The following is a 57,671-nucleotide window of genomic DNA, read 5'->3' as shown; positions in this document are numbered from 1 at the left end:
GCGCAAGGCCATTAGTGAAGATGTTTCCGCCTGGACCCACGGGGGAGCAGCTCCGGTTGTGGCCGAGGATGTTCTTGCGGAAATGGCGGAGCGTTACGCTTTCGTGCGTGAAAAATTGTGCTGATTGCTATTCGGCGGCGATCAGATCAGGGCATGCTTGAGTGTGCCACAATGTCCCCATAAGTGTTCTTAGCACTGCTATGGACGAATAAGACAAGGAGAAGCGTATGGATTCCCGGTTAGAACGAATCTATGAAGAAGCTCTCAAGCGCAACCCGACGCAGCCAGAATTTCAGCAGGCTGTGCGAGAGGTGATTGAAAGCGTTGAACCGCTGTTGCTGGAGCGCACAGATTACCAGGAAGCCGCGATTCTGGAGCGAATCATCGAACCGGAACGGCAGATTATGTTCCGGGTTGCCTGGCAGGACGATCAGAATAAAGTGCGGGTTAACCGCGGGTATCGTATTCAGTTCAACTCCACGCTTGGTCCATACAAGGGTGGCTTGCGTTTCCACCCCTCGGTGACGCTTTCCGTCATTAAATTCTTGGGATTCGAACAGATTTTCAAGAATGCGCTGACTGGTCAGGGAATCGGTGGTGGCAAAGGTGGATCGGATTTCGATCCGCATGGCAAGACGGATAATGAAGTCATGCGCTTCTGCCAGGCATTCATGATGGAGCTGTCGAAGCATATCGGCGCTGATATTGACGTGCCGGCTGGCGATATTGGGGTTGGTGCCCGAGAAATCGGCTATCTATTTGGCCAGTACAAGCGTCTCGTGCATCGCAATGAAGCTGGTGTGTTGACCGGCAAGCGTATCGGTTGGGGTGGTTCCTTGTGCCGGACGGAAGCGACTGGATATGGTCTGGTGACTTTCACTAAGGCAATGCTGGGCACGCGGGATGATTCCATCGCTGGCAAGAGAGTCCTGGTTTCCGGTGCGGGAAATGTAGCCATTTACGCCATTGAGAAGGTGCAGAAAGAAGGCGGTATTGCCGTTTCTATCTCGGATTCTTCCGGTGCCGTTTATGATCCCGACGGTATTGACGTGGAGCTGTTGAAGGACATCAAGGAAGTACGCCGCGGTCGCGTCAGTGAATACGCTGAGCTGCGCTCGAACGCGCAATTCCGCCCCGATGCGAAGGTCTGGGGGATCCCAGCGGATCTTGCGCTGCCATGTGCGACCCAGAATGAGGTTGACGCCAATGATGTGCGCGAGATGATCGCCAACGGGGTCAAACTGATTGCCGAAGGGGCAAATATGCCGTTGACTCCGGGGGCAATTGAAATCGCCCAAGCTGCAAATCTGCTTTACGCTCCGGGTAAGGCAGCCAATGCTGGTGGTGTGGCTACCTCGGCGCTGGAAATGCAGCAGAATGCGTCTTTGCAGGCATGGAGCTTCGAGACTGTGGAGCAGAAACTTGATGAGATCATGCTGGACATTCACTCAACCTGCTTGTCAACCGCGCAGGAGCTAGGTGTGCCGGGGAATTACCTCGTCGGTGCGAATGCGGCTGGATTCATGAAAGTGGCAGATGCCATGCTGGAGCAGGGCATTATCTAAAGTGTGCCGCGCCGAAAGATCGAAGATCTGCGGATGTTAGGATCTGGCGATTCAGGCAAGCGGCGGCGCCACAACTAAAACGCTGTGCCGTTAAGCCTGGCGATTTTGCGCCTTAGCTTAGCGAGAAACAGATGGGGCGGCGGGTTACTTCAACCCGCCGCCCGCGCATATCTGCATAGAATGGCGATATGAGACGACGCATTGACGCACCGGCTGCTCGCGAACTGTTGGCAGTCTATGCGCGTACTGGTTCTCTTGATGAACCGGAGAAGAAAATCGCCGCACGTTTTGCGCTGGAAGAATTTGCTCATCGCTATCCAGGTCGCTCAGTTGAAATTCGGATTCCTTGGGTGGGGGCTGTTCAAGCAATTGCCGGCCCAATACATACCCGAGGTACGCCACCGAACGTCGTTGAAATTGATGTGGATACGTGGCTGGCGGCGGTCTTAGGGATGACGATAGATCCTAAGCGGATTTCCTATTCCGGAACGCGGGCAGATATTAGCCAGTACCTTCCACTTTTCACGTTAGCTGGCGAGGGTAGTCTCGTCCAGGATAAGGAGTAAGCACGATGCGGCAACGGCGTATTAGCCCTCATCGGGTCCCCATTGAAGCTATTGACCCTTTTATTCAGAAAATTATAGCGGATACGGGGATACCGGCGGATTTTAGTGCCGATGCTCGTCGTGAGGCCGAACGTGCGGCACAATGTGGTATCCCACAATGGCAGGAGTTACCGTGCCGGACGGATATCCCACTGGTCACAATTGATCCAGAGGGCTCGCGTGATCTCGATCAGGCAGTGGCATTAGCTCGCACGGATCACGGTATGCGGGTGATCTATGCGATTGCTGCGGTGGGGCTTTTCATGACTCCGGATGGTCCACTGGATCGGGAGACGCGGGAGCGGGGAACAACGGTTTATTTACCAGATCGCATTATCCCCTTGCACCCGGAGGTGTTATCCACACACGCGGCGTCGCTGCTGCCAGGGGAAGATCGCCCCGCATATCTGTGGACTTTTGAGGTTGATACTGATGGTCAGGTGCTCAGCACTCACGTTGAACTGGCCCGAGTGCGCTCGCGTGCTCAACTGAGTTATGAGCAAGTCCAATGCGCATACGACGGGCATGCGGTCTTACCAGCGGAGGTTCCAGCGGATTTACCTGAGCTGCTAGGGATTATCGGTCGGTTGCGCCAAGAGTGCGAGGCGCGGCGAGGAGGAATTTCGCTGAATCTACCCGAGCAACGCGTGGAACGTCAGGGGGATGAACTGCGGCTAGAATTTCGGGAACTCACTGATGTTGAGCAATGGAATTCGCAGATTTCGATTATGACGGGAATGGCTGCTGCGCAGATGATGTGCGAGGCGAATGTGGGCATTATTCGCACGTTGCCGCCAGCAGATCCGCGTGATGTACGCCGGTTGCGGCGTGTAGCCGCCGCTTTGGGGCTGACGTGGGATGCGGATACGTCGTATCCGGATTTTGTGCGTTCCGTACACCCGGATTCGCCGGCAGTATTGGCTTTCTTGCATGCAGCCGTCAAGTTATTCCGTGGCGCTGGATACCGTGCGCTAGCTGGGGAAGACGGAGAAAATGGCGCTGAAAAATCTGCTGATCGGGCATGTGTATCGGATGTCGTGGAGTGTGCCAGCCGGGCGGCAGAGTCAATGCAATCCGCTGACTCTATGGAAGCAACGAAAGCAGATGAGGCGGTGAATGCGTCGAGCCTGATGGGAACGGCCAGTGAGGGTAGCGCTGAGGATAATGGCGAGAGCATTAATGGCTCAGGAGCCTCTGGTGAAAGCGCTGGTGGAGATAGCTCGCACCAGCAGCATTGTTTAGAACACGCTGCGATTGCTGCTCCTTATGCGCATGTCACTGCTCCGCTTCGTCGGCTGGTTGATCGTTTTGGCTTAGAAGTGTGCCGGTGTTTGTGCGCTGGGAGTGAGATACCAGTGTGGATCAGGGAGGCGCTACCGTTACTGCCGGCGATTATGGCTGCCGATACGGCACGGGCTGGGCGTTGTGAGCGGCGAGCAATATCTGTTGTGGAGGCGCTAGCTTTGCGCGGTCGCGAGGATGAGATATTTGCGGGCACTGTGGTTGAGGTGTCGCATGGAGGACGCGGGACGGTCATAATTGATGAGCCAGCAGTGAGCGCGGAGATCCACAGTGCTGAGGTGGAGTCGGGTAATCGCGTGCGTGTGCGTCTGAGCCATATCGATGCGGATAATGAAGCCGTTTTCGATCTTGTTTCTATTGAGAAGAAGGACCGCTAGGATCGCTAAAGACTCCTGGGCATGAATTAGGTTTCCGGGCGTTAATCACGGTTGTGTAGCAGCTTTCTGTTGGGCTGTTGTGTGTGATTGATCGGGAATGTAACGCACCGTGGCTGTTTTCCCTGGTAGTGACGTATCTGCTTGCCTAACGCGCTTTGCCTGGTGAAGCAATGCTGTCCTGCTTGTAGCAAATCCGTGAGAGATGTTGAGGTAGCGGAGCTGGTGCTCGAAATGGGTACTCTCGTTATGGAAATCTACGAGGGGTTGCAGAATATGTGAATCTGAGGGTAGATCTGTTCGGAAAAATATTTCTCACTCGCACAAAGCCGTCAGTGATCCAGGTTTCCCCAGTAGGTGATAGGTGGTTGTAGGGGCGGGTGACGTTATGGATGGCAAATGGCTGGTTATTACCAGCAGTATGTATCAAGGAAGAACGGCGGGAACAGGCGAGGATCCGCAATCAGCTTATGGGTTACAGGGCAGCGTATAAGTGGCAGATTTTGACCTTTAACCCCAGATTTAGCTTAGCTCTAGTGCCTTTCTGGGCGCGACAAATCGCCCCAGGGGGACTGGGGCGACAGACGCTTCGAATACCGAGCTGTGGATTTAGTCCGTGGCAGGTGGGATTTCGTAGGCATCGGGATCGAATTCGGCGTCTGGATCATAATCAGCCCACTTGTCGAATTCGTCGTCAGCCTCGTACTCCGGTTCTGACCCGCCGACTAACTCCCGCTCCAGTGCGGCATAGTCCGTCTCGGGACTGTAGTACTTCAGGTTACGTGCAACCTTGCGTTGCTTGGCTCTTTGACGGCCGCGCCCCATATTTGGCTCGACCCCCCTCAACTCGTCTCGGAGCAGGCACATCCGTGCGGCTCCACTCATACTTCTAATGGTTCGTGGGATCTAGTTTACCCTGAATCGATAGGTAATCTCTACGTCGTGAGAAGGGTGATGGCATTAGGCAGATCACGTCGTAGAGATATTGTGGGCGATACCTGTGCGAACTAGATCTGTAGTGCGAATATGAATGCTTGATATGGCAAGTAAAGTTGTGGATTCAGTATGAGAGGCCTGCACGGGATGTGTCACTATGTGAGCGAGCGACATGCGGGAGTGTTCACTATTAACGAATTCCGGCGAATGGGGTAGAGGGTATTTGGGTGATGCTAGCTGTGTGATGTGCTAAAAATTCGGAGTTCGCTATCCGTGCATCTAAAACTAAAAGAGCAGGTCAGAGCCTATATGCGCGATTTCCGCGTGAATGAGAGAGTAGCTATATAAATGCTGGTCGTAGGTGAATGTTCTACTTATCGTCCATTTTGACGGTGGAATAGCACCCTCTTGGGAGCTATCTCGGTGCGGTACTTTCGTTTGTCGTGTTTCACATATAAGGTTTCGGGTAATGCATCGTTTTCGTGCTTGGGTGAACTTTGTTCGTACCGTTGGTGTGAGACGATGCTGCAGCACGTTCACTGAACTGAGTGACCTATATGAGAATACGTATCATTTAGGTCATAGCTGAATGTGATCGCGTGCATATAACAGGTATAATTCACGACATGGAGGAAGGTTTGCGGATGGGAGCATGCTTTTTGCGCAAGCATGTTTTCGCTGTCGATCTTCGTCTTTGTAGCCAAAAAGCTACGTTGCAAACAGGTTGTAATGTGGTAAAGCGAGGAAAATACTATGGCTTTTGATAATGATCTAATGACGCCTGCTGAGGTGGCAGCACTCTTCCGTGTTGATCCAAAGACGGTTGCCCGCTGGGCTAATAACGGCGATCTGCCATCAGTTCGCACGCTTGGAGGTCACCGTCGTTTCCCGCGGAGCAAGGTGCTTGAGGCAATGAACCGGGCACAGGTCGTCGAGGAAACCACGGACGAAACTGCAGAGTAAAGCAGCACGCAAATACATCGTCCTATTCGATACGCAGACGATTCTGCGATATCGTGCATGAGGTTCGCCCGGGTGGAGATCCGACCAGCTAGGCGAGATAAATAAGACGTAAACATGTGGGCGGCAGGGAATTCCCTGCCGCCCACACCTGTATTAACACAATGTGGGTGGTGTTGATATATCAACACCACCCACACGCTATCCCGTGCAAGGGCACTATTTCATGATCTTGCGCAATACCAGGAGCGCCACTCCAGCCCCAATTCCGCCGAGGATGGCAAGCGCCTTCTTATCGCCGGATTTTGCGTCAGAAACAAGATTCTGCGCTTGATTCTTCGTCTGAGTGAGCTTCTCCTGAGCGGCAACCTTGACGTCCTCTTTCAGGTTCTTCGGATCAAGGCGAGCTGCCAACTCATTAACCGTATCCGTCAGCTCGGAACGCACGCGCTCTAGATCGCGGCTCACTTCTTCTGCGCTGCGATTATCTGGCACGTTCTTAGGGGCCTCATAATCGGCAGCTTTCTTGTACTGTGCGCTACTCACTTCTTGATTCCCTTCTTGACGGCTGCGACATTCTTTTTCATGCCGCCAGCAGGATCGATCACATTCTTTTTAGCCGCATCCATCTTGCTCTTCCCGATGAGAGCGAGAATGAGAATGACGAGGAGAAGGATACCAGCCACAATCAAAAATGCTGCCCACAGCGGTACGACAAGGGAGAGCGCATAGCCGCCAGCCAGCAACAAAATGCCGAACATATACAGGGCGAGCACGCCAGCGATAGCGAACATCACCCCGCCAGTGCCCAGATTCTTGACCTTTTGGGTAGCCTGCAATTTGGTGTACGTAATCTCGTCACGCACCAAGGCAGAGAACTGAGCCGTCACCTTGGCGACAAGTTCCCCGATGGACTGCGTTCCCGGACCAGACTTCACTGGGCTGCGACCCGATAAGGTCTGAGGGCCTTCAACCGAATGGGTTGTTGGTGCCGGACGAGAATCCCCGGAAAGGGAGATCTTCTCGCTGTCCGTTGTGCGCGATGTGTTGTCTTTATCAGTCACGGATATACTCCTTCAGATGGGCGCGCGGCACGCCCGAGTGTTTCCCCCATTTTTGCACGGAATGATGACTCTTTCGACTCGTTGTTGGCAAATGCACGCAAGGTGAAAGGCACTAGCCCAGCGTAAGGGAATAAAACCGTGTTATCTACGTGTTGCTATCGCTGGATGAAAGTGGGATTTTTCTTGTGATATAGCGAATCCATGCGGCAAAGAAATAACTGATATATGCAAAAGCTGCCTGTGATTCTGCCAGCGTGCATAGCGCTATTGGCTATGCCACATTGCACCAATACGTGCTAGCTAAGATGAGTTTCTTTTTTTTGGGGCGGGGAGGGGATCACCGGCAAAAATCCTAGAGCGCCCTACTAAAGCTGGATATGGCGATAGCCGATGCTTTTTTGGGGGAAAAGGACGAGGCAGACGCAGCCTATACGACTAGATTCCATTATTCCGGGCGCAATTTATCGGCCCTATGGACTTCGTGTGTGGGAGAAGAAGGATCCCCACCTCGGGCTCAAGAATCATGGATAGAGATGACGGATAGCCTGCTGCGTGTTGCTTTGCTCGGTGGGAGCTGAGCAAAGCGCCTAGCGCACCATCACTAGAGCACGGAGATAAGCGCGCTATGTGCCAGGGTATTCCTTATTCCTAAATGTATATCTCGGCGCTGGGCCTCGTGTTAGCCTGACTAGACTACTTAAACCACGCAATCACCAATCGAGATCGGGGCAATCCGAATACGCTAGCTGCGTGGCGCGCTGTGCCAATCCCAAACGCTTACTGTGTGAATATCGCGCCGAGCCAAACGCTACCGAGCTTAAGTATGCCTTAGTATCCGTGGAGCTAAGGTTGCTGAATACCGCTCTATCTGTGTGTGGTAGTGACGGAGCAGCGCCGCTACCTAGACCTCAGCGCTGTTTATCCGAACGAGGAGAGCGGCGATCAGATGATTCCCCAGAACGCCCGCTCTGCGGCGAGGATTGACGTTTTTGGGTGGAGCGTGCCGGATACTGTTTTGAGCTCTTCGTTGCCTGATCGCCACGGCGTCGATTGGTACGCTCAGGCTGTTGTTGAGCCGAATGTGGCTTTCCGGTGTGTTGACGAGTTGAAGAAGACTGATTACCGCCAGCAAAAGAACCTCGGGTCGCACGCCCTGACGCGCCATCTGCAGAACGTGGATTGTGTGGCTGCTTCTTTTTCGGGTACTTTCGCTCGTCAGGGCGTGACCGCTCGTTGGTGCGCGGCGTGGGGCGAACCGTGCGCAGGCGATCAGCCCGTTGCCCCTCTGCTCCGGGAGTTACTGAGGAGTGAACAGAGCCATACCCCCCGTTGCTCTGTGGTGGGCGCGGAGGATAAGACGGAATACGCCCATCTGGAGTCTTAGCAGCATAGGTGCGCCCAGATCGAGATGAGGTCGCAGATCGCGATGATCCTACAGATTGAGGCGACCCACCATTAGTAGGTGGCGTTCCCCGTCGGGTAAAACGGGCTATTAATCTGCGTAGATAGCCTATGACAGTGTAAGTTTCAGGCATTCGGAAAATCGCCATCAGGATCAGGAACACCACACACATCATGGCGCCCACGCCGACGAAAGCCAACAAAGATCGAGATAAGCTGCTCGCTAGCTGCCACGAGCCAATCATGCGGATAGGAAGCCAGCCGATAATCCCCGTCAGGATACCAATGACCAGCAGTTTGCTGTGCGTGATCGCGTCGCGGCGCAACTCCAATCCGCCGAGGCGACGATGCAGGAGATAATACGTGACGAAACCAGAGAAAATATTAGCGCTGGCCATGACGATCCCAACCCCGATAGTTACCCAGCGCGGGGGCAGGAAACCGCAGACGATGAAGCCGAGGAAACCAAAAATTTGCCACGGCAAACTGACAAAGAATGCGGTGCGGGTATCCTCCAAAGCGTAGTAGACCTTATTAAAGACGGTTGCTGCACCGACGCCAACCAGACCGCACGACATGACTACAAGCACGCGAGACAAGGTGACAATATCGGTGGCACTAACCGAGGGGACGAGCAACCGCGACAGCGGAATCGCCAAAACAATCAAAGCCGCAGTAGCCAAGGCATTGAACATGGAGACGGTGCGCAAAGTCAAGGACGTATCGGCGCGCACCGCTTTCATATTCTCGCTGATGGCAGAGCGGGCCAAACGGGTAAAAACAGCGGTAGTAATCGAGACAGTGATTAATGACGTAGGCAAGGAATATGCGGCATAAGCCGTGGTGTAGGCATAGTTGCCTGCGATTTGCGCCAGTTCCATGCCCGCGCGGCTTGCTCTGGCGGTCGCTCCCGCACAGACGTTCGTCTGTACCATTGTGGAAAATAGCCCGGTAATCATTGTCGCCATCATCCACGTCGAGGCGCGCCCAGCTTTGCCAAGACCTGAGCCACGCCAACGGAAATCAGGGCGGAAATGAATCCCTAAGCGCCGCATAGGGATAACGAGAACGAGCGCCTGGATGATGATTCCCAGCGTCGAGACGCCCCCTAAAAGGCAGGCCCGCCATCCCATCCACTGATCGGCGGTTGATGGGGAAGCCGCATTTTCTGAACCGAACAGCGCCAACATGAGCAGCAAGCCGGCGATAGCTACCACGTTATTCAATACCGGCGCCCACATGTACGGCCCAAAGTTTTCTCGAGCATTGAGAATCTGACCGAAAATGGTGTACATGCCGTAGAAGAAGATTTGTGGCAAACACCAGTAAGCAAACAGGACAGTCAAGCGATACCACTGCGGTTGCATGGACGCAGCGAAGAGCTTAACAACGATCGGTGCGCATAGGGCGATGAGGATCGTGAGCGCCCCTAAGACCACAATCGATAACGTGAGCAGTTTATTGATGAATGCCTGGCCGCCATCGCTGGACGTTTTCATTGCACGAACGATAGCCGGCACCAGCACAGCATTGACTAAACCACCAGCAATCACCATATACAGCAGATTGGGGGCAGAGTTAGCCACATCAAAAGAATTAGATACCGACGAGGTAAGACCGACAACAGCGCCAAGCAGAATAGGGGAGCGAACCATCCCTAAGACGCGGGAGGTCAACGTCCCTAAGAACATGATCAGTGACGAGTGTGCAGTGGACGTATGCGATTGGCTACTGGGAGCTGGCTGTGGTGTGCGCCGGTCAGGAGCACCAGAACGGTATGAGTGCGGCGAAACGGTACGGGGCTCCGCGCCCTTGTGTGAGCGAGCAGGCGCAGATGGGTGCACAGAAGTATCTCGCTGACCTGATGTTATTCGGGTGCTGTGAGTGCCTCGATCGGAATGTGACCGAGGAATAAGAGGTTCAGCTCCGCGGCCATGACGCGGCTTGTAGCTCGACAGCCCGAAATTCATACAGTAATGGTAACGAATTAGAACCCAGAGTCAGTGGGGTGTGGATAGTAGTGTCTTGTGCGCCGCAGATGGTTAATGGTCGAAGCGGCACGGAAAAACAGTCGTTGGGGGTGAAAATCTGGCCAGTAGTCAAGCGGATTGACGGTGTTGGCGCGAGCAGCGCGAATCCGTCGGCGCAGTTCCGGATCTCGAATATATCGCCGAGAAGCCAAAAAACGGGGCAGGACGGCGAAAATTCCTTCTCGTTGGAGGCGTTGGATCGACCCGCAGGGGCGTGAGAGCGCGTCGTCGGTAACCGCCTGAGCAACATTGACCCCGCCGACATTCAGATAATAACTTCCTCGCCCCATTCTCGGATTCAAGTCGAGCCAGTAGACGGTTCCATCGCGCGGATCTATTTTGACATCCAGGGAGAAGAAACCAGTTAACCCGATACGTTCAACAATTGCCAGCCCTTGCCGGACAAGTTCGGGGTGGTCACACACGAGAATCAGACCAGCGTTTCCGAGTTGGGTTGGATCATGCAGACCCAAGAGAACCTGACCCGAACCCACGGCGGCAAGCTGCCCATCGCGACGAATATAGCCATTGACAACCCATTGAGTCGTATCGTCGCCAGGAATGAGCTCTTGAACGATCATATTAATTCCGGTTGGCGCAATATGATCGAGATAGGCGTAGAGATCTTCCCACGTGGCGAACGGAGCCACTTTTTCTACTCCACAGGTACGTAGCCGCAAGTAATCCGGACCATTAGCAGGCTTTACAACATACGGCGCGCGCAGATGGCGAACATTATCCCAGCTACTGCGATCGGATAGCTGGATGTGTATTGAAGCGGGGTAATGGCAGCCTGCCTGCTCAACATAGTGCGCAAATTGCGATTTATCGTTAGCGGCATCAATAACCTCAGCCGGTGGCGCCGGAATGAACCACTGTGGCTCTAACTCAGCTCGATGGGTGGTTCCAATACGCAGGGCTTCGTCGAGATTTCCCAGCATGAGCAGATGTTTTCCGCTGTGTTCGTCAGCAATATCTTTCATGATGGGAACGAGACGCGCAGGATCAGTCAGGGAGCCGGAGGGCAACATGCGCACGTCAAGAATCCGAGAATGGTTGATATTGCCGCGCATCCAATCGGTAAGAACGAGGGTTTTTATTCCATACGTTTCATGAAAAAGTCGGGCGACCGAGTACTCGGCTAGGTCAGCCCCAAAAACCACAGGTACGATTGGTGGAACATCCATGGTGGCTCCGACCGGCGTCGATCCGGTGACCTTCCGATTTTCAGTCGGACGCTCTACCAACTGAGCTACAGAGCCAGTGAGAAAAAACGCCCGAATAAACCGGGCGAATCTCCTGCGACCCTGACGGGACTTGAACCCGCGACCTCCGCCGTGACAGGGCGGCGCGCTAACCAACTGCGCTACAGGGCCAGTGTGCTTTCGCACTGTGCTGATATCGACGGCATATCTGCCATTTGTATCAGCGCTTCCGAAGAAGCAGTACCCCCAACCGGATTCGAACCGGTGTTATCGCCGTGAAAGGGCGGTGTCCTAGGCCTCTAGACGATGGGGGCTTAGTGACTCTCGTCGTTATTCCGAACCAGCTTTACTTGGAGGAACTCGACTAGCATAGGCAGGAATTAGTGAAAATGCAAAATCAAAAAGGCGTGGTCTGGGACACGTTCGAGCAGGGTGGGGCGTTCCTCGCCTAGGCTGGTATTCATGCATGCATGTATTTGGGCTCTGTCATCGGCATTTCTTGCCTCTCCGTCGCCAGATAGTACGGATACGCCTGGCGATATTAGCGCGCCAGTTGGAGAAGCAGTTGCCGCCACCTTTGACGTCCTCGCCTTAGCAATGGCGGTGGCAATTGGGGTGGGAATCGGCATACTGGTCGGATTTATCGTCGTGGGAATTTTGCGAGCAGTTGGGCGTCGCCATCACTACGTCGATCCGGTTGCGCGTTCGGTATCGCGCCGGTTGGAAATCCTGCTCCTTATTATTGGCGGCTGGATGGGATTGATCCACGGGCGGCGGGCGATTTTGCCTGGTTTAGAGCCGGCATGGGTTGCCGTCCTCGATCAAATTTTCCTTATTGTTGTTATTCTTGCCGTCACTTGGTGCGTCGTCGGTTTAGCTAACGGGTTGATCGAAGCGATAAATCTGCGCATGGCAGAAGCCTCCGAGGGGCGTGCGGCCCGAGTAAAGACGCAGACTCAAATTTTGCGTCGCGTGCTGGTATGCGTGCTGTGGCTACTCGGTATCGCCGGTGTGCTGTTGACTTTTCCGGCGGCACGGGCGGCTGGCGCCTCCATCTTTGCTTCAGCCGGCATCATCTCCGTCGTTGCTGGTTTAGCTGCGCAAACCACGCTAGGTAACGTCTTTGCTGGACTCCAGCTTGCGTTCACTGATTCGATTCGGGTGGGGGATATCGTCATGTACGAAACCCACTACACCACCGTGGAAGAAATCACTTTGACCTATGTGGTCCTCGCGGTGTGGGATGGGCGACGAATCATTGTTCCCTCAACGATCATGACCACAAAATCTTTTGAGAATTGGACTCGCCGTGCGCCGCAAATGACGGGTGACGTCACCTGGGAAGTGGATTGGGCGGTTCCCATTGACGCAGCGCGCATGCAACTCGAACATATCCTGCACAGCACAGACCTGTGGGATGGGCGTACTGGAGTCATGCAAGTCTCGGACGCCACACGCAATAGCTCGCTGACCTTGCGGGCCATCATCTCGGCAAAAGATTCTCCGACGTTAACGGACCTGAAGAACTACGTGCGTGAAGAGTTCGTGAAGTGGATCCAGTACGAAGCCACCTATGCCATGCCGCATATTCGGAAGATTGACGACGATATGCAACCAGTGGTTGAGCTCAATGAAGCAACCTTGGCGCAGGTTTCGGCTCGTTTAGAGGATCGCCCGCCGACGTTCATGCCGGCAGCAGTGGCCCATGATGAAGCCCGCGATACCCGTGAAACAGAAGTGATCTCAGCCGAAGCAGTTGAACAACTATTACGGATTCCAGTGCGGGAACGAGCCGCGCAGTTAGCACAGCAGGGAGTTACCGGGCCGATGGTTTCCCATCCGACGGTCATTACCGACGGGCATAAGTCTGCACTCTTCACTGGCTCGCCAGAAGCGGATAAATTGGCAGAGAAATACGCTGGTCCAGGGCGAGCTGCATACGAGGAGCGTCAGCGAACTTTAGAGAGAAATCTCCATCCGCAGATGCGTAGCCAGAGGCAATACCCAGAGGAAATTCATGAGCCGGAAAAAACGGCGAGCAACGATAGCGGCAATACGCCTGTGTCAGAAAACCCCATCCACTTAGGCGGTGAACGCGCTGAATATCTAAGTGACCAGTCTGATAACGACGAATATGTGGCGGCAGAGCGTGCAATGCGACATTCTGCCTCGAAGGTAGTGGGCAATTCGGCATTGGGTGCTCCGGTAGCAGGTGAAGCAGCGGTAGAGACCCCTGAAACAGCAGATAACTCAGTAAGAGGTAATCCGGCAGCAGGGAGCTCGACAGCCAGTGATTCGCCGGAGAGAGGCAAAAATGGATAATCCGGCACAATATTCGGAACAGCAGTGGCGCCAGCTCCTCACTCCGATTGAGTATCACGTACTGCGGCAAGCCGGTACAGAGCGGCCAGGGAGCGGCGAACTGCTATATGAGCAGCGTTCAGGGATGTATCATTGCCGCGCCTGCGATCAACCGCTATTTACCTCAAAAACAAAATTTGATTCGCATTGCGGATGGCCCTCGTTCTACGATCCTGACGAGCGTGAGGCAGTGGTCTACGTGAGGGATCATTCAGCCGGTATGGTTCGCACGGAGGTTCGTTGTGCTCGATGCCATTCGCATCTAGGGCACGTCTTTTCCGATGCGCCACACACGCCAACAGGTTTGCGCTATTGCATGAACTCTGTTGCTCTGAGGTTTGTGGCTGACGAGGAATAGCGCATTCTGATGACGAAACTGCTGACCCTCAATATCCAGTACGGTCAACCTGTGCCCGTGGGGTATGCGATTGCCGACCCACAGTTGCGTAGCAACGGTCCCGAATCAATATCGCTGCTAGCTCGGAGTATCGCCCAATTAGCCCCCGATATTGTGGGGGTACAAGAAGTGGATCGAGGAAAGCCTCGTTCTGCATGGGTAGATCAACTAGCTGTTCTTGCCCAACACACGGGATTACAGCCCTATTTTGCCCGCACGAAATGGCATTACGGCATGGGCTTGCTCACTCGCTATCCCGTGCATGAGGTACATGTGCGGCGATTGCCGGGGCGGCGTAGCCCATGGATTCCTGCCGATACGGTGCATCCTCGCGGGCGGATTAAATGGCCAGATCCGCGGGCGTGCCTATATGGGATTGTTGAAAGCGAGGGTGGGCCACTTGCTCTAGGGGTTACGCATTTATCGACGGTTCGCCGCGTTGCACTGACTCAACTGGACGCCGCGTTAGCGCATCTGGCAGATTTTGCGCACGGTTTGCCCATGATCCTCATGGGCGATATGAACTTGCGTTTGCCTTATATCGAGGAAGCGCTATCGCCACAGCTGGGAGTAATGCCGCTTGTTCGGGCTAATGCTTCACCGAATTGGCAGCCGTTCTTCCAAATTGACCATATCCTCGGGCGCGGGGTGCGCCTCATCGATTCGCGGGTAGTTTCTTTCCCGATCTCTGACCATGCGGGATTATTCGTCCGTCTTGATGAAAAATATTCGTGTTCCTGAGGCGTGTTTTTCTTAGTAGTGAGATGACGAGTTGTGGCACGCTGCGTTAGTGCGTTAGTGCGTTAGTGCGTTAGTGCGTTAGTGCGTTAGTGCGTTAGTGCGTTAGTGCGTTAGTGCGTTAGTGCAGGCCATAGCCCAATACCACATACTTCAACGCAGTGAGAACCAGTGCGGCAAATGGACAAAACTGCACGTTCCTTACAGCCGGCGTAGGGTGTGAGCGTGGGAGATGTCGTTCTGAGCGTTTGGGTGCTCGTCGTATTTATGATGATCGGCTTCGTTCTGGTCAAAATGCGAATCCTCAACCCAGGCGACGATCGAGAACTATCAAAACTCGTTTTTTATATCACCATGCCTGCCATGCTCTTTCGCACGGTTAGCGTAGCGCGCATTAATGACGTTTTTTCGCTTGGATTGGCAACGAACATTATTGTCGCTATAACGCTTATGGCAGGTTATCTCCTCATCGCTCGTCGGCTATTTGGCCTGCGTGATGGGCAGGAGATTCTAGGGGCATTCGCGTCGGGATATACCAATGCTGGGAATATTGGTATCCCGTTTTTGATTGCGACCGTAGGGGAGGCGACGGCAGCCGCTGGCATCATCCTATTCCAGGTTCTTATCCTGGTGCCGACGCTATTCGTCCTCCTTGATCGTACAACCGGCCGCTCTAGCTCGCGGATGATACTGCAACTTGCCCATGCCTTCCGCCAGCCGCCACTGGTGGCATTATTGGCCGGCATTGCCGTCATGCTTGCCGGAATATCTGTTCCGCGGGTGGTCTGGGTTCCGGTTAATACCCTGGCTGACGCAACGATTCCCATCATGATGATCGCTATGGGAGTGAGTCTTGCGACGGCGAATCCTCCGAAACTGAACCGAGAATCGCTGCCGCTATTTACTGCGATATGTTTCCGTATTGTCCTTAGCCCGATACTGACGTATGCGCTTGCAATGGCCTTGGGTGTGCGGGGGATGACGCTGTTGGCGGCGATGGTCGTCTCTATTTTCCCCACAGCGAATAACCTGTTTGCTATCTCCCAGCAATATGACGTAAATGTTGGGCTAGTGCGGGATTCTGTGGTGGTGACGGCACTGGCTTCCATGCCCGCTCTCCTCATTATTGCTGCGGTGTTCCATGTTTCCTAAGCTGTCTTCGAGTTCTAATGCGGGGGCTTCACATGCCCAGGTCAGTGCCAATCCCCACGTAAACACCGCCAATATGAGTGCCACTGCTCATCTGGGTGCCGCCGGAGCAGTAATCCTCTCGGGGGTGATCCAGTACGTCGGAGCGGCCGTTGCTGTGCGGTTATTTGCAGTGGCGGCAGTCCTTGCGGTGGGCTGGGGGCGCGTTGCGGTTGGTGCGCTCGTGATGTTGATCTGGCAGCGTCCCCGTCTTGCTCGGCGCGCCTGGGGATGGGCGGCATGTTACGGGCTGACGCTGGTAACGATGAATATGCTGTTCTATATTGCGATTTCACGTATTCCGCTCGGTTCTGCAGTCGCTGTTGAATATATCGGCCCAATTCTCCTTGCGGTATGTTCGGCGCGTACCCGACGAATCTATCTTGCGGTAGCCTGTGCCGCCTGCGGTGTAGGGGCGATTTCCTGGGCAGGTGTGCGCCTGGAACAAACAGGAGTGCTCCTGGGAATCGGAGCAGCGTTTGCGGCGGGAATAGCCTGGGCGGGCTACCTTTGGATTGGCGGTAAAATAGCGAAAATGGTGGGCGGGTACAGCGCGCTCGCAGTAGGTATGGGAATCGGTTGCCTGTGTTACGCTCCGCTCGCGGTGTCACAAACTGGCGTTATCTTTGCGCACCCGAGATTTCTCGGGATGATGATTATTGTGGGAATCTGTTCGTCAGTAGTTCCCTACGTTATTGACGCACGTATCCTGCGCAATATACCGGCTGGTCAGTATGCGTTGTTCAATGCGATTTTACCGGCGACCTCAGCCGTGGTGGCCGTTTTCCTCCTACGCCAGTTGCCAGGGGTGGGAGATATTGTGGGGATTGCACTTGTTACCTGTGCGGTTCTGCTGGTCAGCAGTGAGTCGATACGAAGTCGGCACGCCAGGCCAGATATGTAGCTAGCACTGATCCGTATGGGCGAATAAGGCTGAGTTAGCCTGAGAAATGACTGAGATAGCAGGGAAAGTGGTGGCGATCTCATCACTTGTGGGGATTTGAATTTTATTCGCGGGGATTCCTCAGGTAGACTCTGTGCGAGTCAGTGGCATGCGTGATGCTAGGTTCGCTTAGCTGCCGGTGAGCCCTCATTCACATCGTTGAATAGGGATCTGTTGGTGGCGCACCCGCTGGCGTGTGTGCGCAAGATCAGTGCACGGGCCTCTAGCTCAATGGTAGAGCAGCGGACTTTTAATCCGTAGGTTGTGGGTTCGAGTCCCACGGGGCCTACTGTAAGACGCCGGTGGCTGGTTACAATTGTGGGAACCAGCCACCGGCGTCTTTATGCGCACATATTTGCGGCATTCGTATCCAGAGCGAATAGGATTACGCCTTATTCTGCAAGCCTATTTCTTCAGATACCCCGCAGCATCACATGCTTTTACCGTCTCCTGCAGGGAAGTCTTCAACTCGTTGTAGAGCTTCTTATCTCCTTGGAAGTTGCCTGGAGAGATGGTGTGTGCCCACGCGTCATACTTGGTGTGAGCGTCGTGGAAAGCAGTTTTCAGGTTAGCGGGCTGCAAATCCATCGGGTCTGCGCTCACTGCGATTTGGCGAATACGGGGCAGGGCAGTCTTTAACCGATACGTCAGCGGTTCGCTGGGATCGGTAAACTTCGCGACGGCTTTATCAAAATTCGTGCAAAGAGTGATCGCCTTGTCATTCGCAGGCGCTGAAGCATTATCGTCAGTTTTGCTCTCAGTAGATGAACTACAAGCGGTTAGCGCCACCAACGTGGCGGCAATAGAAATCATGATCTTGGTTTTCATGGAGTCTATGCTAGTGCTCCGCGGTGTAGAAAGCCTGGAAGCGGGCAGTGGGGAAGTGACTGTTTCGTCATAGCTGACGATGAAAGCTGTGCGTATGCAAGGTGTTAGTAAGGTGAAGGGTATGGGCAAAATCGTGAATTGAGATATTCCCTGGGCGTAATTCATAGGTGAATGCCAAGGGCAGAAACAGTGGAACGTATCAGGATAGGGCCTTCGTATTTCAGACGGGATATGTATGAGAAAAACTATTCTGTTAGGTGGTGTACTCGTCTGGAACGTCTCGGTATATCCAAGGTATGTACCCAGATATAGCAATTAGGGTGTAGCGATATGGCCTAGGGTATGGCAGACGTATCTAGCTTGATATGCCTAATGTGTTAATCTAACGCGACTCGGCATGGTTGGTGGTGCCTGCGCGCAGCCAGTTTCTATGACGAGATACATTCCGCATGATTTGGCGTGATATAGCCAGTTCGCCGTCGCTAGATATGATCTGCTCTGGGGCAGCTCGGCCCTCGCCTGCCTTACTGCCTTTCTCCCGAAAACTGAGCCGGAAATCCTTGGTGGCTGGAACCTTGCGATGATTGTGCACGTGCAATTGCCGGATGGCCTGCGATAAATCCCCCCCCCAGATCGGGCAGCGCATACTGCTGTACGAGTAATCCTGCTGCAGGCGGAGCATGCTCGCCACCACGTGCTCGGCAAATCTGGAAGAATCTTCTCGTTGCTACGCGGAAGGCGGTGGAGTTATGCGCTTGGTCCTTAATGTGATCTGGCTGGTTTTCGGTGGTTTCTGGCTATTCCTTGGCTACGTATTCTTCGGCGTGATCGCCTGCCTGCTCATTATCACTGCACCGGCTGGTTTGGCATGTTTTCGGATTGCGCGATACGTGCTGTGGCCCTTTGGGTTGACGGTTGTTTCCCGCCCGCATGTGCAACCCCTCTCGGAGGTATCTAATATCATTTGGTTTGTATGTGCTGGCTTGTGGCTGTCGATCGGGCATGTGATTACTGCTTGTGCTCAGGCGGTGACGATTATTGGGCTTCCGCTTGCGGTGGCAAATATTAAGCTCATTCCAGTGACGTGTTTTCCCTTTGGTAAGCAGGTAGTAGCGCGCGGGACGAATACGCTTTTCTAAGTTCTTGAGGCCTGTTGATCAATGCTATCCGCGCTTAACTCTCAAATGATCGACGCTCACCCTTTCTTTGCTTTCGCTACGATTTGTACCTAAAACACCTGACAGATTCCATCAGCCCCGCTGGAGGCGCGGCACGTCAGTAAAAACGATGTGAGCTATGTTTCGAAATAGGGGGGGGTAGCAGACTATGCCCGGAGGTGTTCTAATGGAGGTCATGAGTATACATCGGGAATCGTCATCAGCAATGGATGCCGTGCGGGCAGCGGCTGGCTCTAATACTCAGCCGGCAACTGACGGCGTTACCGCGATCGAATTAACCCATATTTCTAAGCGTTACTGCAATGTGCAGGCAGTCAATGATCTGAGTTTGACGGTGCATCCCGGTGAGGTTATCGCGCTACTTGGCCCTAACGGGGCAGGAAAGACGACGACTATCGATATTGCGCTGGGAATGATTACGTCGGATTCCGGTTCGGCCACGCTTTTTGGCATGGATCCGCATACTGCGATTAGACGCGGTTTAGTGGGCGTGGTCCAGCAGAGCGATACGTTGCGCGGAGAAATGACGGTCGCTCAGATGGTGAAGATGATTGCGGCGACGCACGGCAAACCGCGATCCGTTGATGAGGTATTCGCGGCGACAGGTATTGCCCACCTGGCCAACCGCAAAGTGCAAAAGTGTTCAGGTGGAGAAAAGCAACGAATTCGTCTGGCTATTGCACTACTTTCCGATCCGTTTTTGCTTATTTTGGATGAGCCGACGACGGGGATGGATGTGGATGGGCGTCGGGAATTCTGGGAATTTATGGAGCGGGAGGCTCGGCGCGGGCGAAGCATCGTATTCGCGACCCACTATCTCGCAGAAGCTGAATCCTACGCCGCTCGAACGATTATCATGCGCAACGGTGAAATTATTGCCGATGGATCAACGGCAGCTTTGCGAGATAGCTTTGCGCATTACACCCTGCTGGCTTCTTATAGCGGAGAAGAAGCGGCACTAAAGAATGTCTTAGCGGGATGTGACTGCGAGGTGGTGTGTGAGCCAGGGAAGGTGAAGATCACTGGAAAAGATCTTGATGAGGTAGCGCGCATTGCCTTGGGTGTACCCGGTATTCGTCATGTGACGATTACACAATCGTCGTTAGAGGACGTCTACACAACTCTCGTTGAAGCGGAAAGGGCTTAATATGAGCGTTACTATCTGCAATTCGTTATCTGCTGCGGAGATTGCCGATCGTCGCGCGCCGAGCCCTTTTCGTGGCTTTGGTGCAGTGGTAGCAGCCCATTTTCGAATGAGTTTGTTATCGGTGTGGTGCTTATTTACGGTCGGTTTACCGATGTGCATGTATCTGATTTTCGGTACTGGGCAATCGTATAGCCGGATTGATGTGGGGCACGGTAACGTTGCTGCGACGGTCTTAGTGGCGATGGCCCAGTATGGAACGATTGTGGCGACCTCTATGACGGGTGCAAGCATTGCGGTGGAAAAGACTCAGGGGTGGCTGCGCACGATATACCTGACTCCGCTGGGAGTTAACCGCTATATTTCTGCGCGTTGCGTTGCAAGTTTGTTTGTGACGATGGTCAGCATTGCTTTGGTGTACCTGGCGGCTCTGTTTACTGATGCGCGCATGGAGCCACTCGTCATCGTGCAGACCTTCCTTTTGGTGACGGCAACTGCACTTTTGTCAGCTTCTTTGGGGCTGCTTGTGGGGCTGGTAGTGCGTGGCGAGGAGGCATATTCCGTGCTTGGTGGTGGGACGGCTATCTTGGGATTCCTCTCCGGAATTTTCATTCCTTTGGATCAGATGGCTAAACCCCTGCAAGTGATTGCCCAGTTCACCCCGTTTTGGGGTGCGAATCGCCTGGTGACTTGCCCTATCTATGGCTGGGAGCACCTGGAAGCAAAATCTCTCATCAACGTGGCAGTCTGGTTAGTGCTGTTGTTACTTGGGATACGTCTGGCGTCTAGGCGTTCTACGCGACGTTGAGTTTCGAGGTAGACGGCGCGGCTAGTAGGCGCTTTACGGCGCGGTGCGTCAGGCGCGTTGACCGCCGCCCGGCTGTAGTACGGGTGTGTGGTTGCGTCGTATATTTCTAGTGTTTGCGCGAGTTCTCGCTGGCGCGGCTCTTAGGAAACCTGAGGGGTGTCGGAGGTGTTCGCGGTGTGCTGGGCGTGGGTTTTGGCTTCGCGATCCAAACGCCATAACCAGTAGGCGTCAATGAGGACGATAGCGGCGTTCATTGCCATGAATGGCCATACCGCGAGGATGGCATTGTAGATAGTGGCGATGAGTGATCCGATCAGGTTGTACCAACGGAATTTGACCTGGCTGGCCAAGATGAGGGAACAGATCACCATGAGGGAGCCGGTCCATCCAAAAATCTCAAGAATCGTCCGAGTCTCAAACATAAGTATGTCCTTTCCGTGCGTGGAGTCGGGTATTCCAGGATAAGCGCCATTGCTGCTTTGTGCACTGTTCGTCGTCGCGTCGTGTCGTCGGTGCTATGCCGGACATTGCGATCTCGTGTCAGTATGTGAGAAAACCCGTTGACGTTAGATGGCATCGAGGTATAGATTTTATAACAGCACAGTTGTTGGACATCTAGCAACATAACAACTGAGATGTTGGACAAGTGCTATGGCTGTATGTCGGTACAGCCAGCAATATCTTGACTAGCAACAACGGAGATGCAGTGAGAACTATTGATTGGGTTGACGACCACATCGAACTTATCGATCAAACGAAACTGCCAGGCGAACTCGTCATCCGAAAAGTAACAACACTTGATGACCTCATCGACGATATTCAGCGTCTCGCCGTCCGTGGCGCACCCGCGTTGGGCGTCGCCGGAGCAATGGGGGTTGCGCTAATTGCTCAAGGAAATCCCGATCGAGCAACCCTGGAATCAGAAGCGCAACGCCTAGCTAATGCCCGCCCAACAGCCGTAAACCTATCCTGGGGCGTAAAAAAGACGATGGAGAAAGCCGACGGAGGTTTTCCCGCGCTATTAGAAGAAGCATTGAAAATCCGAGATGACGATATTGCCTCGTGCTATTCGATGGGGCAGTACGGAGCAGATCTTATGGATGAGCTTCTTGGCACGGATACCTACCGAATCATGACAATCTGCAACACAGGCGGCCTGGCCTGCGTAGAACGCGGAACGGCACTCGGGGTTATCCAAACGCTCTTTGAGCGTGGAAAACTTGAAGAAGCGCTACCAGTTGAGACTCGCCCGTTATTACAAGGCGCTCGACTCACCGCCTGGGAACTGACGAATATGGGCGCGCCATTCCGCCTCATCTGCGACTCGGCGGGACCATTCCTGCTATCCCGTGGTGCGGCCCAGGCCGTCTTTATCGGGGCAGATCGTATTGCAGCCAACGGCGACTCGGCAAATAAAATTGGCTCCTTCTCCTTATCCTTAGGTGCTAAAGCTGCAGATATTCCGTTCATCGTCGTGGCTCCAGAATCAACGATTGATTACTCTACGGCCACTGGCGCTGATATTCCGATCGAAGATCGTGGATCAGAAGAAGTGGCAAACTTCCACGGTGTGCGCACTGCGCCGGAAGGCACACAAGCGATCAACCCAGCTTTTGATGTCACACCGACATCGAATATCACCGCAATCGTGACGGACCGACGAGTCATCCGAGTTGATCGCGGTGAAACCCCACAAACAACACCTCTTGGTGAAATCCGCGCAAAGTAACACCTACTAACAAAATAACACCCATAAATAACAGCGGCGGCACTGCCCGTCGCACCAAACAAACACAACCCACAACAACGAAGTAGTAACCAAGCCGATGTGTGTGCACATCACAAAGGAGACGGCTCCCATGAAAACTTCCATGAAGCGGCTATCAGCCATCACAGGCGCGGTAACGCTAGCATTAACCCTCGCTGCCTGCGGTGGCGACACAAAAGGCGCAGATAATGCGGGAAACGGCGATGGACCGCATTACATCTACCTGACCAACGATCCCATCGGGGTCAATAAATTCCTGGAATCAGGCAAGACCGGCGTTGAGGCCGCTGCAAAGAAATTCGGCGGAACCGCGAAAGTCTATGAAGGCTCCGATGAGACGTCCATGCGGCAAAATATGGAAGCTGCCATCCAAGAACAGCCCGACTTCATCGTGACGATTACCTTCGACTTTACCGATATGACAAAGGAATTCGCACAGGCCCATCCCGATCAGAAATTTATCCTCATCGACGACTGCCCGGCGAAAGACCAGCCATCCAATATGTACTGCGCGGTATTCCGCGAACATGAAGCCGCCTACCTGCTGGGATACGAAGCTGGCATGCTGACAAAGACCGGCGGAATTGGCTCGGTAGGCGCCGTCGATATTCCGTTCATTCATCGCTATACGGACGCATTCGCGGAAGGCGCTAAGGCTGCCAACCCAGCGGTTTCCGATCATCAGCTCTTCATCGGCGGTCAAAATCCTTTCTCCGATCCAGCTCGAGCAAAGGAACAGGCTGCCGCAATGACGGCAACCAATGTGGACCATATCTTCGCTGTTGCCTCTGGCTCCAACGGTGGCGTATTTGAAGCAGCAAAAGCAGCAAAGATTACTTCCTACGGCGTGGACGTGAACCAGTGCCCAGATCAGCCAGGTGCAATCGGCGATGGCACGCTCAAACTGATGGATACGCTCATCCCGGATCTGATCGGTCGGATTAACGACGGGACGGCAGAACCAGTGAATTCCTACGGTCTGAAAGAAGGCGGTATGGATATCGTCTCCCTGCATGAGGGGGCAAAGGATTCCGGTTGTACCGTGATGGAGCATCCGGAGGTCGTGACCAAGCTCGAAGAGATCAAGAAGCAGATCATTGACGGCACATTGAAGCCCGTAGATGCCACTGGCGTCTACAAGTAAACAGTGCAGATGAGGTGTACGGGCCTCATAGGTGCTGTTGCGAGGTGAATGGTGGCGGGATCGTTCAGAAACGCTCCATAGCGTCTGACGTCCCGCCACCGTCACGAGGGAAAGAGAGTTTCATGTACGAAGTTGAGATGCGCGGTATCACCAAAACATTCCCGGGTGTGATCGCGGATGACAATGTCGATTTCTTCGTGCGTCCTGGTGAGATCCATGCCCTAATGGGAGAAAACGGTGCCGGCAAATCGATCCTGATGTCGATGTTGGCAGGCTTATATCAGCCAGACGCAGGCGAGATCATTATTCGTGGAGAGAAAAAACAATTTCATTCCCCGCTTGACGCGATTAGCGCCGGAGTGGGGATGGTCTTTCAAGAATTTCAACTATTCGGTTCGATGTCGATTGTAGAAAACATTGTTTTCCACGAAGAGCCCGTCCGTCAAGGCCGTATTGACCGTGCTCAAGCGCGTAGCAAAGTCATGGCAATTGCGGATAAATACGGCTTAGATATTGATCCGGATATGAAAGCACACGACGCTCCAGTGGGAATCCTGCAGCGAGCTGAGATTATTAAGGCCTTATACCGCGAAGCAAAGATTCTTATTCTGGATGAACCGACGGCGGTGCTGACCCCACAGGAAACAGATCGACTCTTTGAGGTGCTGCACACCCTGCGCGAAGATGGGCACACAATCATCTTCATCACCCATAAATTGCGGGAAGTGATGGCAATTTCTGATCGTGTGACAGTACTCCGCGATGGAAAAGTGACCGCGCGTTTGGAGACTGCACAGACAACCCCCGAGGAAATTTCCCGATATATGACTGGGCGTGATGTGGATTTAACCATGTCGCCAGCGACAAATCCGGTCGGCGACATCGTACTGCGGGTGCGCGATGTGGAAATCGAATCTGAGCGAGATTTAGAGGCAGTGCGCGGGGCGAGCTTAACTGTCCGTGCCGGTGAAATCGTCGGTATTGCTGGGGTGGCAGGTAATGGCCAATCCGAACTGGCAGAAGCCATTGCAGGTTTGCGCCCGACGAGCAAGGGATCGATTGAGATCGCCGGTAAAGACGTCACTCGTGCGTGTGTGCGGGAACGTCGGCAGGCCGGATTGGCCTATATCCCAGAAAATCGCCAAGGGGTCGGCTCCGCACCAACAGGAAGCGCTACAGAAAATCTCGCGATGGGTCATCATCGCAGTGCGCCGATTCGCCCACGTCGGTTATTAAATCGCCGCGCGATGGCCACCTTTGCCCGAGATCTCATCGAACGATTCTCGGTGCGTATTGCCCATGAAAATGTTGCGGTAGGGACGCTATCGGGTGGAAATCTGCAAAAGATTTTGGTTGCGCGGGAAATGGAACACCGATCCCCGCTTCTCATCGCTGAGCAGCCCACCCGAGGCGTCGATATTGGCGCAATTGAATTTATCCATCGTCAGTTAACCTCATATCGCGATAGCGGCGGAGGAGTGCTGCTGATCTCGGCAGAACTCAGCGAGATTATGTCGCTATCGACGCGCATTCTCGTGATGTACGAGGGGCGGATCGTAGCGGAACTTCCCGCTGAATGTGCCACTGAAGAAAAACTTGGCTTGCTGATGGCTGGCGGAAAGGTAGGAGACTGATGCGTCGGTTTCGCGATAGCCTCACTCGGCTCGTGAGTGGGCCGATTCTGCTGTCTATCGTATTAGCATTTGCCATTGGGGCAATCTTTATTGCCTTGGCGGGATATTCGCCAGGTGGAGCCTATGCGGCGATGTTGCATGGTTCCATCTTTAGCCCGCTCGGCGTGCTCAATACGATTCAACGAGCTATTCCTCTGGTTGGTATGGCTATGGCAACGGCGATTGCCTTCCGTGCCGGTATTTTGAACATCGGCACGGAAGGGCAGATGGTCGTCGGCGGGACGGTTTCCGCTCTGGTTGTGCTGTACGTGCCTGGCCCGGGGATATGCGTTTTATTCCTGGCCCTGATCGCAGGATTTGCGGGCGGTGCGCTGTGGGGAATCATCGCCGCGCTCTTCCAATTCTGGCCCGGAGTGCCGATCCTTATTTCCTCGCTTTTGCTCGCGTACCCCGCTCGCTATCTATCCTCATGGCTAGTGCGTTTCCCCTTTAAGGATCCGGAATCCTCTATGGTGGCCACGCGGCAATTCGATCCGTCAACGCAATTACCGATGTTAGTTCCGCCAAAGTCGGGATTGGGGCAGAGCCTGACCTCAACCTTTGGGCGGGGCACATTTTTGCCGACCCTGCTTACCCAGGTGAACTGGGGATTGTTTATCGTCCTGGCCATCGTCGTGCTCATGCTCTTCGTCAATAAACGGACGGTCTTTGGCTACGAATCAGGGATCTCAGGATTGAATGCGCGCTTCGCCCAGTACGGCGGCGCCAATGCTCGGGCATTGACCTTTTCCACTATGGCGATCTCAGGCGGAGTTGCCGGGCTGATCGGAACAATTTTCGTCATTGGCGCACCAAATACGCGCTTAATCGAAGGAGCCATTGTTTCAACGAACTACGCCTGGACGGGCCTACTCGTCGCCCTCCTCGCGATGTATCGACCAGCCTCAGTTTTGGTGGCAGGTATCTTCTTCGGAGCGATCATGGCTGGTTCGGGCGCAATGAGCCGAGAACTTGGGATGTCCCCGCAGATCGCTGCGGTTGTTCAAGGTCTGGTCATTATCCTGGTGGCTTTCCACGTGGGCTGGCCGAAGTTAAGGAAACGCATCACGGCGAAGGAAGGAGAGCCTCGTGAGTAGCTTTTTTGATGGTGCTCTCATTGAGTCCCTTGTTCGAGCCCTCATCCCCATTTTGTTGGCTTCCCTTGGCGGATTGATCTGCGATAAAGCAGGTATCTTCAATATCGCGTTAGAGGGGCAAATGCTGGTGGGCTGCTTCGGGGCAGTGGCGGGATCCTATTACACGAGCAACGCCTTCGTTGGGGTGCTCATCGGGGTACTCGCTTCGCTGTTGTTCACAGTGATTCTGGCTTTCGGTTCCGTTACCCGCAAAGCCGAACCGATCGTCCTGGGCGTCGCAATGAATATCTTGGCCGTCGGGGTGACGTCATTCCTGCTGGTGGGGTTATTCAACGTCCAAGGAGTATTCCAAAATCCGCGTATCGCGGGTCTGCATAGTATCCGTATCCCCGGATTAGCTGATCTGCCGTGGATTGGGCCAGCACTATTCGATCAGACGGTACTGGGCTACCTGTCTTTCGTATTGGTCTTTGTGTTGTGGGTGTTGATCTTCTCAACCCCCTGGGGGCTGCGCTTACGCGGCGTGGGAGAAAACCCGCTTGCGGCCCAAACCCTCGGGGTAAGCCCATATCGCTACAAGTATGCGGCCATCATGGCCTCCGGTGTGCTGTGCGGTTTAGCTGGAGCACAACTGGCATTAGGTAATGTGGTGCAATTTTCGGAGAATATGTCGGCTGGGCGAGGCTGGATCGCCGTTGTGGCAGTGATGCTAGCGCGCTCACATCCCATTGGGGTGCTCGGGGCAGCAACACTTTTCGGCTTCACTGAGGCAATTGGATTCCGGCTGCAAGGCCAAGGATTGCCGGCACAGATTACCGACGCGGCGCCCTACGTCGTGACCTTAATCGCTCTGCTGTTCACTGCGAAACAATTTAAGAAGCGAAATATCTAGGAAAGAGGCGAAGACGAGTGGATATGCAGGGGAGCGATCTCACGCGCGAGGAGGTCATTGCGCTTTTGAATCTTGCTCCGCTAGAAGGCGAAGGAGGGTTCTATCGGCAGACGTACGCGGATAAAAACTCGACCGCGATCTACTTCCTCGTCGGTGGGGACGCCTTTTCCGTATTACATCGGCTAACCGGGCAGGAAACATACCATTGGTATGGGGGCGCGCCCCTAGAGATCTTCACGATTGATCCGCAGGGTAATGGGTGTACTCGCCTCATGGGGATGGATTTGCCAGCAGGGCAGGTCCCCCAACTGGTTGTGCCAGCAGGATATTGGCAAGGATCGCGTTCGAGCGGCTCGTGGACGCTAGTGGGCACAACGATGGCTCCTGGCTACACTCCGGAGGGTTTCGAGTTGGCGACGGAGAAACTCATAGCACAATACCCGCAATATGAATGCGAGATTCGGAGGTTGCTGCCGGTCGAATAACTATGTATCGAATCGGGCGCGATGCGCGGTTATTGCGCCTGAGTACCTCGTCGAAGAAAAGTTCACGTAATCCTACGTAGATAGCGGTAATTCCGCTAAGGTATGCATAATCAGATAAAAAAGGAAGGGTTACACATGTCGTCTCGACCATCAGAGCACTCGTCATTTTCTGCGGCTGCGGGCGTCAAGCGCGTCAAACGGCAGAAGATTTCGAGCGTGGTGGCGGATGACATTCGCAGCCGGATTCGGGCCGGAGAATGGGAACCAGGCGATCCGCTTCCCTCTGAGTTTGGGCTTGCCGCAGAATATGCGGTGGCGCGCGGGACGATTCGGACCGCGATCCAAGAGCTGGCAACTCAAGGATGGGTCGTCACCAAACACGGTGTGGGATCTTACGTCACACAAATGGGGCAGTCGGTGGCAACAAATATTGCCGAACTGACCTCAATGACGGACATTATCGTCAATGCTGGAATGGAAGCGTATATGAACTACACGGCTCGGCGTTCGCGCCCGGCTGGTGAGGTCGATGCGCGGCGCTTTGGCATTGGAGAAGATGATCTGGTGTACGAAACACGCCGTCAGGTGGAAGCTGATGGCGCGATGGCGGCGATCTCTTTCGATATTTTGCGAGCCGATATTTTTCCGCAAGGTTTCCACGTCGACACCTTAGCGGGATCCCTATTCAAATATTTGGAATCCATCGGGTATCCGATTGCCTATGCTGATACGGGGATTCACGCTGTGGTTGGGGAAGATCTCGGACTCCATCTGGAAGCGCGCTACGAATCATTCTTAGGGTTATATCAACTGCATTTCACCGTCGAGGGCACTCCTGTCTTTTATTCACGGACATTCTTCAGGGAGAGCTTCTTCGAGTTCTCGCTGATGAGAAAACGAAAAGGATAACAATGGCGAGCTGTGACGTCGATGTGCTCATCGACTCAATGATCTCTATAGGTAAGAAAGCAGTAGAATCTGGGCTGGTGTTAGGCTCAGGCGGAAATATCTCCGTTCGTCACCCGCAACGGCGCAATAGCTTCATCGTGACGAAGTCTGGAACATGGTTTGACGCATTGACGCCGGACTCTTTTTGCGAAGTGGAATTAGGCTGTGACGGATGGCCGACGGGTAATCCCTCCTCGGAGTGGAAACTCCATGAGCGAACGTATGTGGCTCGGCCAGATGTTAATGCGGTTATTCATCTGCATCCGCAGTACGCGGTGTTGCTGAGTGCTATCGGGAAGAAGATTCGGTTTTTTACTCTTGATGATGCCTTGTACGTCAAGAGTTATGGGCAGGTTCCTTACGCCCCTAACGCTTCAGATGAGTTGGCAGAATCGGCGGCAGCGGCTGCCCAGCAGCATAACTGTGTGATTTTGGAACATCACGGCTGTTCGTGTCTCGGTGACGATCTGGCGATGGCCTACCGGCGCGCATGTTTGTTGGAACAGGCGGCAAAGAACACGTACCGAGCCCTGCTGCTTGGGGATACGACGTCGCATTTTCCGGAGGGCGTGGAGCTTATCCACAAATAGGTTGACGCGAAAATTAGGCTGAGCTGCCGGTGGATAAGGCCGGCACATCGGCGCAATTCTTAAATGACGAATCGGCATGTGAGCGTGGTCAGGGATGATGTGCGCGAGGTCGAAAATAGGGACGCCCGTTTGCCATAGGCGCGAAGGTGCGCGAAATGCAAAGTGAAATAGCGGCATTTCTCATGGCGCGGGAAGAAAACAGAAGTGTAACGGAGAAGAGAACTCATGATTGATCTTTCAGGAAAGACGGTACTCGTCACAGGCGCAGACGGCGGTTTGGGCCAGGGCATCGTCCGTCAGTTCGCGCTGGCAGGTGCCAATATTGCGGTTCATGCTATTGGTCCGAGCGAGCGGGCAGAGCAGATGGTTGCGCGGTTGCGTGACAGCGGTAAGCAGGCGATGAACGTCACGGGTGATATTCGCAGTGAAGCCGAGATGGCGGCCGTGGCGGCGGCGGTGGCGGATCGTTTTGGGCGGATCGACGTCCTGGTGAATAACGCTGGGATTCAGCCGCTGTGTGCCATGGAGGAAATGGATAAAGCCACGTGGGAACAGACGGTAGATGTGGATCTGACGGGAACTTTCGTCGTCACTCAGGCGGTATCGCGCTTGATGCGTGCCGACGGGAAAGGCGGGCAGATTACTCATATTGCGTCGATTGAGGCGTCGTTGCCGGCGAAGAATCATTCGCACTATGACGCGGCGAAGGCGGGTGTGAAGATGTATGCCCGCAGTGGCGCATTAGAGCTGGGTAAGTACGGAATTCGGGTGAATTCGGTGTCGCCGGGTCTGGTGGATCGGGGTGATTTAGCCGAGCAGTGGCCGCAAGGCTATGGCTCGTGGATGGCGGCGGTACCGCTGGAACGCACGGCTTTTCCGGATGATATTGGGCAGGCGTGCGTGTTCCTGGCTTCTGATTTGGCGAGTTTTATTTCTGGTCATGATCTGGTTGTTGATGGTGGGATGTCAGCCGTTGCCGCGTGGTGATGGTGTGGGCGTGAAAATGGCGCGTTTAGCTATGCGTCTGTGGTGCATGTGAAGGAGAAAACAGTGGTTGAGATTGGGATTATCGGGGGCTCTGGGCTGTATGAGTTATTAGACGAGCCAGAGCATCGGGTGGTTCATACGGAGTATGGGACGCCTTCATCGGAGATTTCTTTGGGGAGGATCGGCGGGAAAGAGGTGGCCTTTATGACTCGTCATGGTAAATCTCATGCCGTGCCACCTCATATGATTAACTATCGTGCCAATATTGCGGCATTAAAGGAGCTGGGGGTGACGACCCTTATTACGTCTTCCGTCGTCGGATCTTTGCGAGCTGATTATCAGCCGGGAGATTTTGTTATCACGGATCAATTTTATGATCGGACGTGGGGGCGCGAATCGACGTTCTTTACCGGCCCGCAGGTCGTCCATGTTTCGCTTGCTGATCCGTATTGTCCTCGTATGCATGATGCGGGTGTTGCGGCTTTGGAATCGCTTAACGAGACGTTCCATGACGGGGGAACCTCGGTTGTTATTCAAGGTCCACGTTTTTCTACTCGGGCGGAATCACGGGTTTTCCAGCAGTTAGGGTTCTCGGTGCTCTCTATGACGCAACATCCGGAGACGACGCTTGCGCGTGAGGCAGGGATGTGCGTGTTCAATTTGTCTTTCGTCTCTGATCTCGATGCGGGTATTGAGGGCTTACAAGATGAGCCGGTGACGGCGGGCATGGTTTGGCGTCGTGTGGCGGAGGCTCAGCCGCGTATTAAGGCGGCGTTGGCGGCCATCGTTGACGCGGTTGTGGTTGATCCGAGCTGCCCATGCCATGAGGCTTTAGCAGATATTTAGTAGGTATTTCGCAGATTTGTAATGCCTGGTAGCGGTACGCCTTATGGATGTTAGATGAGGGTGTGAAGCGTTGCGGATAGGCAAGGAATGATGGAAGGGACGAGGAAAATGGAGCTGGTACGGACTAAAGCAGACGAGGTACTGCCGTTAACGCGGGTGATAACGAAGGATTTGCGCCCGCGCGTTTTAGTGGTTGGCGATCCAGCGCGGGCACAGCGTGTGGCGAGCATGCTTGACGATATGCAGGAATTGGCGAAGAACCGCGAATACTGGAGTTTTAACGGTAGCTGGAATGGTGTGCCGATCACGGTTATTTCCCACGGTGTGGGCGCGTGTGGGGCGGCTGCTGTTTTTGAGGAGGTGTGCCGTGGCGGGGCGCAGCTCGTTATCCGTTCGGGGACTGCTGGCGGACTACAAGATGATGTGGTTGATGGCGATATTGTGGTGGCTACTGCGGCGGTTCGGGCTGATGGTTTGAGCCAGCGGATTGTGCCGTTGGAGTATCCGGCAGTGTCTGATACTCATGTGGCGGTGGAGCTGGAACGGCAGGCGCGGAAATCGGGTTTGGCGGTGCATTTTGGGGTGTTAGCGACGATGGCCTCGTTTTATCCTTCGCCGGTCTTGCCTAATGAGCAGGTGTTGTGGCGTGACGCTGGAGCTGTCGGGGTGGAAATGGAAGTGGCTGCGCTGTTCACGATTTGTGGTTTGCACCGAGTGCGTGCGGGGGCTTTGGTCGCTATTGACGGTAATCCGTTGAAAGATAATGACGAGGCGATGACGGATTATCAGCCGGATCGGCAGATTGTGGATCGTGCAGTGCAAAGTGCTCTGCAGGCCGCATTAGATACGTTAGTGACGGTGGAACTGTAAACGGGATGTTCTCTCGGGCGCGCAATGCAGGCATGAAATATGGTACCTGCATTGCGCGCCCATTTTTCTTGTTGTGCCATGTGTCGTATGTGCGAGGTAGCTCTATTACGATAAAGATGATCGGGTGGTGCGCGTCAGCTAGATAGCGCGGATCGGGTTGCGCGGTGGTTCGTCTGGGCCTGGCGCATTGGAGCGCATTGTGTGACGTGAGCTGTGGCGTGACCGGAGCAGGAAGGGGCGGAGAAGATGTCGTCGTATGGTCTTCAGACGCGGATCTTGCATATTAACGAGGTAGCTAATGTGCCCAGTACGCTCGTCGCTCATGCTCGGCAGAGTGGAAAACAGTGGGCATTGCACCGGATTCCTGCAGGTCGTGGCTGCCCGGTGCGGGTTCTCGGTTCGCGCCTGGTTGATCTTGAACGGTTTTCTCGTTTTGCCCATCAGGCCGATCTTATTGATCTGCATTACGCCACGAATGGCTATTACGGTTGGGGATCAATCCCGCTGGTGCTTCATCTGCACGGTAGTGATGTTCGCAAAGATTGGCAGCGTCCGGGATTGCGATATGTGATTTCACGAACCTTGGAGCGTGCCGACGCGGTGGTGTGTGCGACGCCGGATCTTTTGGAGTGGGTGCGTCCGGTACGTCCGGATGCGCGTTGGCTGCCCAATCCGCTTCCTCCACAGTACGTAACAGCGCCGCCTGCGCCCGTCATTCCGAGGCGGATTTTTCTTTCGTCTCGCTGGGATCTCACCAAAGGTTTAGATGTTTTGCTTCCTTTAGCTCGCGAGCTTGTGGAACGTGGATATGAGGTAGTGGGGGTTGACTGGGGGACGCATACTGCGCAGGCGCGCAACGCTGGGGTTCGGCTTTTCCCGCATTGCGCCCCCTCGGAGTTTGCGCAGTTGTTGGCGAGCGCGCAGGTGGTCGTCGGGCAGGTGGAATTCAGTTTGTTGACCATGACGGATTATCAGGCGCTTAGTTTGGGCAGGCCACTGGTTGCGGCGGCCAGTGTGGAGGGTGCGCCGATTGCGGCGGTGGATGTTCGCACTGCTCCTTCGTCGGTGCAATATCCGCATGTGATGCCTGGGGATTTTCGGCTGTGGCCGCATACCGGCTTGACGGCCCGTGATCCGCAGCAGATTGCGAATCTGGTTGAGGCGATCTGCGCGGGGGATCATGTGTTAGCTGATTCTCCTGATAATGCTTTATTGCGGCGCGAATGGGTTATGGAGCGGCATGGTGTTGAGGTGGCGCTCGCGGCTGTGGAGCGAGTGTACCGAGAGGTGTTAGGCGAAAAGTAGCTGGATGTGTGGATATACGCAGGTGTGCGCGGTAGTGCCTTGATGGGCTCTGGTGTTTTGCCGGCGTGGCGCGTTAACTAGGCAGGCAACCGCGGAGCGCAGAGAGAACCGCAGATATTCTATGCGTTGGGTGTGTGCTTGTGCGCCACGGTTCGCATGCCGGTGTGGATATATGCGCGGATGTATCCACGTCCCAAGTTACTGGGATTTTTGCGTGAGAATTTCGGCGACGTATTGGGCGCGGCGTTCCCAGGTGTGTTCGTTGCGGATACGTCGGCATTGTTCGCGTTTTTCCTGCACATCGTCAGGGTGTGCGAGGAGGTAATGAATGAGCTCGCTCAAGGCTGCGGCGGAATTTTCTGTGGTCCAGCCAATGCCGTTATGGGTGACGACGTTAGCGGTGACGGTGTTATCCACAGCAATAATCGGCTTGCCGCGCCCGATGTATTCGTAGAGCTTGAGCGGGGCGGCGAAGGCTCCGTAGGAATGTGGCTCCATCGGGACGTAACAGATGTCGGCTGTGGCGTATAAGGCGTCGCGTTCCGGACCAGAGGCGTGAATCAGCGTGATGTTTGGGGTGCTCAATACCTCGTGGTATTCGTCTTGGCAGCGTTCCCAGTTATCTTTGGGAACGCACATGGTGAAGTGAATGTCTGGGATGGTGGCGGCGGCGTGGACCATGTTCAGGAGGCGGTAGTGCCCGCCGAGGCCGCCAATATAGAAAATGTTGAGCGTTTTGTGGGCTGATGGTGTGGCGGTGTGTGCTGCGGGCGTAGTGGTATCGGTGCTGACGAGGGAGGTCGCTGTGGCTGCATCGCCGATGATTGATCCGTCGTCAATGATGGAGGCGCCGGGTGGTAGCGGGATGCAGCGGGCTGAACGCATGGGAGGCAGATAGGGGATCATTTCGCGTGACGGCAGGAAGAGTACGTCGGCGTATGCGTCATATCCGCGCAGTTCGTAGCGGTAGGTCGCTTTCATGATGGAACGCAGTGGTTCTTTGACGTGTTCCCGGTAGAGCGGGAAGCGCCAGTAGGCGTCTCGATAGAAAACTGACGTGGGGATATGGTGGGCGCGGCAGAGGCGGAATAGTGAGAAATCAAGGAGAAAATGCGGTGGGAAGTGCCGTGGTTCGGTCACCATCGCGGGGATGGTTGCGTTTTCTGAGTAGAGGAACTCGAAGTGTTGCCCGGCGGCGAGCTTTTTACGCAGTTGTGCGATGCGTTGTTTGCGTTCGGCGGCATAGCCGGTGATCTCGAATACGGTGTATCCGGCTGCTTCGAAGGCGTCGCGCATGGCGACTGGGCGCAGTCCGGAAGCGCCGACCGCCTTGCGGTTCAGGGGGTAGGCGGTGTGAAAAATCATGGCAGGCATGGGTTCTCGCTCTGTTCTTAAGCGGTGTTCTTTGAATGTAATCGTATCGAACGCGATGGAAAGCAAAAACATTCTCTTTTGTTTGTGTTTTGGTGTTGTGGATATTTCGGCGTATGTGGAAAGCAAAAACTGCAGAGAAACACGCATGGAACGATCTCGACAGTGCAGGAGGTGCTCGAAGAATGGGTGCCCCTCGCCACATGAGAGGAAAGACGAGAGAGGAATCATTGCGTGATGTCCACAAATCACACACTTGAGCCAGTACAGCGGAAAGCGACGAGGATACTAGCAGCAGGATTCATCATGCTCAGTATCGTCATCGGTTATCTCGCTACGATGCCCAGCGCGTATGCCGAGGAATACTTCCCAGGATCGCAACAAAAATGGCGAACGGATGATGGTGGCTGGATTCGCTTAGGGGCTATCGCCCCGCCAGTAGGCTCTGGAAATGACAATCCGGTTTACTGCACAGATATGGCAAAAAATCAGCCTGGCATCCATGACAGCGTTACGATTGCGACTCTGCGTGATTCGCAGATGTGGGGTCCACCTGAATTAGATATGACGACGGCACAGCTTGCCTGGCTAATGGCAAAATATCAATACTCACGCGATAGCGGAATACAGTCAGCACTGTCATATGTGATTCACGCGAATTTAGAGCAGACAACAGATCCCTCTGTGCAAAGCTCTCAAGAAGCAGTGGATTATCTTGTGGCGCAAGTGAAAAAGACTGCCCCGGCACTGCATACCCAGGCTATGCAAATGGCCGCGGAAGCGAGAAAGAGTGCGGCGATCAACTACCAGCCAGGTATCGGAGGAAACGCAGATGCTCTTAACGGGCAGGTTAGTGGTATTGGTGTGCAAAATGCCGATGGGCAGTATCTCGCAGGCAAGGCCCTGACGGTAACGATGGAAGGTCCAGCGGTATTTAGCGCGACGGGCACACAGACGTGGTCCGGTCTGTCGGCAGATCAGCCATTGAACTTGGAGTGGCGGGCAACGGGAACAGGGCGAGTTAATCTCAAGACCACCTTCGCCGGTGATCTCGATTATCTGAGCCAATTAGGTAACCCAAATACTCAAGTCACCGTGCAACTGCCCAAACTATCTGATCCATATTTTGTTACCGTCTCCGGTAATAGCTGGTCAGTGCGATATGATTTTCAGCCAATTGGCGTCTCACACGTCGATAAAATCAGCACAGATGGCAGCTTTGTTGACGTGTTCACCGCTCAGGCTGATCCGCATTATGGGAGTGGGCAATGGTTAGAAGTCGGTGGGGCGCCAGTTCCCGTAGTTTATGAAGCAACTGCATACTACATTGGCGATCATCCGATTACTGCAACCGCAGATGTTCCAGCAGCGGCACAGGTAATTGGTGTGCAACATGTGACGGCGGTTGGGCCAGGGGAGATCTCTGCGCAATTCACGGGGGCACCTCCAGGATTTGCCACGGTAGTTTGGCGGGTTGTCCACGCCGATCAACCTGCTCAGAGTCAGCCATATATTCATGGCGATTGGTCGGATCACTATGGATTGGCTGAGGAAACTGTTTCGCACCACCGTCGTATTGAAGTGGATACTGCTGCGGCGATACGCACAACTCAATCAGGGATATACCTGGTTGATGATATTTGGGTTAGCGGTTTTCCGGAGGATCATGGATCATTTTCCGGCGATGAGCGCTTCACCCCAGACGTTGCCACGCTGACTCAACGCCTCCTCTTTTTCCCCGAAGGCGTGGAAGTGCGCGATGAAAACATAGAACACGCTGAAAAGATTGCCGAAGTTGAGATTCCGGCACGTAATGGGTTCTATCCCACGAGTGGCTCGCCGCAGTTTCGGGTACGCACCGATGAGCAAGGTAATCCAGTAGTGGGTACGTATGTTTTTGTAACGGAATTTGCTGGGGATAGCCGCGTTGCTCCTTTCCGCTCTTCGGTTAGCGATACCACAGAGCAGTTCACTATCGGCAAGGAGCCACGTTTGCATACCACCTTGCGCTATCACAACACTCGGTTACCGATACCGGCGCTCAATCATATTCCGGTAGTCGATCAGGTGTGCTATCTGAATGTAACACCAGGTACTAGCTATGAGATTGTTGGTGAATTATATGATCGCGATACGGGAGCAGCACTAACCGATAGCAATGGGAAAGCGAATACGTCCCGAGTTACCCTGCAGGCAGAGCAATCCTCCGGATGTGTGGACGTCAGTTTTGTTGTAGACGCCAGTGCCTTAGCCGGGCATCATATCGTCGCTATGGAGAGCCTGTATCACGACGGAAAAGAGGTTGCTTCCCATCGAGAACTCAGCAATGAAAAACAAACGCTGCCCGTCAGCGCGCTGCAGACCACAGCGTCCGCGCTATCTGGGCAGATAGCGCGAGCTGCCGGGCAAGTGATTACTGACACCGTCTGCGAAACAAGTGGGGCTTTCGTTCCGGGAGCGCAGTACACAGTCCGTACCTGGTTAGTTGATGAGCGCGGTGAACTCGTCAGGAACAGTGCAGGAGATGTGCAAGAAACAGTGTTTCAGCCTCATGATCCCCAACAGTGTGCGCAGATCAATGTGGAATTTGATGCGCGAACAGTGAGCGGGGATGCGGTTGTCGTCTTTGAAGAGATATATGCTGAAGGCGTGTTGGTCGCTGCACATCGAGATCTTCAGGATGCAGCCCAGCGGGTAACGCTGCCTCCCAATGTTCCTCCTCGATTGTCGCGCACTGGATCGGCAACACTGCTGATCGGGGTAGTAGCCCTCGCCTTACTTGGCGCTGGTGCGGCGGCAATCCGAATCTCAGCTCGTCGTTAATCCCCTGGTGTTGCGCGCACTGCGCCGCAACACTGGGGAATTCGCCGGAATTGTATTCCATCCGTGTGGGAAGTGTTAGACAATACAGGTAAGGAAATGGAGGCAAGATGAATCGACCCCGTCGCCCTGCGCAATTAACTCCGGAGCAGATTGAGCTAATTGAAGGTGAGGCTGATACCGCAGCAATTTCTGAGCTGGCACATACTTCAGCGCAAGCTATTGTTCGCATCGGTTCTCTCCGTCAAGAACCTGATGAGGTTATCACTCGTATTGTCGATCTCATTCAGTCAGAAGGTATTGATGTGCTCGCTGAGTCGTGGGTACATTCTCCGGAAGATTCGCTCCCAGGTATTTTATGGCGGGGGTACTTGCTACACGAATGGCTACGGCGTTTCCCGCTAGAAGCACGGGAACGTTTTGCTGCTGCCCGATGCGCTATGCGGGAAGATAGTGGGCAGCAACAAGATCTCGTCGCTGGGCCTAACGAGGTATATCAGTCCTGGGCGGAGGTATTTCAGGGAAACTATACTGGTGACTTCGCCCAGGTATTACATATCTCGGCTCGTTTCACGGATTTTATTGGGCGTGTTCAGCCCGTATGGATTAATGATGACGGGCATCCGCTTGCTACGGAAGTAACCCGTCGGGATACGGCAATGCTGCGAACTAGTCAAGAGTTTTGGCAGGCTGAGCAGTTGCTGGATAGCGGTCAGTTGAATTAATCGGAGAAAGTAGGCAGCAGTGAGTGACGAGAAAATCGAGTGGAGCGAGGCAGACCGCTCAGATCACATCAGAATACCCGATCAGGAAGCTAGTACCGACTACTACAGTGCTTCTGGGGCTCCTGAGATTGTGAATCTACGAGCTAGAGTTGCTGAGGAAATTCGGATGGGTACGCCGGTCACTACTGAGGAACTGATCGAAGAGGCGGAAGAAGCTGTGCGCGAAGTTGAACATGAGCAGGACGTCTACTGCCAAAGCGATCTACCACAAGGGCGCTTTCTCGATCGAGAATTATCCTGGCTTGCGTTTAATGAGCGCGTTTTGGAACAAGCCGAAGATCCAGATTTGCATATTCTGGAACGAGCGTGGTTTCTCGCGATTTTTGCCTCGAATCTCGATGAATTTTATATGGTTCGAGTTGCTGGTCTTATGCGCCGCATTGCAACGGGGATGGCCGTCACGAAAGCCTCGGGGCTAACTCCTCGGCAAGTACTTGATGGGATTATTGCGCGCACACAAGAATTGCAGCAGCGCCATGCGCGAGTATTCCGCGATGATATTCAACCGAAGCTGGCATCCGTCGGTATTGTTATTCGCCATTGGGATGAGCTAGGGGAGAGCGAACAAGAACGGCTCTCGAAGTTTTACCGTAAACAAATCTTCCCGGTATTAACCCCGCTGGCTGTCGATCCGGCGCATCCTTTCCCATACATTTCAGGATTGTCATTAAATCTTGCGGTATTGGTCCGTAATCGAAAGACGAATAAAGAGCTGTTCGCTCGGGTAAAAGTTCCCCCATTGCTTCCCCGTTTTATTGCAGTGGATTCTGAGGGTCGGCCATATCGTCCAGAAGACGTCCCGACTGACGAGCACGGCAACACCTCGTATATTCCGTTAGAAGAGGTGATTGGCGCGCATTTGCAGTCGCTGTTCCCAGGGATGGACGTCGTGGAATACTCGACGTTCCGGGTAACGCGCAACGAGGATCTGGAGGTAGAAGAAGATGACGCAGAAAATCTTCTTAAAGCCTTAGAACGCGAGCTGTTGCGGCGGCGTTTTGGTCCGGCTGTGCGGCTAGAAGTCGATGAAAATATCTCGGATCGGGTACGTTCCCTCCTGGTGCGCGAACTTGGAGTGCGTGATGATAACGTCTTACATCTGCCGCCACCTTTGGATTTAACAGGCTTAAACGTCATTCACGATTTGGACCGGCCACAACTGAAATACCGGAAATTCGTTCCGGTGACGGCTCGTGGCATCGTTGAGGTGGAAACTGCGCAGACGCCGGATATTTTTGAAGCGATACGCCGTCGCGAAATCCTGGTTCAACATCCCTATGAATCATTCTCAACTTCGGTGCAACAATTCATCCGGCAGGCAGCGGAAGATCCTAAGGTTTTAGCTATTAAGCAGACTCTGTATCGAACCTCGGGGGATTCCCCAATTGTTGACTCTCTGATTCGTGCAGCGAACGCAGGTAAGCAAGTGCTGGCTGTCGTCGAGATTAAGGCACGTTTTGATGAAGAGAACAACATCGAATGGGCGCGAAAATTAGAACAAGCTGGCGTTCATGTGGTCTACGGGATCGTCGGGTTAAAGACTCACTGCAAACTTGCCCTGGTTGTTCGCCAGGAAACAGATGGTTTGCGTCGCTATTGCCATATCGGAACAGGAAATTACAATCCCAAGACGGCACGTGGATACGAAGATATTGGTCTGTTTACCTGTGATCGCGATACCGGCCAAGATCTGACGCGACTGTTCAATCAGCTTTCTGGATATGCGCCAAAGGCAAAGTTCCATCGCCTCATGGTTGCGCCAATTGGGATCCGATCCGGATTAATTGAATGCATTGAGCGCGAGATCGAGAATAAGAAAGCTGGAAAGGATGCGTGGGTGCGATTGAAGTGCAATTCAATCGTTGATGAACGCATTATTGACGCGCTATATCGAGCCTCGCAGGCGCAGGTGCCGGTGGAGATTCAAGTTCGCGGAATTTGTTGTTTGCGAGCGGGGATCCCGGGGCTATCTGAAAACATCACGGTTCGATCTATCTTGGGTCGATTCCTTGAGCACTCCAGGATCTACGCCTTCGCTAACGACGGCGATCCAGAGGTATGGATCGGATCGGCAGATTTGATGCACCGAAATCTGGATAGGCGAATTGAGACGCTAGTGCGCATTACTGATCCAGAACATAAAGAATTCCTTATTGATCTTGTCCGACGAGCCTGCTCAGACGAGGTCCAATCTTGGCATATGACCAGTGAAGGATGGCAGCACGTTACCCATGACGCGGCTGGCAATAAACTTGGCCATCTGCAGGATTATCTGATGGCACGAGCGCGGCAAAGCGTCGCAGACCATGTGTGAGAAATAGCGATCATGGATAAGGAATAGCCAGTGCGAATTCCCGTTCGAGCTGCGGGAGCGATTGTCTGGCGTCGGCGAGGAAGAAAGATTGAGGTGCTGCTCGTTCATCGCCCGACGTGGAACGATTGGTCCATCCCCAAAGGCAAGGTCAAAGGTGCGGAGACCTTGCCAGAGTGTTGCGTGCGCGAGATCAAAGAAGAAACCGGCGTTGATATTGTGCTGGGTATTCCGATTGACGTCCAACGCTATCGCCTGCCGGGTGGCAAGCGTAAAGAGGTGCGTTATTGGCTGGCGCAAGAGCTGAGCGAATCCCACCTATTACGGGCGCGACCAGCGATAAAACGCGCTCCGCGTTCCGAGGTAGATAAGGTTATATGGTGTGATGTGCGAACGGCTCGGAAGAAGCTATCAACTGCCGCAGATCGCACCACGTTAGAAAAGGCAGTTGCCGCGATTAACGCTGGCGCTGCCGAATACGTCGTGAAAATATGGGTGCGCCATGCCCGCGCCCGTAAATGTGCATCGTGGGCAGGAGAAGAAAGCGACCGGCCACTGACCCGTTCTGGGCAACGACGTGCAGCGGGAGTAAGTGCAATCCTCAGTGCGTATGGGGTGCGTGATCTCGTTACATCGCCGTGGAAACGCTGCGCGCATACCCTGCGTAGCTATGCGCGCAGCTCTCGGATCGTATTGCGAAAGTGCCCAGCCCTGACGGAGACGGCGTATCTTCACCATCCTGACGCCTTTACTAACGAGATCAAAACAATAATGTGTACGCGAGATTCCCTTGCGGCATGCGTACATCGCCCAACTTTGCCAGCGATACTCGATATTCTTGGTCGTTACGCTAAACCCGCGATTCGCCGACGCTTTCCTGCAGACGATCCGTGGTTGAAAACCGCAGAAGTGCTCGTCGTACACACCCTGCCATCGCAATCACAGCCACGTATTGTTGCGGTGGAACGTTTCCGCCCAGCCGATTCATGCGGCCAAACAGGGAAGTAGGTAACGCTGAGCAGAAGAGCAGACAGAGCCCACAGCGTCGGGAGCTGAGGAAAGCAACTTTTTCAGCGGTAGCGTTCAGATTGAAAGGTATGGCAAACAGCGATGGCGGGAGATACCGCAACTATCGGGTTTGCAGGTGCTGGCAATCCGATTTATAGCTGGCTGGATACTCGTATATGCGCCCACACCCACAACGAATAACGTCGTGCAGATGAAGAAACCCTAGGGCAAGCAGGGGCAGTCGTTATCTATTAAGGCAAGCTATTAATTATCTAAGCAAGCTTTTATGTATCTAAACGAGCTGTTACGTATGTAAGGCGTTTTATTTATCCGAAGGTCTACTGTTTATCCAGGGAGCCAGCCTGCATTTATTTCATTTATTTTGTGCAATACGTACCGCTACCATTCTCATATCGCGCGTCTGTATAGGCGCGTTTACATCGGAGCGCCCTATCTCAAGAGATCTCACAGTTACGGGTTTACAAGCCCCAAACCCTTTACCCCAGAGCATTAACAGTGAGGCATTTAGCATTAGCATGCTTATTGAGCTTTATCGCGAGTGCGTTTACAGCCAGCGGTTCTAAGCACATATAGCGAAGCGGCCGCCACGTTTCCTGCGTGACGGCCGCCCCAACACAAAGCATCTCCTAGTGAATAAAGAGGTGCAAAATAAAGCAGAACACTGCTGCAATCGCGCCGGCGGCAGGGAAAGTAATGAACCACGCGACGACGATATTCGAGGCAGTTCCCCAACGCACGGCAGACTTACCGTTCGTTGCTCCCACACCCATAATCGAGGCGGTGATGGTATGCGTGGTTGAAATGGGCGCTTTGAACGCAAAGGCCATCACATAGAGAACCGACGCAGCCACCGACTCCGCAGCGAATCCTTGTGCGGGGGAAAGATCAGCGATCTTTGTGCCGAGCGTCTTCATAATTCGCCAACCACCGGCATACGTTCCAAAGGAGATTGCCCCAGCAGCCGACATCATGACCCAGATCGGTACGGATTTGCCGTCGTGGAAACCGCCTGCAACCAGGGCCAACACCATAACACCCATCGTTTTTTGGGCGTCCTGTAGGCCATGCCCGAGAGCGGTCGCACCGGCGGAAATCGTCTGTGCCACCCGAAAACGCTTCATTGTCGTCTTATATGGTGCGCGCTTAAAAATCGTGCGAATCAACGTCATCAGCAAAAATGCTAAGACGAAGCCGACGACCGGGGATAAGAACATTGGGATAATGACTTTTTCCCCGATGACCGGCCAATGTACTGGGGCAGATACCACCAGCGCTGCACCGGCCAAACCACCGATAAGACCGTGCGAGGATGACGAGGGCAGACCAAACCACCAAGTAATCAAATTCCAGGAAATCGCGCCGAGTAACCCAGCGAGCACAACCACAAGACCAGAAGTGCCCGTCGGAGTATCAATGATTCCCGAACCGATCGTCATTGCCACCCCAGTACCGAGCATGGCCCCGACGAAATTCATACCGGCAGCCATCATCAGGGCGGCGCGCGGAGTCAGAGCACGCGTAGCAACCGAAGTTGCAATTGCGTTTGCGGCGTCATGGAAACCGTTCGTGTAATCGAATACCAGTGAGATAACGACGACGAGAACGACCATCGCTACTAACGGATCCACCGTTTAGGACTCCTTCAACGTCAGGAGCTCAATCCAAGAGGCGAGCTCTTCAAATGAATCGACTGCGGCTTCAAAGGAATCCAGCAGGATCTTGCGCACAATAATCTCTTTCGCATCTGCGTCAGAGTTGAACAGCTCAACAACCATATCGAGATAGAGCGTATCGGCGCGGTTTTCCAGATTGTTAATCTCCAACCACTCCGAACGAATGGACTGGTCGATGCGCTGTAACTTGCCTACTGCGTTGACGGCACGTTCGGCGCAAGAACGGATAATATCCGTCATTTCAAAGATCTTCTCCGGAAGATCCTCGATCTTGTAGAGCACGACGTTATTGCCGGCTTCGTCGATCATGTCAACACAGTTATCAATCTGACCAGTGAGATTGATAAGGTCGCCGCGGTCGAAGGGCAACACGAAGCTGGTGCCAATCTCCTGGAGAACCTGATGCGAGGCAGAATCAGCGTCGTTTTCAATTTCGTGAAGCTGGATATTCAGCTTAGGGCGCGCTGCCGGATCGGCGCTCGTCAGTTCCGAGAGCGCGGCCGCGGCACGGACGAGATGGTTTGCTTGTTCATTAAGGAGCTTTTGAACTTCATGCTGGCCCTTAAAGCGACCAAATAAATTACCCATGGGCGTTAGTTTCCTCTGCGTATGTACAACAGTGGGTATGGTTTACGTAAAACCAGAGTACGGCACGATGTATTAACCGAGCAAAGACTTAAGGCACATTCCCTTTTTGAAGTTCGCCACCGATTTCTGGTTTTTACTGACGATTAGCTATTTTGGGGTGGCATGTCACATGGTGAGCAGGGCACAGTGAGGCATTGACTTTGTGGCAAGGTATCCACGTTAACCATGCGCCTAGCGGCACGCACCTAACGAAAGGACACAGCATTGGACGCGATTCAACAATGGTTTCATGAGGTGACAGGTCCGGCAACACAGGCACTATCGTCGGTGAGTGATTGGCTGTACACCTATGTCATGATCGCGTGCCTGGCCGGTACGGGTATCTATCTGACGCTGCGTTCGCGGGCTCTGCAGGTTCGCCATTTTTCGGCGATGTTTTGCTATCTTATGCGTTCACGTAAAGGCGCAAATGGGGGTATATCTTCCTTCCAGGCCTTTGCGATCGGAATGGCAACCCGTATCGGAATTGGGAATATTACCGGCGTTGCTTTAGCTCTGATTCTCGGTGGGCCAGGCGCACTATTTTGGATGTGGGTTGCGGCTTTCCTCGGGATGGCGACTGCGTTTGCGGAGGCGACGCTGGCGCAAATCTTCAAAATCCCACATCATGACGGGACGTTCCGCGGCGGGCCGATGGCCTACATGCGCTATGGGTTGAAATCGCGATCGTTGGCGATTGTGTTTACTCTCGCCATGGTGTTCACGATGGTCGTCGCTATGCCTATGGTGCAATCCAATACGATTGCACAGGTTATGGCGGCATCGCGCGATGTTCCGGCGTGGGTGACTGCAGTGGTTGTCTCGATCCTTGCGGCCTTAGTGTTACTTGGCGGGGTGCGAAGCGTTGCGCGGGCAACGGAATTTATCTCACCGATTATGGCGGTGGTTTATCTCGTCGTGGCACTGAGCGTCGTTGCTGTGAATTTCCGGCAGATTCCGCAATTCTTTACCGACGTATTCCTCTCGGCTTTTGGTATGCGGGAAGCCGCAGCCGGAGTGGCGGGCGGAATTATGGCTGCGATAATGAATGGTTTGCGCCGAGGATTATTCTCCAATGAAGCTGGTATGGGGACGAATCCGAATGCGGCTGCCACGGCAACGGTTGCTCATCCAGTTCAGCAGGGACTGATTCAATCCCTTGGCGTGTTTTTTGACACGATGGTGATCTGTACGGCCACCGGATTTATTATTATGACTTCCGGTTTGCTCGATCGAACTGTTCTTAGCCCTGACGATGCTGGGCATTTGACGACATCGGCGATTACTCAGAGCTTGGGGGCGTGGATGGCGTGGCCGATAGCGATCATTATTTTCTTCTTTGGTTTTTCCTCGATTCTTGGCGCATACGCCTATGGTGAGGCCTCGCTGGTCTTTTTGCGCGCTGGCGCGAAGGTGCATTTCGCGGCGAAAGTGCTGACGATTGTGTTCTCGGCATTGGGAGCGCTACTGGCGTTGACGTTCGTCTGGGCGTTGATGGATCTGACGATGTTCGTCGTGACGATGATAAACCTTTTCACCGTTCTCGCTCTGGGCTCGTGGGTGATTGTAGCGATGCGTGATTATGAGAGCCAGGTTGCGCGCATCCGGCGAAATGGCTACCTAGAAGTGGCATCTCGTGATGGTGCTCGGATGATTCGCGTTATCGAGCCGGTTTTTCAACCAGATGCATTAGATGTGCCGAGGGATTATGACGCAAAGGCCTGGGAGAAGGCTGTCGAGTCGGCGCAGCACCTCAGCTAGATATTGCATAAGGAAAACTGTGCGGGTTAATACGCGCGGCTAAAAACGCAATGATCTGCCTGGATATGTTGCGAATGGGGGTGGACGGGAAGTATGCCACTCCTCGGCTGTCAGCCCAGGAAGCGTGGCGGAAAAGGCTGAGAGTGAGAAGAGGGGTTCCGAAAATATCGGGAGAGAAGTTGCGCTACCTAGTGCGGCGAGAAAAGGGCAAGAGAACAACGAGAAAACGAATTTTTCCTAGAGATTGCGCATAGGATTGTGGGGAGGAAAGGGTAAGCCCTTTCCTCCCCACAATCCTTAGGTGATCGTCGCCCTTATATGAGCGATTCTGAGATTTCTAATACTCATCGGTGATTCCCAGCCAGCCTGACTATCCGCTGGCGATCTTCGCTCATTCCTTGTGTAACTGGCCAGGTGAACCGCTACGTGCCAAGCAATGGGTGGCACGTAACGATCCAGTGGGCAATTGGGTTTGAGATCAATGAGTTAATTGGGCTCATGGGCTCAATCAATTAGTTGGCGATCCGCGATCCCTCATCTGACTGGGTTGCTTCCTGCTGGCGAACTCGACCAGCGCACAGGGCGAAATACCCGCCGAATCCCAAGATGAGCGAAACAATCACGCCGATATTGCCGGATGCCCAAACGCCCTCTTTGCCGCCGATAAGGAATAGCAGGTAGCCCTGCCAGTTGTTCCATGCGGCAGCGTCGGCGTAGGAGTTGATAACCAGACCCCAGCCGACCACACAGCACACGCCAATGATGGCCAATGCTAGCCAGTTCACTGCTCCGTAGCGACCAGATGAGTTGAACAAGGCGTACTCGTCGTAGAACTTCTTACGCAGCGTAATATCGGCCATCATAATACCAGCCCAGGCAGCCAAGGGCACACCGAGGGTGATAAGGAAGGATTGGAACGGCTCAATGAAGCTCGGTGCGTAGAACACGACGTAAACCGTGCCCAAGGTCAAGATAACGCCGTCAATCAAGGACGCCAATGGACGCGGCACCTTGATACCTAAGGTCAGCAGCGTCAGACCAGAGGAATAAATACCGTTGATTGCGCCGGAAAGGAGCGAGAGGATTGCCGTCAGTAGGAATGGCACGAGGAACCACGTGGGCAGCAGGGTAGCCAAGGCGCCGATGGGATCCATGCCAATGTTGTTAGAGAGATCTTGGGATGAACCAGCCAGCATGAGACCGAAGGTAATCAGGACGACCGGCCCAAGAGAGCCGCCAAGGGTGTTCCAGAAAATGATCTGGGAGCCCTTGGAATCGCGAGATTGGTAGCGTGCCCAGTCAGCAGCGATGTTGACCCATCCTAGACCCATACCCGTCATAACCATTGTCATAGCGCCGATCATGGCTGGCAGTGTTCCGGAGGGAACGGAGAATAGGACGTCCCACTTGATGGATGGGACGACGAGAATGACGTAGATGATTGTGGTGATGCCCGTCAGCCAGGTTAAGACTGCCTGCATCTTCATGATGATGTGATAGCCAGCAACTGCGCCAAGGACGATGAGTGCCGCAACGATAATCGCGGCGATGATGGAGATGGCGGTGTGATCCGAGCCGACCCAGCCTAGGCGCTCAAAGATGGTTGCTGTTGCCAAAACAGCAGTGATGGCAAGGGAGGTTTCCCAACCGATTGAGGTGAGCCAGGAGATGACGCCAGGGATTTTGGCGCCTTGCACGCCGAATGCTGAACGTGACATGACCATGGTGGGAACCGAGCCGCGTTTGCCGCCGAGCGCGATCACGCCGCAGATAGCGAACGACAAGATCACGCCGATGATTGTCATAATTGTTGCCTGCCAGAATGAGATACCAAATCCAAGTACCCAGGCGCCATAGCTCATGCCAAAGACTGAGATGTTTGAGGCAAACCACGGCAAAAATAGCTGGTGGGGTTTGGCGTAACGCTCTTCTTCGGAGACGATTTCGATGCCTGTTAATTCAATACCGGAACGTCCCGTAGATTCTGCTGCAGAATCGTGGTTTTCCATTTTTCCTCCTCCTTATCCGGAGTGCTGTCGGATCTTCGGTGTGCGAATACGCTCAGTAGCGTGGGCAAAATTGTACTCCATATCTTCCTTTGGAGGTTTACACTGAATAGGTCTGTTTTGGTTGAACGACGAGGACGTTGTTCGGTGTGCAATGTGCGTGTCAGGGCGGATACGGCCGAGAAATAAGGGCGCGAAATCAGGGGATACCAGGCGAAGCAGATGTAGGCGAAGCAGATGTAGGGATGGATTGCTATGGACGGGAAAGAGGAACCGACGATGAGTGTTGCACGGTGTGCCGATGATGTAGTGACGCAGGACAGCCGCGAAGGTGGTGCGTGGCTGCGTGAGCAGGCAGGAGGCCCATTGGATGTTTTGGTGGTTCTGGGATCCGGATTGGCTGATACTTTAGGCCGTGCGTGGGGTGAACCGACGAAAACGCTGGCTTTGAGTGATATTCCGACGGTTTATGCTCCGGTTGCTGATGGTCATGCAGATGAATTCCGAATTTATCGGGATGCCGGAGGGACGGGGTTATGCGTCGGTGTGGCTCTTGGGCGCACGCACGTCTATGAGGGGCATGGTGTCGATGCGGTTACGGCGTTGGCTAAAGTTGCCTATGCGGCTGGAATTCGTGCGGCGATTTTGTGCAATGCCAACGGATGTTTGCGTGATTGGGAGTTGGGTGATGTGGTTGCGGTCAACGACCACGTTAATCTTGCCGGAGTATCTCCCTTTGATGGTCCCGTTTTTGTTGATATTTCTGGTGTGTGGGATAGTGCTTTGACTGCTGAGCTCGCTCAGGTGTGCCAACGTCAGGGCTCCTACGGGTTTTTGCGGGGGCCAGAATATCAGACGCGCTTGGAGACGCAGATTTTGGCGCACATGGGGATTGACTGCGTGGGCATGTCTACCATCATGGAAGCAATCATGTTGCATGCTCTTAACGTGCGGGTGTGTGGGATGTCAGTGGTTTCTGATCTATCTTTTGCTGATGCGCCGACGGATCCCGCCGAGGTGGTTGCTGCTGCTCAGCGCGCACATGGCACAGTGCGTGCGGGGATTGAGCGGGTGCTACAGGTTCTGGCTGGTGAGGGTAGTGACGGCGAATAACGCGAATAACTCCATCAGTGTGGCAGATCGGTAACGCTGTGCCCTGCGGCGAATCGCGGTAGGGCAGGTGCGTATGTGGTTGTGCTGATGGGGATCAGGGTTCGGGTTTTCGCTTCGGCACGTAGCACGTAGCTGGGTGTAGAAAGTGGCAGTGCCAGCCGCTACGAGCGCGGTTATCAGATAGTGCGAGTGCGGTTAGCCAGTAAAGACTAACTGGCTAACCGCACATATCTCATCCAAAAGGGGTCACACTCGCGTGTGACCCCTTTTGGATGGACACCGAACCTGAGAGCGCCAGTCGGCGCGAAGGCCGCTCGTAGCGGCAAATATTTGGAGCCCGGGGCTTTCGCGATCCGGTGTCGTGTTGCCAGCGTAACTGATTTTTACTGCAGATGTCATGTTTATGCACCGCACGTTTTCTTTCTTCGTCGGTGCTTGTCTGCACGTTTTTCGTATGTGTCTGGTTGTGCCTGCCAATCTGCGTCGGCTCTGGTAGAGTCCACGCGCAGGCTTTGGGGTGTGCTCAGCTCGTCGGTGTGGTCCTTGGGGCATTAGTATTACGAATATGACGTTGTCGGCCCACCCAGAATCTGCCGTTCCGCCTGCCGTGTCTGCAGGATTGGCGGCTCACCCTGTTGCCGTGGATTCCTCTGCGGCTGCTGGTGGTCGTGGTGTGCGCATGCGAAACGCTATCGGGAAGGTTTTTGATCCGCTGGCGCCATTGCGCCCTCGGCATGGCCAATATTCACTTGTCATGTGGGCTGCAGTTAGCGTCGGATGTGCACTTTTGCTAGCTCTTGGCATGGGATTAGGGGTTCGGGCCACTGCTATTGTCGTGAGCCTCATCGGGTTGTTACTCATTCCTGGCTGGCCGGTGCTTTTGGGTTTGGATAACCGTCGGGTTACTCGGATCGTGATGTTGTTGACCTTGCCTTGTGCAGTGCTGGCAGCCTATTTCGGGTCGATTGATACGACGATGATGGTTGCTGCGGGCGCGATTATCGCCTCATTTATCGGGCAGATGTGCCGTCGCGATGGTCGAGGAAAACTCATTGAGCATATTTCTGCTGGTGCTGCTGGCGCTTTGTTTATTGTGTGCGCGTCGCTGTGGATTCATGTCGCTCGGCTTGGGGAGCTGACCCACCAGCCAGGAAAAGTGTCGCTGGGGGCGAATTTGCCGCGCACGAATGATCTTCTCGGGGTGAGTTCGGCGAACGCGGGCATTGCGGTTGGATGGATGATAGCTGTCAGTATTGCGGTGTGCGCAATTATTTATTGTGTGGATTCGCCACGCACTGATCTTCTGGCAATTCTCAATGGCGCGATCGTCGGTGGGTTGAGTGGTCTTGGGCTGGCGGAAATGCCGCTTGGTCGGCATGTAGGCTGGCTGTGGGCGGTAGGAATAGCCAGTGGGATTGCAGTGGCGGTGGCGTATGCGGTTATGCGTCGGGCCTTACGTAATGTTTCCCCGCCGTTACCGTGGATTCATGGGGTGACGAAAGCTGTGTCGGTCCATTGCGCCGTGGGCGTTGTCGGCTGGGTGTTGACCTGGTTTGTCGTTTAATCTAGCCCTATGGCTATTCGACTTCCAGAAAATCTTGCGCCGGAAAACTATCCGATTGCCTGGCTGCTTGACTCGTGGTGTGGTGGTGGCGTCCTTGAATACGAGGGTATTGAACCGGCGGCGTATCTTCATGAATTGACGATTGACGCGCGTGATGCCGGACCATACGTGCGGCTTATGTCTCGTATTTGGTTAGCGCATGAGCCGGCTGAAGCAGTGGATAAAGAAGCCTCCGGGCAATACACGTACAACTCCTTGACGAAAGCGCGGTTGTGGAGCGCGGTAACTGGCTATCTGCGAGTTAATCCGCAGGCGAGCAAGCGTGCAGATGGGGCGAGCGAGTTGGAAGCGATGCTTGCCGCTCCGAGCGGGACTGCGCAACTGTGGGTGGGGCTTATTAACGGCCCGCGTTTGCAGATGGTTACGGATACGATTGTGCGTTCCAGTAGCGGCGCGCAGCTTGATGGGGCCAAACTGATTGCTGGAAATGTTGCGTCGGATCTCTTCTACGCCTATGACATGGAGGCCTTTGGCTCACCCATGCGAAGCTATTTAGCAGGGCGGTTATCGCGGCAATTTAATGATGAGGTTGACGCGCCAGCGAGCCAGTTTAGTGATGGCGAGCTGGGCGATGAGCCACGTAGTTCCGCTACGCCAGCAGATCTGAGCGAAAGCTAATAGGTCGGGCGATGGCAGCAACACAACCCAGATCATCTTCCGACGGGGGAAGTACCCCAGCGGGTGAGTCCTGCGTCTTTCCGGAGCTGACGGGTAATGCGAGGTCGGCGGTAAATGGTGCGGTGTATGACGAGGAGCTGGGTGTTCCAGCGCATTATGGCAATCCGTTTGCCGAGCAGAATATGTTGCTTGATGGGCGGGCATTGTGCGATCTGAGCTACCACGAGGTGATTCGGGTGGGCGGTGTAGATCGCACGAAATGGTTACATAACCTCACGACCTGCGATATGGAATCTTTAGTGCCTGGGGAGAGTGGCGAGTTACTGATTCTTGATCCGCATGGGCATATTCAATATGCGGCTGGCGTGGTTGATGATGGGGAATATACCTGGCTCATTACCGATCATGGCTACTCGGAGGGGCTGGTGTCTTTTCTGGAGTCTATGCGTTTTATGTTGCGCGTGACGGTAGAACCAGTGGCTTGCGATGTTGTTGGCGTGATGTGTGCTCGCGAAGCAGTACCAGATTTTGTGGTGCGAGCTAGCCAGATTATCTGGGTAGATTCGTGGCCGCGGGTACGCGCCGGCGGGGCGCATTACGGGGTGAGCGATGAGCGCCATCCTGGATATGGTGTTCAACGAATACTATGTGTTATTCCTCGGTCGGGAGTTGACGTGGAGACTTCTGCGCTGGTTAGGGCTGAGTTGGGAAATGCTACGCCAGGTGCGGCTCAGCGGGATATGCGTGGAGCGGGTATCGCCGAGGCGGATGTGCGTGAATGGTGTCGGCAAGAAAATATGCCGATGGCTGGGGTGATGGCGTGGGAAGCATTGCGTATTCGGCATTGGCGGCCACGCTTAGCCGCAGAGGTTGATACGCGGCTACGAGATCATTCCTCGGCTGTGGAGGGAGATCATGGGAGCGATCAGGTGCCTGCCGGCGCGCATTCAGGGGCGTATCGTGCCTGGAATGCTGGTGTTTTACCGCATGAACTCGATTGGTTACGCACGGCCGTTCATCTCAATAAGGGGTGTTATCGCGGGCAGGAGACGGTGGCGAAGCTCGTTAATCTTGGTAAGCCGCCGCGACGCCTGACCTATCTATATCTTGAAGGGCCTGACGGTGATCTGCCGGAGCCGGGCACGCCGGTTTTTCTTGGAGATCGCAACGTCGGCTATCTGACGTCAGTGGCACGGGATGTAGATGAGGGGCCAGTTGCGTTAGCGCTTATCAAACGCAATACCAGTGCTGAGGCGGTGCTGCAGGTTGGGCAGTTTTGTGCCTCGCAGCAGGTGATCGTCAGTGCGGATGGGAAGTCGTCGGTGTCCTTGCCGCAACATCCGGGTGTGAATCTCCGTCGGGGGATTGGTCGAGTTGGTTCTGATATGGCGCAGGGATCAGCCAGGCAGCAGGCGGAGCATGTAGGTGATATGCCTGAGAGAAAGCCGCACGGCGATTGTGGAGGCACATTATGACCCTGGTGGTGGTGCACGGAAAGCTGATTTACGGAATATCGCATACTTTCTCGGTACTGTTGAACGTGGTGTTACCGCTGATTATTGTGGCCTGTTTTGCGTTGGCGTTCGCTGACGCGCTCACCCGCCCGCGCTCCCAGTTCTACAATGCGTCCCGATCTCAACAGTTTTGGGTGCGATTGTTAGGGATCGGGGGATTAGTTTATGCGGCCTTGTGGTTTCTCCCGTTGTGGATACCGGGGGCGACGTGGATTAGTTTGCTGTTAATTATTGCTTTGGTGTATTACCTGGGTCCAGAACGCTCAAGGTTGGGGCCTCGCGGCGGATTCCGTGGCGGGCGCGGATCGCGAGGAGGCTGGTAATGCGAGCGGTTATTCAGCGGGTGAAGCGGGCCAGCGTTCGTGTGCATGACGATGTGCCGGAGGAATACCAGTATCCGGAAACTGGCGGATCGCATAGCGATACTCAGTGTGCTAGCGGTAGTGGGGCGCTCGCGACGTCGGTGGCACGGATGCCCTCCTCCTCTCAAGGATTATCGCAGGTAGATGTGCTGGCAGAGCCGGCAGGGCGGCTTGTAGGGCAGATTGGTTCTGGATTGTGTGTGCTTATTGGTATCACTCATGGGGACGGCCCAGAGCAGGTAGCGAAGATGGCGCGCAAAATCGCGCAGTTGAAACTGTTGCGTGCTCCTTGCGGTAGTGATGACGCGCGGGATCGGGTCAGCGTTGAGGATAGTGGCGCTCCGGTGCTGCTCGTTTCTCAGTTCACGTTATATGCCGATGTGCGCAAAGGGCGTAAACCGTCATGGTCTCATGCGGCGCCAGCTCCAGTGGCTGAGCCACTCTTTGACCAGCTCGTTCAGACCTTGCGAGCACACGGTGTTGAGGTGCATACCGGAGAATTTGGCGCGATGATGGACGTCGAATTAGTTAACGATGGGCCGATGACGATTATTGCCGAGGTCTAAATGGGCGATGGGATCCGGTGAGATCTGCGCTAACGCGGAAATTTGATCGTCTGCATGCGGTGTAGCTGGGCATAAGCTCCGGATTTACCCGCAATTTCTCACGCCTGCGGCGAAATAGCACCGTAGATTCAATAGCTCCTCGTTTACTGTTAAGAAAGGACCACTGGGTAGACTGCACCTGCCCAGGCGGCAATCATCTGGACGAGGAGTCGTACATTGTTTGAACGGTTTACCGATCGTGCACGGCGAGTCATCGTGCTCGCTCAGGAATCCGCACGCAGCTTGAAGAATAGCTATCTCGGCACGGAGCATATCTTGCTGGGTCTAATTAAGGAAGGTGAAGGCGTCGCTGCAAAGGCGCTGGAATCTCTGGGGATCACCTACGAGGCTGTTCAAGAGCGCGTGATTGAGATTATTGGTGAGGGTCAAGAGCAGCCGACGGGTCATATCCCCTTTACTCCACGTGCAAAGAAAGTCCTTGAGTATGCCATGCGGGAAGGTCTGCAATTAGGTCATTCCTATATCGGCACGGAACATCTGCTCTTGGGCTTGTGTCGCGAGCAAGATGGCGTGGCAGTTCAGGTTTTGGTGAAACTAGGTGCTGATCTGCAACAGATTCGTCAGCAGGTCACGCAGATGCTTTCTGGCTATCAGGGTAAGGAAGCTGTGGGCGTCGGTGGCGGCGGGCCGCGGGAAGGTCAAAAGGCTGGTTCGACGATCCTTGACCAGTTCGGTCGCAATCTCACCCAGGCCGCGCGTGAAAATAAGCTTGATCCAGTCATTGGCCGTCATACGGAGACGCAGCGAGTTATGCAGGTGCTGTCCCGTCGGACGAAGAACAATCCGGTTTTGATTGGTGAGCCTGGTGTGGGTAAGACGGCGGTTGTCGAAGGGCTATCGCAGGCTATCGCTGCTGGGAATGTGCCGGAAACGCTCAAAGAGAAGCAACTGTATTCCTTGGATATGGGATCCTTGGTTGCTGGGTCGCGCTATCGCGGTGATTTTGAAGAGCGTATGAAGAAGATCTTGAAGGAGATCAATTCGCGCGGCGATATTATTTTGTTTATCGACGAGGTGCATACGCTGGTCGGAGCTGGTGCAGCAGAGGGTGCATTGGATGCGGCGTCTTTGTTGAAGCCGATGATGGCTCGGGGCGAGTTGCAGATCATCGGGGCAACAACACTTGATGAATACCGCAAATACATTGAGAAGGATGCGGCATTGGAGCGTCGGTTCCAGCCAATCCAGGTAGATGAACCCTCGGTGAAAGAGACGATTGCAATTCTGGAAGGATTGCGGGATCGCTATGAGGCTTTCCATCGTGTGACGATCACGGATGAGGCCTTGGAGTCGGCTGCGATGTTGGCTGATCGTTATATTAATGACCGTTTCTTGCCGGATAAAGCGATTGATTTGATTGATGAGGCGGGGGCGCGTTTAGCGATTCGGAAGATGACTGCGCCGCCAGAATTACGTGAACTGGATGAAGAAATCGCGAATATTAAGCGTCTCAAGGAGGCCTCGATTGACGGGCAGGATTTCGAGCGGGCGGCTTCGTTACGTGATGAGGAACAGCAGTTAATCGAGAAGCGCCAGGAGCGGGAACGTGCCTGGAAAGAGGGCGATCTGGATGTTGTCTCGGTGGTGGATGAGGATCTCATTACTGAAGTGCTGTCGATGTCCACGGGTATTCCAGTCTTTAAGCTCACGGAAGCGGAGTCGGCGAAGTTGCTGCGCATGGAAGACGAGTTGCACAAGCGTGTGATTGGTCAGTACGAGGCGGTTACTGCGTTGTCGCAGGCTATTCGCCGGACGCGCGCTGGTTTGAAGGATCCCAACCGCCCGGGTGGCTCGTTCATTTTCGCTGGTCCGACGGGCGTCGGTAAGACGGAATTGGCTAAGGCATTGGCAGAGTTCCTGTTCGGTGATGAAGATTCCCTCATTACTTTGGATATGTCGGAGTTCTCCGAGAAGCACACAGTTTCGCGGCTGTTTGGTGCGCCTCCGGGATATGTCGGCTATGACGAGGGCGGTCAGCTAACGGAAAAGGTGCGCCGTAAGCCGTTCTCCGTCGTGCTGTTCGATGAGATCGAGAAGGCTCACCAGGATCTGTTCAACTCGTTGTTGCAGATTTTGGAAGAGGGGCGTCTGACGGATTCTCAGGGGCGCGTCGTCGATTTCAAGAACACGATTATTATTATGACGACGAACTTGGGAACGAAAGATATTGCGAAGGGTGTGCAAACTGGTTTCCAGTTCGATGCCGATACGCGCACCTCGTATGAGCGGATGAAGTCGCGGGTGTCGGAGGAGTTGAAGAATCATTTCCGGCCAGAGTTCTTGAACCGTGTCGATGACATCATCGTGTTCCCGCAGTTACAGCGCGAAGAGATTTTGCAGATTGTCGATCTGATGATTGCCAAGTTGGGTGCGCGTTTGTGGGATCAGGGTATGTCGATTGTCCTGACGGAAGACGCGAAGCAGTTGTTAGCGGATCGCGGCTACGATCCGGTGTTGGGTGCGCGTCCGTTGCGTCGGGCAATCCAGCGGGAGATCGAGGATGCGCTTTCTGAGCGTTTGCTGTTTGGTGAGTTCACGAAGGGGCAGACGATCGTCGTGGATGTGGATGCGAGTGCCACTCCTAAGACTTTCACTTTCGCGGGGCATGATTCGGAGTACCAGTTGCCGGTTGCGGTGCAGCCGTCGCCGGATGCGGAAGAGATTGACGGTTTAGCGCAGCCGACCTCAATTGTGCCGGAGGGTGAAGCGAACTATGATGACGCGGAACGCTCGCAGCGGGCAATGGATCCCGGCACTGGGCTGGCCGAGGAGTAGCGAGCCCACCGGCGTTTAGCACGTGTGCGCGTTGCCAGATTGTTGGCTGTCGCGATACGGCGCTGCTAGATGCCGCATAAAACACCGCTAGATGGTGCAATAAAATCATCGAGCCCAGGGTGCTTAGACATTATGCACCCTGGGCTTTTGCATCTTCTGAAGAATAAACCTGAATATCTTTCAGTTTTGCTGCACCGATCACAAAATGCCGCAGCGGGATGACGAAATATAAAGCTCGAAAGCGCGTCCGTTCTTAAAACGGATACCCGCTCACATCGGGGAACCGTGACGGAAAAGTAAAGCGAAGCTGCTGACGAGAAAAAATCGTATAACCGCAAGACACAGTGCAATGGAGCTGCTTGCCGAAAGGGAATCCTTCCTGACAAGCAGCTCCATTGCGATTTACTGCTCTATCTGCGTGACGCCTTATCGTCTTTCTGACGGTCACGCCTAAGCGGTATGTATGCTCGTTATCCGATAATCATTGCGCCAAGTAGCGCTTGAATGAAGATCAAAATTGCCGAGATGAACGAACCGAGGGTGTAGGTTTTTAGCCCGCCGGTGACGGTTAACCCGGACATATTCGTCGCCACCCAGAAGCCCGAATCGTTGACGTGACCAATCGAGTTTCCACCGGAAAGGCATGCCAGCGCAATCCACACCGGATGAATACCGATAGCGGGCGCCATTGAGGCCATGATCGTCATTGCCGTCATGCCGGCCACTGTTCCCGAGCCTTGAGCAACTCGGAAAATCAGACCGATAGTGAAAGCAAGGAACATGGCTGCGAGTTTGGAACTTGTGCCAGTGTTCAGCAGTGACAAGATCGAATCTCCCACGCCAGCGGTGGCAATAACGTTGGCGAAAGCGCCACCAGCGCCGGTAATCAGCAGCACGACACCGGCAGATTTCAGACCTTCACCGGCGGAATCTTCCAGCTTGTTGCGGCCGATGTACTTCGCTGAAATCGCATAGGCTCCTAGGGTTCCCAGCAGCATAGCGATGGTCTTGTCGCCTAGGAATT

General features: G+C 54.2%; 51 protein-coding genes and 4 tRNA genes (2 of these 55 running past the window's edge). 40 read left to right on the top strand and 15 right to left on the bottom strand.

Features of this window, described 5'->3' with window-relative positions; all coding sequences use genetic code 11:
• The 4 genes from ACLHIL_RS03600 to ACLHIL_RS03585 form a co-directional block, all read left to right on the top strand.
• Nucleotides 1–124, top strand: partial view of a phosphoribosylaminoimidazolesuccinocarboxamide synthase gene (locus ACLHIL_RS03600; RefSeq protein ID WP_411296578.1) — the 3' end only. The gene continues 761 nt to the left of window position 1, outside the view; only the last 124 of its 885 coding nucleotides appear in the window; its start codon lies off the left edge, out of view; it ends in the stop codon at nucleotides 122–124.
• Between the two features lie 103 nt (nucleotides 125–227).
• Nucleotides 228–1,565, top strand: coding sequence for an NADP-specific glutamate dehydrogenase (gdhA, locus tag ACLHIL_RS03595; RefSeq protein ID WP_411296577.1), 1,338 nt, complete (start codon nucleotides 228–230; stop codon nucleotides 1,563–1,565).
• A 188-nt stretch (nucleotides 1,566–1,753) separates the two neighbouring features.
• On the top strand, nucleotides 1,754–2,131 hold the full coding sequence (locus ACLHIL_RS03590; protein ID WP_411296576.1) for a sterol carrier family protein: 378 nt from the start codon (nucleotides 1,754–1,756) through the stop codon (nucleotides 2,129–2,131).
• Between the two features lie 5 nt (nucleotides 2,132–2,136).
• A complete protein-coding gene (locus ACLHIL_RS03585) occupies nucleotides 2,137–3,849 on the top strand; it encodes an RNB domain-containing ribonuclease (RefSeq protein ID WP_411296575.1) in 1,713 nt (570 codons plus the stop codon).
• A 606-nt stretch (nucleotides 3,850–4,455) separates the two neighbouring features.
• Here the strand turns inward: ACLHIL_RS03585 and ACLHIL_RS03580 are convergent.
• Nucleotides 4,456–4,671: a DUF3073 domain-containing protein gene (locus ACLHIL_RS03580; RefSeq protein WP_411296574.1), complete on the bottom strand. Its 216-nt coding sequence runs from the start codon at nucleotides 4,669–4,671 to the stop codon at nucleotides 4,456–4,458.
• Nucleotides 4,672–5,535: 864 nt separating this feature from the next.
• Between ACLHIL_RS03580 and ACLHIL_RS03575 the strand changes: the two genes are divergently transcribed.
• Nucleotides 5,536–5,745: a BldC family transcriptional regulator gene (locus tag ACLHIL_RS03575; protein ID WP_411296573.1), complete on the top strand. Its 210-nt coding sequence runs from the start codon at nucleotides 5,536–5,538 to the stop codon at nucleotides 5,743–5,745.
• A gap of 216 nt (nucleotides 5,746–5,961) precedes the next feature.
• On the opposite strand, the gene ACLHIL_RS03570 is transcribed toward ACLHIL_RS03575, so the two are convergent.
• The 3 genes from ACLHIL_RS03570 to ACLHIL_RS03560 all read right to left on the bottom strand — a co-directional run bounded on the left by ACLHIL_RS03570 (nucleotide 5,962) and on the right by ACLHIL_RS03560 (nucleotide 9,898).
• Nucleotides 5,962–6,288, bottom strand: coding sequence for a DUF3618 domain-containing protein (locus ACLHIL_RS03570; RefSeq protein WP_411296572.1), 327 nt, complete (start codon nucleotides 6,286–6,288; stop codon nucleotides 5,962–5,964).
• Entirely contained in the window at nucleotides 6,285–6,806 is a 522-nt protein-coding gene (locus tag ACLHIL_RS03565) for a phage holin family protein (RefSeq protein ID WP_411296571.1), read from the bottom strand. Before ACLHIL_RS03565 ends, ACLHIL_RS03570 begins: the two co-directional genes overlap by 4 nt.
• 908 nt (nucleotides 6,807–7,714) lie before the next feature.
• Entirely contained in the window at nucleotides 7,715–9,898 is a 2,184-nt protein-coding gene (locus ACLHIL_RS03560; protein WP_411296570.1) for a lipid II flippase MurJ, read from the bottom strand.
• Between the two features lie 5 nt (nucleotides 9,899–9,903).
• Between ACLHIL_RS03560 and ACLHIL_RS03555 the strand changes: the two genes are divergently transcribed.
• A complete protein-coding gene (locus tag ACLHIL_RS03555; RefSeq protein WP_411296569.1) occupies nucleotides 9,904–10,122 on the top strand; it encodes a hypothetical protein in 219 nt (72 codons plus the stop codon).
• Nucleotides 10,123–10,194: 72 nt separating this feature from the next.
• Here ACLHIL_RS03555 and ACLHIL_RS03550 read toward each other — a convergent pair whose 3' ends face one another.
• The 4 genes from ACLHIL_RS03550 to ACLHIL_RS03535 all read right to left on the bottom strand — a co-directional run bounded on the left by ACLHIL_RS03550 (nucleotide 10,195) and on the right by ACLHIL_RS03535 (nucleotide 11,756).
• Nucleotides 10,195–11,424, bottom strand: a complete 1,230-nt coding sequence (locus ACLHIL_RS03550) for an ATP-grasp domain-containing protein (protein WP_411296568.1) — start codon at nucleotides 11,422–11,424, stop codon at nucleotides 10,195–10,197.
• Nucleotides 11,424–11,499, bottom strand: a tRNA-Phe gene (locus ACLHIL_RS03545). The genes ACLHIL_RS03550 and ACLHIL_RS03545 overlap by 1 nt, the downstream gene beginning before the upstream one ends.
• A gap of 40 nt (nucleotides 11,500–11,539) precedes the next feature.
• Nucleotides 11,540–11,613, bottom strand: a tRNA-Asp gene (locus ACLHIL_RS03540).
• Nucleotides 11,614–11,683: 70 nt separating this feature from the next.
• Nucleotides 11,684–11,756, bottom strand: a tRNA-Glu gene (locus ACLHIL_RS03535).
• Nucleotides 11,757–11,904: 148 nt separating this feature from the next.
• Between ACLHIL_RS03535 and ACLHIL_RS03530 the strand changes: the two genes are divergently transcribed.
• The 6 genes from ACLHIL_RS03530 (at nucleotide 11,905) to ACLHIL_RS03505 (ending at nucleotide 17,358) form a co-directional block, all read left to right on the top strand.
• Nucleotides 11,905–13,764 (top strand): mechanosensitive ion channel family protein, encoded by a 1,860-nt coding sequence (locus ACLHIL_RS03530; RefSeq protein ID WP_411296567.1) that lies wholly within the window; start codon nucleotides 11,905–11,907, stop codon nucleotides 13,762–13,764.
• Nucleotides 13,757–14,161, top strand: a complete 405-nt coding sequence (gene msrB / locus ACLHIL_RS03525; protein WP_411296588.1) for a peptide-methionine (R)-S-oxide reductase MsrB — start codon at nucleotides 13,757–13,759, stop codon at nucleotides 14,159–14,161. Before ACLHIL_RS03530 ends, msrB begins: the two co-directional genes overlap by 8 nt.
• A 9-nt stretch (nucleotides 14,162–14,170) precedes the next feature.
• Nucleotides 14,171–14,941 (top strand): endonuclease/exonuclease/phosphatase family protein, encoded by a 771-nt coding sequence (locus ACLHIL_RS03520; RefSeq protein ID WP_411296566.1) that lies wholly within the window; start codon nucleotides 14,171–14,173, stop codon nucleotides 14,939–14,941.
• A gap of 222 nt (nucleotides 14,942–15,163) precedes the next feature.
• Nucleotides 15,164–16,090, top strand: a complete 927-nt coding sequence (locus ACLHIL_RS03515) for an AEC family transporter (protein ID WP_411296565.1) — start codon at nucleotides 15,164–15,166, stop codon at nucleotides 16,088–16,090.
• Complete coding sequence (locus tag ACLHIL_RS03510) at nucleotides 16,080–17,030, top strand: EamA family transporter (RefSeq protein ID WP_411296564.1); 951 nt, start codon at nucleotides 16,080–16,082, stop codon at nucleotides 17,028–17,030. Before ACLHIL_RS03515 ends, ACLHIL_RS03510 begins: the two co-directional genes overlap by 11 nt.
• 256 nt (nucleotides 17,031–17,286) lie before the next feature.
• Nucleotides 17,287–17,358 (top strand) — tRNA-Lys (locus ACLHIL_RS03505).
• A gap of 116 nt (nucleotides 17,359–17,474) precedes the next feature.
• On the opposite strand, the gene ACLHIL_RS03500 is transcribed toward ACLHIL_RS03505, so the two are convergent.
• Nucleotides 17,475–17,897, bottom strand: a complete 423-nt coding sequence (locus ACLHIL_RS03500; protein WP_411296563.1) for a hypothetical protein — start codon at nucleotides 17,895–17,897, stop codon at nucleotides 17,475–17,477.
• A 749-nt stretch (nucleotides 17,898–18,646) separates the two neighbouring features.
• On the opposite strand from ACLHIL_RS03500, the gene ACLHIL_RS03495 reads away from it, so the two are divergent.
• The 3 genes from ACLHIL_RS03495 (at nucleotide 18,647) to ACLHIL_RS03485 (ending at nucleotide 21,027) form a co-directional block, all read left to right on the top strand.
• Nucleotides 18,647–19,036 (top strand): YccF domain-containing protein, encoded by a 390-nt coding sequence (locus ACLHIL_RS03495; RefSeq protein ID WP_411296587.1) that lies wholly within the window; start codon nucleotides 18,647–18,649, stop codon nucleotides 19,034–19,036.
• A gap of 214 nt (nucleotides 19,037–19,250) precedes the next feature.
• On the top strand, nucleotides 19,251–20,222 hold the full coding sequence (locus tag ACLHIL_RS03490) for an ABC transporter ATP-binding protein (RefSeq protein WP_411296562.1): 972 nt from the start codon (nucleotides 19,251–19,253) through the stop codon (nucleotides 20,220–20,222).
• Nucleotides 20,223–20,328: 106 nt separating this feature from the next.
• Nucleotides 20,329–21,027: an ABC transporter permease gene (locus tag ACLHIL_RS03485; RefSeq protein ID WP_411296561.1), complete on the top strand. Its 699-nt coding sequence runs from the start codon at nucleotides 20,329–20,331 to the stop codon at nucleotides 21,025–21,027.
• Nucleotides 21,028–21,167: 140 nt separating this feature from the next.
• Here ACLHIL_RS03485 and ACLHIL_RS03480 read toward each other — a convergent pair whose 3' ends face one another.
• Nucleotides 21,168–21,449, bottom strand: coding sequence for a hypothetical protein (locus tag ACLHIL_RS03480; protein WP_411296560.1), 282 nt, complete (start codon nucleotides 21,447–21,449; stop codon nucleotides 21,168–21,170).
• 284 nt (nucleotides 21,450–21,733) lie between these two features.
• On the opposite strand from ACLHIL_RS03480, the gene mtnA reads away from it, so the two are divergent.
• From mtnA to ACLHIL_RS03420, 12 genes are all read left to right on the top strand, one after another.
• On the top strand, nucleotides 21,734–22,756 hold the full coding sequence (gene mtnA, locus ACLHIL_RS03475) for an S-methyl-5-thioribose-1-phosphate isomerase (RefSeq protein WP_411296559.1): 1,023 nt from the start codon (nucleotides 21,734–21,736) through the stop codon (nucleotides 22,754–22,756).
• A 130-nt stretch (nucleotides 22,757–22,886) separates the two neighbouring features.
• Nucleotides 22,887–23,939, top strand: a complete 1,053-nt coding sequence (locus ACLHIL_RS03470) for a BMP family ABC transporter substrate-binding protein (RefSeq protein ID WP_411296558.1) — start codon at nucleotides 22,887–22,889, stop codon at nucleotides 23,937–23,939.
• A 122-nt stretch (nucleotides 23,940–24,061) separates the two neighbouring features.
• Nucleotides 24,062–25,573: an ABC transporter ATP-binding protein gene (locus ACLHIL_RS03465; protein WP_411296557.1), complete on the top strand. Its 1,512-nt coding sequence runs from the start codon at nucleotides 24,062–24,064 to the stop codon at nucleotides 25,571–25,573.
• Nucleotides 25,573–26,709 carry an ABC transporter permease gene (locus ACLHIL_RS03460; protein ID WP_411296556.1) on the top strand — a complete coding sequence of 379 codons (1,137 nt, stop codon included), beginning with the start codon at nucleotides 25,573–25,575 and terminating at the stop codon, nucleotides 26,707–26,709. The genes ACLHIL_RS03465 and ACLHIL_RS03460 overlap by 1 nt, the downstream gene beginning before the upstream one ends.
• Complete coding sequence (locus ACLHIL_RS03455) at nucleotides 26,702–27,601, top strand: ABC transporter permease (RefSeq protein WP_411296555.1); 900 nt, start codon at nucleotides 26,702–26,704, stop codon at nucleotides 27,599–27,601. Before ACLHIL_RS03460 ends, ACLHIL_RS03455 begins: the two co-directional genes overlap by 8 nt.
• 23 nt (nucleotides 27,602–27,624) lie before the next feature.
• Nucleotides 27,625–28,086: a cupin domain-containing protein gene (locus ACLHIL_RS03450; protein WP_411296586.1), complete on the top strand. Its 462-nt coding sequence runs from the start codon at nucleotides 27,625–27,627 to the stop codon at nucleotides 28,084–28,086.
• Nucleotides 28,087–28,221: 135 nt separating this feature from the next.
• Nucleotides 28,222–28,995 (top strand): GntR family transcriptional regulator, encoded by a 774-nt coding sequence (locus tag ACLHIL_RS03445; RefSeq protein WP_411296554.1) that lies wholly within the window; start codon nucleotides 28,222–28,224, stop codon nucleotides 28,993–28,995.
• A gap of 2 nt (nucleotides 28,996–28,997) precedes the next feature.
• Complete coding sequence (locus ACLHIL_RS03440; RefSeq protein WP_411296553.1) at nucleotides 28,998–29,624, top strand: class II aldolase/adducin family protein; 627 nt, start codon at nucleotides 28,998–29,000, stop codon at nucleotides 29,622–29,624.
• Between the two features lie 225 nt (nucleotides 29,625–29,849).
• Complete coding sequence (locus tag ACLHIL_RS03435) at nucleotides 29,850–30,611, top strand: SDR family NAD(P)-dependent oxidoreductase (protein ID WP_411296552.1); 762 nt, start codon at nucleotides 29,850–29,852, stop codon at nucleotides 30,609–30,611.
• Between the two features lie 63 nt (nucleotides 30,612–30,674).
• Nucleotides 30,675–31,457 carry an MTAP family purine nucleoside phosphorylase gene (locus ACLHIL_RS03430; RefSeq protein ID WP_411296551.1) on the top strand — a complete coding sequence of 261 codons (783 nt, stop codon included), beginning with the start codon at nucleotides 30,675–30,677 and terminating at the stop codon, nucleotides 31,455–31,457.
• A 108-nt stretch (nucleotides 31,458–31,565) separates the two neighbouring features.
• Complete coding sequence (locus ACLHIL_RS03425) at nucleotides 31,566–32,327, top strand: nucleoside phosphorylase (protein WP_411296550.1); 762 nt, start codon at nucleotides 31,566–31,568, stop codon at nucleotides 32,325–32,327.
• Nucleotides 32,328–32,573: 246 nt separating this feature from the next.
• Nucleotides 32,574–33,632 carry a glycosyltransferase gene (locus tag ACLHIL_RS03420; RefSeq protein ID WP_411296549.1) on the top strand — a complete coding sequence of 353 codons (1,059 nt, stop codon included), beginning with the start codon at nucleotides 32,574–32,576 and terminating at the stop codon, nucleotides 33,630–33,632.
• Nucleotides 33,633–33,830: 198 nt separating this feature from the next.
• On the opposite strand, the gene ACLHIL_RS03415 is transcribed toward ACLHIL_RS03420, so the two are convergent.
• Nucleotides 33,831–35,006, bottom strand: a complete 1,176-nt coding sequence (locus tag ACLHIL_RS03415; RefSeq protein WP_411296548.1) for a glycosyltransferase — start codon at nucleotides 35,004–35,006, stop codon at nucleotides 33,831–33,833.
• 234 nt (nucleotides 35,007–35,240) lie between these two features.
• Here ACLHIL_RS03415 and ACLHIL_RS03410 point away from each other — a divergent pair, with 234 nt between their 5' ends.
• From ACLHIL_RS03410 to ACLHIL_RS03395, 4 genes are all read left to right on the top strand, one after another.
• Nucleotides 35,241–37,826, top strand: a complete 2,586-nt coding sequence (locus ACLHIL_RS03410; protein ID WP_411296547.1) for a VaFE repeat-containing surface-anchored protein — start codon at nucleotides 35,241–35,243, stop codon at nucleotides 37,824–37,826.
• 107 nt (nucleotides 37,827–37,933) lie between these two features.
• Nucleotides 37,934–38,548, top strand: a complete 615-nt coding sequence (locus tag ACLHIL_RS03405; RefSeq protein ID WP_411296546.1) for a hypothetical protein — start codon at nucleotides 37,934–37,936, stop codon at nucleotides 38,546–38,548.
• A 19-nt stretch (nucleotides 38,549–38,567) separates the two neighbouring features.
• On the top strand, nucleotides 38,568–40,922 hold the full coding sequence (locus ACLHIL_RS03400; protein ID WP_411296545.1) for an RNA degradosome polyphosphate kinase: 2,355 nt from the start codon (nucleotides 38,568–38,570) through the stop codon (nucleotides 40,920–40,922).
• 30 nt (nucleotides 40,923–40,952) lie between these two features.
• The gene (locus ACLHIL_RS03395) at nucleotides 40,953–41,927 is read left to right on the top strand and encodes an NUDIX domain-containing protein (RefSeq protein ID WP_411296544.1); all 975 of its coding nucleotides are present in this window, start codon (nucleotides 40,953–40,955) and stop codon (nucleotides 41,925–41,927) included.
• Nucleotides 41,928–42,574: 647 nt separating this feature from the next.
• On the opposite strand, the gene ACLHIL_RS03390 is transcribed toward ACLHIL_RS03395, so the two are convergent.
• Nucleotides 42,575–43,576, bottom strand: coding sequence for an anion permease (locus ACLHIL_RS03390; protein ID WP_411296543.1), 1,002 nt, complete (start codon nucleotides 43,574–43,576; stop codon nucleotides 42,575–42,577).
• A gap of 3 nt (nucleotides 43,577–43,579) precedes the next feature.
• Nucleotides 43,580–44,209 carry a DUF47 domain-containing protein gene (locus ACLHIL_RS03385; RefSeq protein ID WP_411296542.1) on the bottom strand — a complete coding sequence of 210 codons (630 nt, stop codon included), beginning with the start codon at nucleotides 44,207–44,209 and terminating at the stop codon, nucleotides 43,580–43,582.
• A 264-nt stretch (nucleotides 44,210–44,473) separates the two neighbouring features.
• Between ACLHIL_RS03385 and ACLHIL_RS03380 the strand changes: the two genes are divergently transcribed.
• Entirely contained in the window at nucleotides 44,474–46,009 is a 1,536-nt protein-coding gene (locus ACLHIL_RS03380) for an alanine/glycine:cation symporter family protein (protein WP_411296541.1), read from the top strand.
• Between the two features lie 350 nt (nucleotides 46,010–46,359).
• Nucleotides 46,360–46,485, top strand: a complete 126-nt coding sequence (locus tag ACLHIL_RS03375) for a hypothetical protein (protein ID WP_411296540.1) — start codon at nucleotides 46,360–46,362, stop codon at nucleotides 46,483–46,485.
• A 36-nt stretch (nucleotides 46,486–46,521) separates the two neighbouring features.
• Here ACLHIL_RS03375 and ACLHIL_RS03370 read toward each other — a convergent pair whose 3' ends face one another.
• Nucleotides 46,522–48,018 carry a purine-cytosine permease family protein gene (locus ACLHIL_RS03370; protein WP_411296539.1) on the bottom strand — a complete coding sequence of 499 codons (1,497 nt, stop codon included), beginning with the start codon at nucleotides 48,016–48,018 and terminating at the stop codon, nucleotides 46,522–46,524.
• Between the two features lie 252 nt (nucleotides 48,019–48,270).
• On the opposite strand from ACLHIL_RS03370, the gene ACLHIL_RS03365 reads away from it, so the two are divergent.
• The 7 genes from ACLHIL_RS03365 to ACLHIL_RS03335 all read left to right on the top strand — a co-directional run bounded on the left by ACLHIL_RS03365 (nucleotide 48,271) and on the right by ACLHIL_RS03335 (nucleotide 56,647).
• A complete protein-coding gene (locus ACLHIL_RS03365; protein ID WP_411296538.1) occupies nucleotides 48,271–49,128 on the top strand; it encodes a purine-nucleoside phosphorylase in 858 nt (285 codons plus the stop codon).
• Between the two features lie 565 nt (nucleotides 49,129–49,693).
• Nucleotides 49,694–50,692, top strand: a complete 999-nt coding sequence (locus tag ACLHIL_RS03360) for a hypothetical protein (protein ID WP_411296537.1) — start codon at nucleotides 49,694–49,696, stop codon at nucleotides 50,690–50,692.
• Between the two features lie 9 nt (nucleotides 50,693–50,701).
• Nucleotides 50,702–51,370: an FABP family protein gene (locus tag ACLHIL_RS03355; RefSeq protein WP_411296536.1), complete on the top strand. Its 669-nt coding sequence runs from the start codon at nucleotides 50,702–50,704 to the stop codon at nucleotides 51,368–51,370.
• A gap of 11 nt (nucleotides 51,371–51,381) precedes the next feature.
• Complete coding sequence (locus tag ACLHIL_RS03350) at nucleotides 51,382–52,845, top strand: YgfZ/GcvT domain-containing protein (protein ID WP_411296535.1); 1,464 nt, start codon at nucleotides 51,382–51,384, stop codon at nucleotides 52,843–52,845.
• On the top strand, nucleotides 52,842–53,207 hold the full coding sequence (locus ACLHIL_RS03345; RefSeq protein WP_411296534.1) for a hypothetical protein: 366 nt from the start codon (nucleotides 52,842–52,844) through the stop codon (nucleotides 53,205–53,207). The genes ACLHIL_RS03350 and ACLHIL_RS03345 overlap by 4 nt, the downstream gene beginning before the upstream one ends.
• The gene (dtd, locus tag ACLHIL_RS03340) at nucleotides 53,207–53,812 is read left to right on the top strand and encodes a D-aminoacyl-tRNA deacylase (protein WP_411296533.1); all 606 of its coding nucleotides are present in this window, start codon (nucleotides 53,207–53,209) and stop codon (nucleotides 53,810–53,812) included. The genes ACLHIL_RS03345 and dtd overlap by 1 nt, the downstream gene beginning before the upstream one ends.
• A gap of 216 nt (nucleotides 53,813–54,028) precedes the next feature.
• Nucleotides 54,029–56,647, top strand: coding sequence for an ATP-dependent Clp protease ATP-binding subunit (locus ACLHIL_RS03335; protein ID WP_411296532.1), 2,619 nt, complete (start codon nucleotides 54,029–54,031; stop codon nucleotides 56,645–56,647).
• A gap of 470 nt (nucleotides 56,648–57,117) precedes the next feature.
• Here ACLHIL_RS03335 and ACLHIL_RS03330 read toward each other — a convergent pair whose 3' ends face one another.
• A protein-coding gene (locus ACLHIL_RS03330) for a GntP family permease (protein WP_411296531.1) crosses the window boundary here: on the bottom strand, nucleotides 57,118–57,671 show its final stretch. The gene runs 814 nt beyond the window's last position; 554 of the gene's 1,368 nt are visible here — the last part of the coding sequence; its start codon lies beyond the right edge, outside the window; its stop codon occupies nucleotides 57,118–57,120.

This window comes from Trueperella sp. LYQ143, assembly GCF_046599595.1.
GTDB lineage: Bacteria > Actinomycetota > Actinomycetes > Actinomycetales > Actinomycetaceae > Trueperella.
The sequence above is the reverse complement of the archived record's forward strand: the minus strand, read 5'-3'. Positions and strand labels throughout refer to the sequence as shown.

Bases quoted from the DNA above. Each gene is read 5' to 3' on its own strand.
- gdhA (WP_411296577.1), top strand. From the start codon at position 228: ATGGATTCCCGGTTAGAACGAATCTATGAAGAAGCTCTCAAGCGCAAC.
- ACLHIL_RS03590 (WP_411296576.1), top strand. From the start codon at position 1,754: ATGAGACGACGCATTGACGCACCGGCTGCTCGCGAACTGTTGGCAGTC.
- ACLHIL_RS03585 (WP_411296575.1), top strand. From the start codon at position 2,137: ATGCGGCAACGGCGTATTAGCCCTCATCGGGTCCCCATTGAAGCTATT.
- ACLHIL_RS03580 (WP_411296574.1), bottom strand. From the start codon at position 4,671: ATGGGGCGCGGCCGTCAAAGAGCCAAGCAACGCAAGGTTGCACGTAAC.
- ACLHIL_RS03575 (WP_411296573.1), top strand. From the start codon at position 5,536: ATGGCTTTTGATAATGATCTAATGACGCCTGCTGAGGTGGCAGCACTC.
- ACLHIL_RS03560 (WP_411296570.1), bottom strand. From the start codon at position 9,898: ATGTTCTTAGGGACGTTGACCTCCCGCGTCTTAGGGATGGTTCGCTCC.
- ACLHIL_RS03550 (WP_411296568.1), bottom strand. From the start codon at position 11,424: ATGGATGTTCCACCAATCGTACCTGTGGTTTTTGGGGCTGACCTAGCC.
- ACLHIL_RS03530 (WP_411296567.1), top strand. From the start codon at position 11,905: ATGCATGCATGTATTTGGGCTCTGTCATCGGCATTTCTTGCCTCTCCG.
- msrB (WP_411296588.1), top strand. From the start codon at position 13,757: ATGGATAATCCGGCACAATATTCGGAACAGCAGTGGCGCCAGCTCCTC.
- ACLHIL_RS03520 (WP_411296566.1), top strand. From the start codon at position 14,171: ATGACGAAACTGCTGACCCTCAATATCCAGTACGGTCAACCTGTGCCC.
- ACLHIL_RS03510 (WP_411296564.1), top strand. From the start codon at position 16,080: ATGTTTCCTAAGCTGTCTTCGAGTTCTAATGCGGGGGCTTCACATGCC.
- ACLHIL_RS03500 (WP_411296563.1), bottom strand. From the start codon at position 17,897: ATGAAAACCAAGATCATGATTTCTATTGCCGCCACGTTGGTGGCGCTA.
- ACLHIL_RS03495 (WP_411296587.1), top strand. From the start codon at position 18,647: ATGCGCTTGGTCCTTAATGTGATCTGGCTGGTTTTCGGTGGTTTCTGG.
- ACLHIL_RS03490 (WP_411296562.1), top strand. From the start codon at position 19,251: ATGAGTATACATCGGGAATCGTCATCAGCAATGGATGCCGTGCGGGCA.
- ACLHIL_RS03485 (WP_411296561.1), top strand. From the start codon at position 20,329: ATGAGTTTGTTATCGGTGTGGTGCTTATTTACGGTCGGTTTACCGATG.
- ACLHIL_RS03480 (WP_411296560.1), bottom strand. From the start codon at position 21,449: ATGTTTGAGACTCGGACGATTCTTGAGATTTTTGGATGGACCGGCTCC.
- ACLHIL_RS03470 (WP_411296558.1), top strand. From the start codon at position 22,887: ATGAAAACTTCCATGAAGCGGCTATCAGCCATCACAGGCGCGGTAACG.
- ACLHIL_RS03465 (WP_411296557.1), top strand. From the start codon at position 24,062: ATGTACGAAGTTGAGATGCGCGGTATCACCAAAACATTCCCGGGTGTG.
- ACLHIL_RS03460 (WP_411296556.1), top strand. From the start codon at position 25,573: ATGCGTCGGTTTCGCGATAGCCTCACTCGGCTCGTGAGTGGGCCGATT.
- ACLHIL_RS03450 (WP_411296586.1), top strand. From the start codon at position 27,625: ATGCAGGGGAGCGATCTCACGCGCGAGGAGGTCATTGCGCTTTTGAAT.
- ACLHIL_RS03445 (WP_411296554.1), top strand. From the start codon at position 28,222: ATGTCGTCTCGACCATCAGAGCACTCGTCATTTTCTGCGGCTGCGGGC.
- ACLHIL_RS03440 (WP_411296553.1), top strand. From the start codon at position 28,998: ATGGCGAGCTGTGACGTCGATGTGCTCATCGACTCAATGATCTCTATA.
- ACLHIL_RS03435 (WP_411296552.1), top strand. From the start codon at position 29,850: ATGATTGATCTTTCAGGAAAGACGGTACTCGTCACAGGCGCAGACGGC.
- ACLHIL_RS03425 (WP_411296550.1), top strand. From the start codon at position 31,566: ATGGAGCTGGTACGGACTAAAGCAGACGAGGTACTGCCGTTAACGCGG.
- ACLHIL_RS03420 (WP_411296549.1), top strand. From the start codon at position 32,574: ATGTCGTCGTATGGTCTTCAGACGCGGATCTTGCATATTAACGAGGTA.
- ACLHIL_RS03415 (WP_411296548.1), bottom strand. From the start codon at position 35,006: ATGCCTGCCATGATTTTTCACACCGCCTACCCCCTGAACCGCAAGGCG.
- ACLHIL_RS03410 (WP_411296547.1), top strand. From the start codon at position 35,241: ATGTCCACAAATCACACACTTGAGCCAGTACAGCGGAAAGCGACGAGG.
- ACLHIL_RS03405 (WP_411296546.1), top strand. From the start codon at position 37,934: ATGAATCGACCCCGTCGCCCTGCGCAATTAACTCCGGAGCAGATTGAG.
- ACLHIL_RS03385 (WP_411296542.1), bottom strand. From the start codon at position 44,209: ATGGGTAATTTATTTGGTCGCTTTAAGGGCCAGCATGAAGTTCAAAAG.
- ACLHIL_RS03370 (WP_411296539.1), bottom strand. From the start codon at position 48,018: ATGGAAAACCACGATTCTGCAGCAGAATCTACGGGACGTTCCGGTATT.
- ACLHIL_RS03365 (WP_411296538.1), top strand. From the start codon at position 48,271: ATGGACGGGAAAGAGGAACCGACGATGAGTGTTGCACGGTGTGCCGAT.
- ACLHIL_RS03360 (WP_411296537.1), top strand. From the start codon at position 49,694: ATGACGTTGTCGGCCCACCCAGAATCTGCCGTTCCGCCTGCCGTGTCT.
- ACLHIL_RS03355 (WP_411296536.1), top strand. From the start codon at position 50,702: ATGGCTATTCGACTTCCAGAAAATCTTGCGCCGGAAAACTATCCGATT.
- ACLHIL_RS03350 (WP_411296535.1), top strand. From the start codon at position 51,382: ATGGCAGCAACACAACCCAGATCATCTTCCGACGGGGGAAGTACCCCA.
- ACLHIL_RS03345 (WP_411296534.1), top strand. From the start codon at position 52,842: ATGACCCTGGTGGTGGTGCACGGAAAGCTGATTTACGGAATATCGCAT.
- dtd (WP_411296533.1), top strand. From the start codon at position 53,207: ATGCGAGCGGTTATTCAGCGGGTGAAGCGGGCCAGCGTTCGTGTGCAT.